The sequence below is a fragment of the Cellulophaga baltica 18 genome, assembly GCF_000468615.2.
GTDB classification, from domain to species: Bacteria; Bacteroidota; Bacteroidia; order Flavobacteriales; family Flavobacteriaceae; genus Cellulophaga; species Cellulophaga baltica.
The window spans coordinates 4,267,682-4,325,352 of the sequence record NZ_CP009976.1 but is presented as its reverse complement, the minus strand read 5'-3'; the positions used below and the strand labels follow the sequence as shown (position 1 = coordinate 4,325,352).

At 34.3% G+C, this 57,671-nt stretch carries 52 protein-coding genes and 2 pseudogenes (2 of these 54 running past the window's edge); 14 read left to right on the top strand and 40 right to left on the bottom strand.

What is annotated here, in order from left to right; translation table 11 throughout:
* The 6 genes from M666_RS18710 to M666_RS18680 form a co-directional block, all read right to left on the bottom strand.
* Positions 1-35: the 5' portion of a hypothetical protein gene (locus M666_RS18710; protein WP_029445639.1), read on the bottom strand. Its footprint begins 550 nt before the window's first position; only the first 35 of its 585 coding nucleotides appear in the window; the start codon lies at positions 33-35; its stop codon lies beyond the left edge, outside the window.
* 564 nt (positions 36-599) lie between these two features.
* On the bottom strand, positions 600-1,181 hold the full coding sequence (locus M666_RS18705; RefSeq protein WP_029445640.1) for a YdeI/OmpD-associated family protein: 582 nt from the start codon (positions 1,179-1,181) through the stop codon (positions 600-602).
* Positions 1,174-2,124, bottom strand: a complete 951-nt coding sequence (locus M666_RS18700) for an alpha/beta fold hydrolase (RefSeq protein WP_039326051.1) — start codon at positions 2,122-2,124, stop codon at positions 1,174-1,176. Before M666_RS18700 ends, M666_RS18705 begins: the two co-directional genes overlap by 8 nt.
* An 87-nt stretch (positions 2,125-2,211) precedes the next feature.
* Positions 2,212-2,901 (bottom strand): helix-turn-helix transcriptional regulator, encoded by a 690-nt coding sequence (locus tag M666_RS18695; RefSeq protein WP_029445642.1) that lies wholly within the window; start codon positions 2,899-2,901, stop codon positions 2,212-2,214.
* Positions 2,902-3,056: 155 nt separating this feature from the next.
* Positions 3,057-3,944, bottom strand: coding sequence for a hypothetical protein (locus M666_RS18690; protein ID WP_029445643.1), 888 nt, complete (start codon positions 3,942-3,944; stop codon positions 3,057-3,059).
* 739 nt (positions 3,945-4,683) lie between these two features.
* Complete coding sequence (locus M666_RS18680; protein ID WP_082007932.1) at positions 4,684-5,685, bottom strand: NAD(P)/FAD-dependent oxidoreductase; 1,002 nt, start codon at positions 5,683-5,685, stop codon at positions 4,684-4,686.
* An 85-nt stretch (positions 5,686-5,770) separates the two neighbouring features.
* On the opposite strand from M666_RS18680, the gene M666_RS18675 reads away from it, so the two are divergent.
* A complete protein-coding gene (locus tag M666_RS18675; protein ID WP_029445646.1) occupies positions 5,771-6,148 on the top strand; it encodes a Fur family transcriptional regulator in 378 nt (125 codons plus the stop codon).
* Between the two features lie 38 nt (positions 6,149-6,186).
* Here M666_RS18675 and map read toward each other — a convergent pair whose 3' ends face one another.
* From map to M666_RS20420, 5 genes are all read right to left on the bottom strand, one after another.
* Positions 6,187-6,951: a type I methionyl aminopeptidase gene (gene map, locus M666_RS18670; protein WP_029445647.1), complete on the bottom strand. Its 765-nt coding sequence runs from the start codon at positions 6,949-6,951 to the stop codon at positions 6,187-6,189.
* A 140-nt stretch (positions 6,952-7,091) separates the two neighbouring features.
* Positions 7,092-7,613: a DUF4269 domain-containing protein gene (locus tag M666_RS18665; RefSeq protein ID WP_316932443.1), complete on the bottom strand. Its 522-nt coding sequence runs from the start codon at positions 7,611-7,613 to the stop codon at positions 7,092-7,094.
* 147 nt (positions 7,614-7,760) lie between these two features.
* A complete protein-coding gene (locus M666_RS18660; protein WP_029445649.1) occupies positions 7,761-8,354 on the bottom strand; it encodes a hypothetical protein in 594 nt (197 codons plus the stop codon).
* 133 nt (positions 8,355-8,487) lie between these two features.
* A complete protein-coding gene (locus M666_RS18655; RefSeq protein ID WP_029445650.1) occupies positions 8,488-9,531 on the bottom strand; it encodes a BamB-related PQQ repeat family beta-propellar protein in 1,044 nt (347 codons plus the stop codon).
* 864 nt (positions 9,532-10,395) lie between these two features.
* Positions 10,396-10,656, bottom strand: coding sequence for a hypothetical protein (locus tag M666_RS20420; RefSeq protein ID WP_151198091.1), 261 nt, complete (start codon positions 10,654-10,656; stop codon positions 10,396-10,398).
* Positions 10,657-11,215: 559 nt separating this feature from the next.
* Here M666_RS20420 and M666_RS20310 point away from each other — a divergent pair.
* Positions 11,216-11,447: pseudogene (locus M666_RS20310) on the top strand (group II intron reverse transcriptase/maturase); the annotation flags it as partial.
* 101 nt (positions 11,448-11,548) lie between these two features.
* Here the strand turns inward: M666_RS20310 and M666_RS18645 are convergent.
* Complete coding sequence (locus M666_RS18645) at positions 11,549-12,187, bottom strand: RloB family protein (protein ID WP_029445653.1); 639 nt, start codon at positions 12,185-12,187, stop codon at positions 11,549-11,551.
* A 5-nt stretch (positions 12,188-12,192) separates the two neighbouring features.
* On the bottom strand, positions 12,193-13,488 hold the full coding sequence (locus M666_RS18640; protein WP_029445654.1) for an AAA family ATPase: 1,296 nt from the start codon (positions 13,486-13,488) through the stop codon (positions 12,193-12,195).
* Positions 13,489-13,930: 442 nt separating this feature from the next.
* Between M666_RS18640 and M666_RS18635 the strand changes: the two genes are divergently transcribed.
* Positions 13,931-14,263 (top strand): single-stranded DNA-binding protein, encoded by a 333-nt coding sequence (locus tag M666_RS18635; RefSeq protein ID WP_029445655.1) that lies wholly within the window; start codon positions 13,931-13,933, stop codon positions 14,261-14,263.
* A 52-nt stretch (positions 14,264-14,315) separates the two neighbouring features.
* On the opposite strand, the gene M666_RS18630 is transcribed toward M666_RS18635, so the two are convergent.
* The 5 genes from M666_RS18630 to metE all read right to left on the bottom strand — a co-directional run bounded on the left by M666_RS18630 (position 14,316) and on the right by metE (position 21,445).
* A complete protein-coding gene (locus M666_RS18630) occupies positions 14,316-15,605 on the bottom strand; it encodes a DEAD/DEAH box helicase (RefSeq protein ID WP_029445656.1) in 1,290 nt (429 codons plus the stop codon).
* Positions 15,606-15,906: 301 nt separating this feature from the next.
* The gene (locus M666_RS18625) at positions 15,907-16,446 is read right to left on the bottom strand and encodes a hypothetical protein (protein WP_024479735.1); all 540 of its coding nucleotides are present in this window, start codon (positions 16,444-16,446) and stop codon (positions 15,907-15,909) included.
* Between the two features lie 150 nt (positions 16,447-16,596).
* Entirely contained in the window at positions 16,597-17,328 is a 732-nt protein-coding gene (gene rluF / locus M666_RS18620) for a 23S rRNA pseudouridine(2604) synthase RluF (protein WP_024479736.1), read from the bottom strand.
* A 36-nt stretch (positions 17,329-17,364) separates the two neighbouring features.
* Positions 17,365-18,918 (bottom strand): NAD(P)/FAD-dependent oxidoreductase, encoded by a 1,554-nt coding sequence (locus M666_RS18615; RefSeq protein ID WP_029445657.1) that lies wholly within the window; start codon positions 18,916-18,918, stop codon positions 17,365-17,367.
* Between the two features lie 205 nt (positions 18,919-19,123).
* Positions 19,124-21,445 (bottom strand): 5-methyltetrahydropteroyltriglutamate--homocysteine S-methyltransferase, encoded by a 2,322-nt coding sequence (gene metE / locus M666_RS18610; protein WP_029445658.1) that lies wholly within the window; start codon positions 21,443-21,445, stop codon positions 19,124-19,126.
* Positions 21,446-21,613: 168 nt separating this feature from the next.
* On the opposite strand from metE, the gene M666_RS18605 reads away from it, so the two are divergent.
* Entirely contained in the window at positions 21,614-22,075 is a 462-nt protein-coding gene (locus tag M666_RS18605; protein ID WP_029445659.1) for an Lrp/AsnC family transcriptional regulator, read from the top strand.
* Positions 22,076-22,080: 5 nt separating this feature from the next.
* On the opposite strand, the gene M666_RS18600 is transcribed toward M666_RS18605, so the two are convergent.
* On the bottom strand, positions 22,081-22,467 hold the full coding sequence (locus M666_RS18600; RefSeq protein ID WP_024479740.1) for a response regulator: 387 nt from the start codon (positions 22,465-22,467) through the stop codon (positions 22,081-22,083).
* Between the two features lie 2 nt (positions 22,468-22,469).
* Complete coding sequence (locus tag M666_RS20120) at positions 22,470-24,047, bottom strand: sensor histidine kinase (RefSeq protein ID WP_029445660.1); 1,578 nt, start codon at positions 24,045-24,047, stop codon at positions 22,470-22,472.
* Positions 24,048-24,438: 391 nt separating this feature from the next.
* Between M666_RS20120 and M666_RS18590 the strand changes: the two genes are divergently transcribed.
* The 5 genes from M666_RS18590 (at position 24,439) to M666_RS18570 (ending at position 27,719) form a co-directional block, all read left to right on the top strand.
* Positions 24,439-25,770 carry a 2TM domain-containing protein gene (locus M666_RS18590; RefSeq protein ID WP_029445661.1) on the top strand — a complete coding sequence of 444 codons (1,332 nt, stop codon included), beginning with the start codon at positions 24,439-24,441 and terminating at the stop codon, positions 25,768-25,770.
* Positions 25,771-25,879: 109 nt separating this feature from the next.
* A complete protein-coding gene (locus M666_RS18585) occupies positions 25,880-26,182 on the top strand; it encodes a 2TM domain-containing protein (protein WP_024479743.1) in 303 nt (100 codons plus the stop codon).
* 25 nt (positions 26,183-26,207) lie between these two features.
* On the top strand, positions 26,208-26,543 hold the full coding sequence (locus tag M666_RS18580; RefSeq protein WP_029445662.1) for a 2TM domain-containing protein: 336 nt from the start codon (positions 26,208-26,210) through the stop codon (positions 26,541-26,543).
* A 1-nt stretch (position 26,544) separates the two neighbouring features.
* Entirely contained in the window at positions 26,545-26,889 is a 345-nt protein-coding gene (locus M666_RS18575; RefSeq protein WP_051333163.1) for a 2TM domain-containing protein, read from the top strand.
* 74 nt (positions 26,890-26,963) lie between these two features.
* Positions 26,964-27,719 carry a LytR/AlgR family response regulator transcription factor gene (locus tag M666_RS18570; RefSeq protein WP_029445664.1) on the top strand — a complete coding sequence of 252 codons (756 nt, stop codon included), beginning with the start codon at positions 26,964-26,966 and terminating at the stop codon, positions 27,717-27,719.
* 90 nt (positions 27,720-27,809) lie between these two features.
* Here M666_RS18570 and M666_RS18565 read toward each other — a convergent pair whose 3' ends face one another.
* Entirely contained in the window at positions 27,810-28,997 is a 1,188-nt protein-coding gene (locus M666_RS18565) for an LETM1-related biofilm-associated protein (RefSeq protein WP_029445665.1), read from the bottom strand.
* Positions 28,998-29,172: 175 nt separating this feature from the next.
* On the opposite strand from M666_RS18565, the pseudogene M666_RS20715 reads away from it, so the two are divergent.
* From M666_RS20715 to M666_RS18540, 4 genes and pseudogenes are all read left to right on the top strand, one after another.
* A pseudogene (locus tag M666_RS20715) lies at positions 29,173-30,564 on the top strand (DUF4331 family protein).
* An 83-nt stretch (positions 30,565-30,647) separates the two neighbouring features.
* A complete protein-coding gene (locus tag M666_RS18550; RefSeq protein ID WP_029445668.1) occupies positions 30,648-31,925 on the top strand; it encodes a tetratricopeptide repeat protein in 1,278 nt (425 codons plus the stop codon).
* Between the two features lie 9 nt (positions 31,926-31,934).
* A complete protein-coding gene (locus tag M666_RS18545) occupies positions 31,935-34,163 on the top strand; it encodes a TonB-dependent receptor (RefSeq protein ID WP_029445669.1) in 2,229 nt (742 codons plus the stop codon).
* 401 nt (positions 34,164-34,564) lie between these two features.
* A complete protein-coding gene (locus M666_RS18540) occupies positions 34,565-35,647 on the top strand; it encodes a BamA/TamA family outer membrane protein (RefSeq protein WP_029445670.1) in 1,083 nt (360 codons plus the stop codon).
* Here M666_RS18540 and M666_RS18535 read toward each other — a convergent pair whose 3' ends face one another.
* From M666_RS18535 to M666_RS18445, 19 genes are all read right to left on the bottom strand, one after another.
* Positions 35,648-37,888, bottom strand: a complete 2,241-nt coding sequence (locus M666_RS18535) for an efflux RND transporter permease subunit (protein WP_029445671.1) — start codon at positions 37,886-37,888, stop codon at positions 35,648-35,650.
* Positions 37,889-38,131: 243 nt separating this feature from the next.
* Entirely contained in the window at positions 38,132-38,932 is an 801-nt protein-coding gene (locus M666_RS18530) for an anti-sigma factor (RefSeq protein ID WP_029445672.1), read from the bottom strand.
* A gap of 1 nt (position 38,933) precedes the next feature.
* Positions 38,934-39,464 (bottom strand): RNA polymerase sigma factor, encoded by a 531-nt coding sequence (locus M666_RS18525; RefSeq protein WP_029445673.1) that lies wholly within the window; start codon positions 39,462-39,464, stop codon positions 38,934-38,936.
* A gap of 78 nt (positions 39,465-39,542) precedes the next feature.
* Positions 39,543-40,142, bottom strand: a complete 600-nt coding sequence (locus tag M666_RS18520) for a superoxide dismutase family protein (RefSeq protein WP_029445674.1) — start codon at positions 40,140-40,142, stop codon at positions 39,543-39,545.
* Positions 40,143-40,252: 110 nt separating this feature from the next.
* A complete protein-coding gene (locus tag M666_RS18515; RefSeq protein WP_029445675.1) occupies positions 40,253-40,888 on the bottom strand; it encodes a hypothetical protein in 636 nt (211 codons plus the stop codon).
* Between the two features lie 88 nt (positions 40,889-40,976).
* Positions 40,977-41,654 (bottom strand): DUF2490 domain-containing protein, encoded by a 678-nt coding sequence (locus M666_RS18510; RefSeq protein WP_029445676.1) that lies wholly within the window; start codon positions 41,652-41,654, stop codon positions 40,977-40,979.
* Positions 41,655-41,733: 79 nt separating this feature from the next.
* The gene (locus M666_RS18505) at positions 41,734-44,982 is read right to left on the bottom strand and encodes a WD40/YVTN/BNR-like repeat-containing protein (RefSeq protein ID WP_029445677.1); all 3,249 of its coding nucleotides are present in this window, start codon (positions 44,980-44,982) and stop codon (positions 41,734-41,736) included.
* Positions 44,983-45,087: 105 nt separating this feature from the next.
* On the bottom strand, positions 45,088-45,684 hold the full coding sequence (locus M666_RS18500) for a methyltransferase domain-containing protein (protein ID WP_029445678.1): 597 nt from the start codon (positions 45,682-45,684) through the stop codon (positions 45,088-45,090).
* 38 nt (positions 45,685-45,722) lie between these two features.
* On the bottom strand, positions 45,723-48,461 hold the full coding sequence (locus M666_RS18495; protein WP_029445679.1) for a T9SS type B sorting domain-containing protein: 2,739 nt from the start codon (positions 48,459-48,461) through the stop codon (positions 45,723-45,725).
* Positions 48,462-48,627: 166 nt separating this feature from the next.
* On the bottom strand, positions 48,628-49,395 hold the full coding sequence (locus M666_RS18490) for a CDP-alcohol phosphatidyltransferase family protein (protein ID WP_029445680.1): 768 nt from the start codon (positions 49,393-49,395) through the stop codon (positions 48,628-48,630).
* Between the two features lie 114 nt (positions 49,396-49,509).
* Positions 49,510-49,920: a hypothetical protein gene (locus M666_RS18485; protein WP_029445681.1), complete on the bottom strand. Its 411-nt coding sequence runs from the start codon at positions 49,918-49,920 to the stop codon at positions 49,510-49,512.
* A 133-nt stretch (positions 49,921-50,053) separates the two neighbouring features.
* Positions 50,054-51,046, bottom strand: coding sequence for an XAC2610-related protein (locus M666_RS20115; RefSeq protein WP_029445682.1), 993 nt, complete (start codon positions 51,044-51,046; stop codon positions 50,054-50,056).
* 44 nt (positions 51,047-51,090) lie between these two features.
* Positions 51,091-52,020: a TolB-like translocation protein gene (locus M666_RS18475; protein ID WP_024479767.1), complete on the bottom strand. Its 930-nt coding sequence runs from the start codon at positions 52,018-52,020 to the stop codon at positions 51,091-51,093.
* 121 nt (positions 52,021-52,141) lie between these two features.
* Complete coding sequence (locus tag M666_RS18470) at positions 52,142-52,696, bottom strand: glycohydrolase toxin TNT-related protein (RefSeq protein ID WP_029445683.1); 555 nt, start codon at positions 52,694-52,696, stop codon at positions 52,142-52,144.
* A 172-nt stretch (positions 52,697-52,868) separates the two neighbouring features.
* A complete protein-coding gene (locus M666_RS18465) occupies positions 52,869-53,489 on the bottom strand; it encodes a hypothetical protein (protein WP_029445684.1) in 621 nt (206 codons plus the stop codon).
* A 26-nt stretch (positions 53,490-53,515) separates the two neighbouring features.
* Entirely contained in the window at positions 53,516-54,136 is a 621-nt protein-coding gene (locus tag M666_RS18460; RefSeq protein WP_029445685.1) for a leucine-rich repeat domain-containing protein, read from the bottom strand.
* Positions 54,137-54,260: 124 nt separating this feature from the next.
* Entirely contained in the window at positions 54,261-55,070 is an 810-nt protein-coding gene (locus M666_RS18455; protein ID WP_039326038.1) for an RluA family pseudouridine synthase, read from the bottom strand.
* 73 nt (positions 55,071-55,143) lie between these two features.
* Positions 55,144-55,647, bottom strand: coding sequence for a hypothetical protein (locus tag M666_RS18450; protein ID WP_029445687.1), 504 nt, complete (start codon positions 55,645-55,647; stop codon positions 55,144-55,146).
* Between the two features lie 112 nt (positions 55,648-55,759).
* Positions 55,760-56,665, bottom strand: coding sequence for a hypothetical protein (locus M666_RS18445; protein WP_029445688.1), 906 nt, complete (start codon positions 56,663-56,665; stop codon positions 55,760-55,762).
* A gap of 235 nt (positions 56,666-56,900) precedes the next feature.
* Between M666_RS18445 and M666_RS18440 the strand changes: the two genes are divergently transcribed.
* A protein-coding gene (locus M666_RS18440; protein ID WP_029445689.1) for a bestrophin family protein crosses the window boundary here: on the top strand, positions 56,901-57,671 show its 5' portion. The gene runs 93 nt beyond the window's last position; only the first 771 of its 864 coding nucleotides appear in the window; its start codon is at positions 56,901-56,903; its stop codon lies off the right edge, out of view.

Here is a 57,671-nt window from a genome sequence, read left to right as displayed (position 1 = left end):
ATTAGGATATACGTTAAAAGATTCATTTTTTTCATATTGGTGTTAGTGGTTTTTTGATGTTTTAAAGAGATCTTACAATGTTTTTAACCTCACAAAAGTTTTTCATTTAATCTCTTATAACCTTGGTAAAATTGCACTTACTCTAAGATTGTAGTAAATATACGCAAACTATTCAATTTTCTTCTAAGCTGCTATTCCGTTTTAGGTGTAGAATTTTTTTCGGACAAGCATTGGTTCTGCGCGTTCAGATGTGCGCCAATACTCGTAAATCCTATTGATCCTACTAATTTAGTCAACTAAAAATACTTCCCGTGCGAATATTTTTTTTCGGACTATATTTCGGTATCTCAGCTAAATATTAATATACTGATACTGTGTTATTTAAGGGGCATGGTTTACACAAGTTAAAGATCAGACTCTATAATTTAAGGTTCTGTCTAATGTGTAGCTTATCAAATTTAGGGTAGGAGTTAAGCGCTTTTTTCGTTTTGAGAATTAAGACAAAATTCTAATGATTTAATTTTTGCCTATTCTACCATTTTATAGTCAAGTTCCAAACGCTCTATGTTTTTTATGTATTCTTGTAAGCTTTTTTTATTTTATCGGAATTGTTTTGGTTTGGTGTTTCTACTAGCATTTTCTGCTATTTCAATAATTCGTTTTTGTTTAGTTTCATCTCTTTTAGCTAATACAATCCAACTTAATAGAATTTTCTTTGCTGATTTACTTAAACTCTCGTAATATTCTATAGCTCCCTCTCTTTTGTCAAATTCTTTTTTTAAATTTTCAGGAAGAATTAGTGCTTCTACATCATCTAGTATAAACCACGAACCATTTTCCTTTGCCATTTCAATAGCTTTATAGCCAGCTTCTCGAATAAGTTTTTTTGAAGTTAAATATTCTACTTTATCTTTATTAACCTTAGACCAAATACTGTTAGGTTTTCTTTTGCTAAAATATTGGATGTACCTTTCTGCATCAATTGTTTTTTTAGTACTATCTATCCACCCAAAACAAATTGCTTCATCAACTGCTTCACTCCAACTAATAGAAGCCACTTTTGTTGATTTTTTATAAAAAACAAGCCAAACAGACTGTTTCAACTGGTGATTTACCTCTAACCAGTTTCTCCAATCTGTTTGACTTTTAGGATAATATGTTTCTATTTCCTTCTTATTCATTATGTTGTTCCAACCATTTTAATATGGCTTTATTAGTTTCTTCAGGTTTTTCTTGTTGGATACAATGCCCACAATCTAAACTAACCACTTCTGCATTAGGTACAAAATCTGTTAAGTTTTCCGACTTAGGAATAATATCCTGTTCACCGTATATCATAAGTGTGGGATGTTGTATAATCGGGTATACATCGGCTAGTAAATGCCAATTTTGGTCAAGGTTTCTATACCAATTTATACCTCCTTTAAATCCTGATGTTTCAAAAGCAGAAACATAAACAGCCAATTCACTTTCACTCATTATAGGGTCTCCTAGGGGTTTCTCTGCTTTTGCAAGATTAATCATCGTCATACCTGGTTCAGGCATTGTAAGTGGTACATTTTTTCGGAACAAATTACCAAGAAATTGAGATTTGTTTTCATCCAAAATAGCATCTGCAACTCCTACTTGTCTATTAAAGTGAACAAAATAATTATCAGGTCCAAATATTTCTTCCATAAACTCTATCCAAGGTTTTTCTCCTCGTTGCATATATGGTAAAGCCAAATTTATTATTTTACTAACTTTCTCAGCATGTAATAAAGCTAGATTCCAAACAATATTTGCTCCCCAATCGTGACCGATAAAGGTAGCTTTTTCATATCCGTAGTGGTCAAGTAGAGCAACTAAATCTCCTGTTAAATGTTCAATGCCGTATGCTGTTATTTCAGTTGGGCAAGATGATTTACCATAACCTCTTTGATTTGGAACAATCACATGGTAACCAGCTTTAACAAGTTCGGGGATTTGAAATCGCCAAGAATATGCGTTTTCTGGAAATCCGTGGCAGAGCAAGATAGGTTTACCTTTATTCTCTTTGCCTGCTTCAAATACTTCAAGTTCAATATTATTGACTGAAATCATAGTAGATTTTGGAAATTCGATTGAATTAATACTTTTGTTCATCTGTGTCGTTATTTTTTTGTTTTAAAATAATTGTACTACAAAAGTAAATTGAGTCTATGACAGCCTTATGGCAAGGGTAAAAAAGAGTTATTGATATTTGTCAAAATATTCTTGTAAAGTCATATTATGAGGTTCGAAATTTTCTGTTAGAATTTCTAATTTTTGAATTCTGTCCGGTCTAAAAAACCGAAACTCGTTACGCAAACGACAAAATGCAACTAAATACCAATTTTCAGAATTTAATATGGCAAATGGTTCTATTATTCTAATTGAAGCAGAATTTTCTTTATTGATATATTCTATTTTAACAAGGTTGTAATTAGTTAATGCATTTTGTAAATCTGATAAATTATTACTATTCCTTTCTCGATTTGTGTTTTGGTCATAACGTGTACGTTCAAGAAGTATATTAGCTTTATCTTTGGTTGTATATTTTAGAATTGATTTTATTTTATCTATTGCTTCTGAATAGTCCTTTACAAATGATGCATCTTTACTATTTAGCACTAATTGTTCTGCAAGTATTAAAGCATTAGCTTGTTTTTCAGTAAACATTACAGGTGGCATTTTATATCCGTCCATTAATGTATAGCCTTTTCCTTCCTCCGTTAATACAGGAACTCCAGATTGTTCCAATGCCTTTATATCTCTGTAAATAGTTCTTTTGCTAATATTAAATTTATTAGCTAATTCCGAGGCAGTTACAATTCGTTTGGTCTGTAATTGAATTAAGATTGCTGTTAATCGTGACAGTCTATTTGTTTCGGAATAATCCATTTTTTAATGTAGTTATTGGTTTTTTCAAATGGCTTACAATGTCTCTGCTCGTACGTTTAGTACGAGAATTAAAAGTACTTAATTTCGGAATAAGCTCTAAACTTTAGGTTCAGCTCCACAACCCGTAATAATTATAGCGGTGTTGTATGTTTGTCTTATTCTATAATTAGGTTCACCATTTTTTCTATTTCATTTTTTAGAGGTAGAAGTTGTTCATTGTTGGTGAATTCTCTTTGGTAACATTCACAATAATTTTCCCAAGTTTTATCTTCGGATTCACTATCTACATTATTCCAAAAACTCTCACATTTTTCTATTCCTTCTAATTCTTTTTTTATCGACTTGCTTATTAGATAAATATTGTCTTCAATTATAACAAGAGCATATAAACTGTTTGGTTTAAAAGGACCGATATCTTGACCGTCAATACTAATCATACCATAAGCTTTTACGTTTTCTGTTTTATTGATTTTGTAAGAATGAATACTTGTTATAACATAACCAGAAGCAAATGCATAAGAAAAGATATCTTCTATATTAGACTCAGTAATATTATCAAATTTATATTCTTGTTTTATGAAAAAGTCAGAAAATATAAAATTCGTTGTGCATAATATAGAAACTTCTTTATTATAAGTAGTTAAACCATCGAGCATTCCAAATCCAAGTTCTGGTAAAAATGTCTCAAGATTTATTTTTCCTTTTTTATTTATATCGTTTACTTTAGTAGGTATTAAAATATGTTGAAGTAATTTTTCTAAAGCGAAAAGTGAATCTCTATTTTCTTTAAATGTTCTATCATTGAATTCTTTGTTTTTAAAATATTCAACATTTAAATTTCTTCTTTTAATATAATCAAGCTCTTTTTTATGTTCTTTTTTCTCGTTTCCTTCTTGACTTATTTTAGAACTTGTTTTTGAGTTGTCAAGTTTTTTTGTTTCAGTATGAAATGTTTCAGGTTTTTCTTTGTGATTCTTTTCGGTTTGTGAGCAAGTAGTAAAAAATATTATTGATATAATTCCAAGTAAAATATTTTTTTTCATAATTTTTTGGTTAATTAAAGCTAACGTTAAGTATAAGAAATCGTAGGGCAGGTGATAAGCACTATCGTTTCGGTTTATTACTTAGCTAAATATAAATATTTTGCTTTTATCTTTTCTACTATAAGTGCCAAATTTTATATTTAGCGGACTTAGTTACAAGCTCTAAACTTTAAATGAAGCTCTAAAACCTGTATTAATTATAGCGGTGTTGAGAGCTTTTACCCTCCCCATTTATGTATAACATTTTCATTCCACATTTTCTTCCTAAATTTTCTAAACGAATCAGGTGCATTTATAAATCTCAATTCCGTTTACATGTATTGCACTTTCGAGAAACGCTTGCGCATTTCGTCCATATCCAATTCCTGGAATTAGTAGTTTTTTAATCTATTTTCAATGAATAAATGTTTTGTCAGTTCAGTAGATTTTGCAGGGTTCACTCCCTACATTTCTTGCTTATCGCTAAAAGCTGTTTCCCAAAACTCTGCCATGTTATTTACAAATTTTATCCTCTAATAAATCACATTCAATTCCTTTGCTTTTAAGTTCGTGTACAATAGTATTTGTATTAATTAATTCACCCTCAATCCTTAAAATGGAATGCCCACAAGGATAGGGTTTGTTGAAATCTTCCAAGTCGAAATTGATTTTTAGAGTTGGATACTCATTTTTTAAAAATTGCAGAATTTCTTCTGAGTGACATTCTGATTTTACGTTTGTTATAACTACATCCACCATATTAAAAACTTTCCTGTGTTAATTCATTATTAATAACAGCTCCAGTTACGTTTCCACCAGAAACGGCTATTGCAACAGAGCGCATTAGTGTACTATTGTCGCCACAAGCAAAAACCCCTTCTTCTGTAGTTTTCTGCATAGAATTGACCTCAATATGGCCATGTTCCGTAAATTTACAGCCTAATTGTTTTGGTATGGTAGAGTTTTGCGTAAACGGAACTGATGCGTAAGCACACGCATAATTTTCTTTACTTCCATCTTTAAATACAATATTTTCTAATTGCCCATTTTTATGTTCAAGTGCTGAAATTTCTTTTTCTACAATTCGAATATTGTACTGCTTTAATGTATCGAGCTGGTTTTCTTTGAATTCCTTCGTTCCTGAAGTGATGATTGTAATTTCTCTTGTTAAATTGTTCACTAAAGATGCAAGGTGAAATGCTCCTTCTCCGTTAGCGATTATAGCTGTTTTTTTATTTCGTATTTCGTAACCGTGGCAATAAGGACAGTGTACTACTGATATTCCCCAACATTGTGAAAATCCAGGTATGTCAGGTATTATGTCTTTAATTCCTGAAGCAAAAACCAGCTTTTTTGCTGTAAAAACATCACCATTTGAGGTTGTGATTTCAAAACCATTTTTAATCTTCTTGCCACTTACGGCAAGTCCGTTATACAATTTGATACTGTCATATATAGCTAATTGACTTTTAGCGATTTTAGCTATTTCTCTGGGAGAACTTCCGTCTTGGGTCAGAAAATTATGAGAATGTGGTGTTTGGCGGTTACACGGTCTTCCCGCATCTATGATCAATGTTTCTCTTAATGAGCGTCCTAAACTCAGTGCTGTAGAAAGTCCTGCATAACTCCCACCAATAATTATTACTTCAAATTTTTTGTTATCCATTTTGCTGTTGTGTTGAGCGAAGAGCGATATAGGCTTTGGTAGCGCAAGAACTAGCCCTGATACTCCAATTAATTGTATAATTTCTCTTCTATTCATTTTTATTTTAACGCGAACTAGTCGCAATAGTGTGTTGCCAAAAATACAATTTTTTTGTATTATTGCAACTTATTCGCAATAATATATGAATCGAAGAAATACGCCTACAAAAGAAGCGGTCTTAAATTTACTTTTAAATTCAAAAAAAGCATTGAGCCAAGACGCTATTGAAAACCAACTTGATATTAAAATCAATAGGGCAACTATATACCGAGTATTGAATAGATTTTGTAAGGACGATTTAGTCCATAGAATTGTTGCAGAGGATGGGAAACAGTACTTTGCCATTTGCAAAAAATGTGAGAATCAAGAAGCGGTTCTTCAACATCACTTTCATTTTCGATGTTTATCGTGTGACACAATTGAATGCTTGCAAGTGCCGGTAACGTATTCCGTTCCTAATGGCTATAGAGTCCAAAACGCCAACTGTGTTTTAACTGGGGTTTGTAATGACTGTTCGTAGGTTTTAATGGGTTCAGATAAGGTTATTTTATCAAATGATTAATTCCACATTCCATTTGATTCTGTCAAAATAATAGGATTCTTGTCTGTAATCAATATTGTCTGTTCGTGTTGGGTTACATACCCACCTTTATTTCCTACTAAAGTCCAACCGTCATTCAGTTCAACCGCAATAGTGGACTTTGTTGAAATAAAAGTTTCAATTGCAACCGTTGTATTTTTTTTAAATCGTTCTCTATTACTTCTAACCCTGTAGTTTAATATATTTTCAGGCTCTTCATGTAAACTTCTACCAACTCCGTGACCAGCCAAGTTTTTAATGACTTTGAACCCAGATTTTTTTGCTTCAGTTTCTATCAAATATCCAATATCTGAAATTTTCACTCCACCTTTGATATTGTTTATTGCTTTGCGTAAAATATCTTTAGAAGCATCTACAAGAGGTTGGTGGTTATGAATGTCATTTCCAAGAACAAAAGAACCGCCATTATCAGACCAAAATCCGTTAAGTTCTGCCGATACATCAATATTAACTAAATCTCCTTCTTTTAATATTTTTTTCTCTGAAGGTATACCGTGTGCCGCTTCTTTATTTATACTAATACAAGAATAACCAGGAAAACCATAAGTCTCGAAAGGTGCAGATTTAGCTCCATAACTCTTCAAAATTTCGCCGCCATATTCATCAAGCTCTTTAGTAGACATACCAACTTTAGCGTACTCTCTCATTAATTTTAGCGTTGTTCCAACAACTTCACTAATTTTTTTCATTCCGATTAATTCGGCTTCCTTTGTTATTGACATATCATTTTTTTAGTAGCCACTCCGGTTATTTACATGTTTTAAGCTTTAAATTTAGGAAATAAAACCGAATAAAAATCCGTGAAAATTTTTGTGAACTAACCAAAAATAGCCTCTAATTTTACCTGGGTTGTGGGCGGTATTTATTTTTCTAACTTTAATAATTCAATATATGGATCACCTTCTAATCCTAATAATTTTGCAAAAGCAGGTTCCGTTTTTATTCCACTCGATTTTAGGTCTTTTACTTTCTGTTTAAATTCAAAACCTTTTTCTTCTAAAATATTTCTTTCAATAATCATATGTCGATATGCATCTTGCCTCTCGGTAGGAATATTTTGTCCAAAAATCTCAAACAAAAAATTTTCCGTTTTAAATTCGGCAATAGTCGATTCAATGTCATTTTGTAATATTGAATACACCTTAAAGTCTTTTTTTTGAGAAAATTGATCTAATAAATATGCTTTAAATTCAGAATGATTTTGACATTCACAAATTATGTCCAAATCACTTTCAGGCACATCTATTTCAATTGGAATAGTTCCTGCCAAAATTGGATTATATTTTTTAAGTTTCTCTAAAACTTTATATTTTTTGATTTCGGAAAAAGCAAGTTTTTGCCTTTCGTTTCCAGATTTTAAATATTCAATATTTCTAAAATTCACAATCAATTCTTGCTTTTTTTAAAGTATTCAAACCTGTTATTGGGCTATTATTGGCGTATTTCAGGACCTAATTTAGCAAAAAATTAAATGTGCCTGATTTTAGAATTTAGGAGCTTGCAATATTAGTGTCTTAGATTAAGGAGAAATTTAATTGTTTTTAATCTCAGTTGTTTTTGGGCTGTAGTTGTTTTTATATAATTCCATAGCTTTTAGGAATTTGATTCCGCCATCTTCAGTTAGATCGTTTATGAATCCATTTAGTTTAGGGTTATTTTTGTCAATCCAGCTCAAAATTCCATTTTTATTTTTTTCCCAAGTCGGATAATCAAAATTCAGGTAATCTGTTTCTATGCTGATTATTTTATCTTTTTGAAACTTAATAATTTGATGTATTACAAATGGTTTTTCGTGAAGAAAAAAGATTCTTTTATCCATCTTTGAAATTTTTGCTTTGACGATTCCATCTTTTTGTTCAATTTGAAGTATTTCATAATTAGGTTCAAAAACAGCATCCCATTTTAAAATCTCCAAATATTCTTTTTTAGAATATGTGTTTTTATGCTCTCCTTCTATCGTTCTTATGCTATTCGCAAACCATTCCGATATTTTAGAATAATCGGAATTGTCAAGATTCTTATAGTATTGCTTAGTAATTTCAGCTCTGTTTATTACCTTTTCAGAGTTTTTACAGGAGATAATTCCGATAGTCAATAGTAGTAATAGAACTATAGTTTTATTCATTCGTTTTTGTTTGGTCTAGTGTTCGTTAAGGAACATGGTTTACACAAGTTAAAGATTATACTTCACAAATAGACAACAACTTTTGGATTAAACAATAATCACCCAATTTGCTATATATAGTGTTGTATGGCTTTTATTTTGTTACGATTGTTATTTCGCTTGGTTTATAACAAACTACACTTTTGTTATCATTTTTTTCGATTACCGCTTCGCTCCATAAACGATATTGAAATTTATCGTCAAATTTAAAATTATTTGCAGGCAAAGAATTTATTAATTCTCCACTTTTCTTATTCAAGAAGCCTATAACATATTGCCCACCTTCTTGCTTTAATGTTCCAAGTAAAGTATTATCGTCAAAATCTATTAGTTCGTGAATATGATAATCTTTGGACCATGTTTTTTTACCTTTAGAAAGGTTTATTGATGTTAATTTATGAGCCCCTAAGATTTCAATAGCAAACAGAGTTTCAGAAGTAATTAATTGTTTTGGTTCTGAACCCACTTTTTTCTTTATCCTCCATACTATTTCACCAGTATCAATGTCAAAACTTGTGATATATGAAGCGTATGAATTGGATAATATTTGATTTTGATAGAATTCAGGGGTATTTGCTATAGCCCAACCTCCGGGATATTTATACTCAGTTAAAATCTCTAAACTATTTTTATCTATTTCAAGTATTTTGGAGTTGGATGTAGAAATAAATAACTTGTTACTTTTCGTTACTACAGGACTATCTATCCATTTTATACGGTATTTTTTTTGTTTTTGTCTTGTTCCAGAACTGACATCAATGACTTCAATTGCATTTTTATTTGTCAAGTAAATTTTATCATCTATTGAACTTAAGTGACTATCCCAAATCTTCGCTTTATATTTCCAAACTTGCTTACCATTTAACTTATCGATTGCAATTAATCCACTAGTAGTACTAAATAAAATTTTGCTTTCTATAATTATTGGTTTGCATAATACGGTATCTTCAGATAAATTAATAGACCAAATTATATCTTCAGTCTTAGAGTTCATTTTACGGATTTGATAAGATTTAACGGAGTTAATATCAGAATCTTTATTAGTAAATCTTAACCCTAAATAAATAAATTCATCCTCGATAATTGGATAACAAGGATAGCAGAATTCATCAGATAAGGTTATTTGTTTAATATTCATATTTTATTTGAGTAGTAATGACATACAACGCTTGAGCTAAGCGTAGTGCGGAGGCAAAAAAACCATTTCGTTTCCGCCTTAGCACGTAGCAAAAGCTTTTTGCTTTGATTTATTTTTTTGTTGCCAGAGCAAAATCGGAAAGATTTTGCGGACATAGTAAATATAAGCAATACATTAAATTAAACAGCATGCCCCGTATTACTTCATAGATATTGCCTGTGCACAGTATGGGCGTCATTTAGTTCTTTTTTTAAAAGCAGTTAATTTATTTAGAGGGTGCGAGTCCCTTATGGGCTTGGGTAAAGCCTTGAACAATTAGTAAGCTTCAAGGTTGCTAGCTGAGAAACTAGGACTGAAGAAAGCAGGACTACAAATCTCGGTACTGACGAATAGGAATTTTATAAGAGGCATAATTAACTGGGTAAGCATTTACATCATTGTAATGCCTTAAAGATTATTAAAAAGATAGTTATGTAGATACGGCAGGGATCGAGAGAAAGAAGATGTTCTTACCTGGGGAGATCTCTATAACCACGAGTTGGTATAGTAGAGAAGTCAGCAGACGTCATAGTACTCACGAGAAACGAGTTGCAGCATATCTGCATAGGTCTCACAAGTGAGGAAGGACTGAAAGTAATCCTTTCTGAAATGCCAGATGGAGCATTAATTTTCGTTATTGGGTGACCGATTCCCTAGAAAATTTGTAGCCATTTGATAAAGTAAGAAATAGTTTTGATTGGTGTAAAGAGCAATTGGAAAGATGAGTTACTAACCGCCGTATACGAGATCCGTATGTACGGTGGTGTGAGAGGCGCACCGTGGGCTTATTGCTCACGGCCGTCTACTCGATTGTGTATAGTTTTATTATTCTCCAGTATACCAGTTATACAAGAAAAATTTATCACCACAATCAAATAAAATTTTCTTATCACACCATTCATTGCTCATACGATAAGAATTTATAATTTCTGTGTTTTCAGTATACTGGTTTAATGATTGTATTTTTAATACTACTTTTTTTATTTCCTCCGATACTGAATTAAGTTTTTTACAAAAGTTTATATCATCAGGATATTGTCCTTTTTCATTGTAAATAGTAATATCATCAAATTCTATTGAATCCATATGTATCCAACTTAAAATTGAAATCCAAAAATCTACTGAATCTTTATATCTAATTTTATCACCATAGTATATTGCTTCTTCAGTAAGATTGGGACCAGAATAAAAAACCTTTTCAGGTCTAATTATGTCTTGAATTCTAGGTATTGATTTTATTCTGTTTATGATATCTTCAGAGTTCATAATTAGTCTAGATGTTATATTGGTATTTATAAAATATAATAATTAATTCTTGAGAACTTTTATTTGATGAATCATTTAGTTAAAAGTAATTTTCAAAATAGGTTTCCAAAATTAAGTTCATTTAAATTTTCTTTACTAATTTATCTTTAAAGGGATTCAATTATTTTAACTAATTGGTTACAGTCATTTTTTAATTATACAGCGTGTGTGTGCCCAGCATGGGCATCTTTTGATTTACTGAAAGGTAAATAATTAATCTAGAGGGTGCAAGTCCCTTACGGGCAGGTGTAACGCCTTGAACCATTAGTAAGCTGCAAGGTTGCTAGTTGTGAGACTAGAACTGAAGGAAGCAGGACTACAAAACTCGGTACTGACGAACAGAAACCGATTGCGGTACTGTATATGGCACCATTGGAAGAAACCAGAACGGAAGCGGAAAAACCTAATCCGTTTAGGTGTAAACCAAAACACCGCCTATGCTTGGAGTCGCACAAGAATGGGAGGATGGGCAGTAGCGCAAAGCCCTATTTTAGGGACTACAATTACCATTAAAAAGGTTAAAAATGAGAGGGTATGTTAGTTTAATAGAATACTACAAACGAGATGTATAATTATTGAACCTCCGTATACGAGACCCGTATGTACGGTGGTGTGAGAGGCGCACTCCGTTCCTAATTAGGGGCGGAGTCGTCTACTCGATTGGCAGTAGGCTTTATTTTTTGTCAGTTATCTTTTTAACTCCATCAATTTCGAATAGAGAATTCATTTCACAGATTGCTTTACTAGTATTGTATTTATCAAATTTTAGGTTTTTAGAATTTACTTTTGCATCACTTAATTTATGTTTGAGTTTTAAGTAAATATCATTATCCTGTTTTGTGAAATATTTTCTTGTTTTCTGGTAATCAGTTAAGTGTTTTTTTAGTTGCTTTTCCGCTGAATTACAATCTGTAAAGAGTTTATTGGTTTTTTCAAAATGTAATAAAAACCAAAATTCGATACAAGGGTTATTAACAATTACGATAACATTGTCAAGCTTTTCAGCTTTTTCTTTTACTTTAATAAATAATTGTTCGCTTGTTTCAACTCCTTTTTTGGCTTCACGTGTTTCTTTTGCAATCACATCATAATCTACAATCCAAAAAACTCTAGTGTAGTCTTCAGCTAAATCCTTAACCATTTTAAATTGTTCAGGAATACTTTTTTTACTTGGAAGTTTTGGCTCTATGTTTATGTTTAGCTCTCTTTCGTTACGCTTGAACATTTGTAAGTACCAAACCTCGGTATCTCCATCAACAACAAATGCAAATGTCTTGGAACCTTTTATTTTAATTTTAGATCTTTGTCTCATAAGCGTTATTCAAGATCAATGTGGTAATCACCTAAATTAGGTTTTCCTTTTAATTTTCCGCTCTTGTATGCATTTAGTACGTTTGTAGTGTCCCTTACCACAGAAGTATCAAAATCAGCTAACGAGTATAGTTCTGTTGAACAGTCTTCTGATTTATTTGTGAACCAAATAGCATCATTTCTAAAAACATCTTTGTTATCTAATATTTCTCTATTATGCGTAGTAGCTAATATTTGAGAATTTTCAGAGTTAACAAGAAATGATAATAAAAATTGAATATACAAATCTGGATGAAGAGAAGCTTCAAGTTCATCTATTGGAATAATGTGATTGTTTTTAATTAACAATGCGAGTAGACCAGCAAAACCATAATATCTTCTAGTTCCTTGAGATTCTAGGTCTATTGGTAGATTATACTTGTTACCATTTACCGTATGTTCAAAATCGATATTTACTGAAGTTATTTTACCTTCTTCTTTAAGCTTTGTTACTCTTTCATTAGAGGCTTTAAGTTGTTTCTCTATAAACTCAATAAAACCATCAGGCAATTCTTTGTCTTCTTCTTGAATGTGTATGTCTGAAATATGAAAATCTGCTTTTTTTAAGATATTTATTACATCTTTTTTTAGAATTTCATTGTTATCAATTTTTGACGTTATATAACCTTCTAGTTCAGTCCTTGTGTATACTAGTGGCTTTAAATATGTTTTGAACCAATCTATAGTTTCATTTAATTCAATAGAATCGATGTTTGTTTTTAGAAACCCACCTAAAACGCTATTATTCCATAGAGTGTTGGATTCAAGAGTTTTGATAAATATTTTGTCTTTTTTTATTTTGCTACCAAATTTTATCTCTGTAAACTGATGTTTTAAATCAGTTTCTCTTTTAAAAACATTAGCTTTTTTTGGGTTGTAGTTGTCAAGTTTTTCACTAATGATTGCTTTTTCTGTAAATTCTATTTCATAGTCATATCTTATTCCATTTTGTAAAAAATCGATAGATAATATTGAAGTCTGATTAGGTGTCTCTTTATCGAAAAGAAAAGGTTTGAATTCCAATGAATCAGTTTTCTTTTCTTCGGGTTCTAGAATTAAGTCTCTTAAAAATTCCAAGCCTTTAAGTATTGTAGTTTTTCCTGATGCATTAGCACCATAGATAAGGGCTAGTTTAAGTAATCTAAAACCACTTACATTCATTATGTAATAATCATTAAGGTGTTCAGATTTGTCTGCTTCAAAAGTCAACGTCTGTTTTTCTTTGACAGAACCAAAATTTTGTAAACTGAAATTAATTATCATTTTTTTTATCTCTATTTTGTAAGTTGTTTACAAATTAATAGTAAAAAAATGATTTATTTTAGTTTTTTGTATTTAAATTTTGTTAATGAGTTACATTGATCAGCTTACTGCCAACAATTGGATATACGCAATTGTGTATATCTGTACTATATGTCTAAGGTAGTAAAACTTTTATTTCCTGAATTGATCTATTTGCTGTGAGAGTGTATCTTTTAGGTGTTTTCATATATAAACATGCTGCTACACGCTGTTTAGGAAATAAATACTATCATTTTTTAGTTGAGTTCAAACGTTTACAAACGTTTGTAAACGAAAGTAACTATTTCCAAACCGAATCAAATCCTACGAGCTTTCTAAGTTTGCAGTGTCAGAACAATAGGGTTCCGATAGTCTTAACTGTTAACCATTCCTGAGCTTGTATCAGGAGCTAAAAATTAAAATTATGAACGCACTTAGAAATTCAGTACAGTTGATTGGTAATTTAGGAAATGATCCAGAAATCGTAAATTTAGAGAGCGGCACCAAGCTCGCTAAGTTTACCATTGCTACCAGCGATTCTTATAAGAACGCTCAAGGCGAAAAAGTAGAAGATACCCAGTGGCACAACATTGTAGCGTGGGGGAAAACAGCAGAAATTGCAGAAAACTTTTTGGTCAAAGGAAAACAAGTAGCGGTAGAAGGTAAATTAATGCACCGGTCTTACGAAACCAAAGAAGGGGAGAAGCGCTACTTCACAGAGATTAGATGTAATGAACTATTAATGCTGGGGAAGTAATTGCCCAATAGTGTAAAAGTAAAAAGCCTTGCGTAATGCAAGGCTTTTTTTATTATTTAGGTCCGTCGCTAGTACGATTTCTATTGCGGTTCCTATTTTTATTTCTGTTGTTAGAATTACTTGGTTTCTGACCACTGTTTCTAGAACGGCTCTGCTGTCCTTGTCTCTTTGGTCTATCATCGGTATCTGCTTCAACAGGTCTGCTACCATCATCTTTAAAAGGATGATCTGTGATGGTAGGAATAGTTTGTTTAATAAGCTTTTGGATGTCTTTTAAATACGCTCTTTCTTCTCTATCACAGAAAGATAAAGCTACCCCACTAGCATTTGCTCTACCCGTTCTACCAATACGGTGTACATAAGTTTCAGGTACATTTGGTAAATCATAATTTACCACTAATGATAAATCATCAATATCAATACCACGGGCAGCAATATCGGTAGCCACTAGAACCGTTAATTTACCGTCTTTAAAATCTTTTAAGGCATTTTGTCTTGCCGTTTGTGATTTATTACCGTGTATAGCCGCAGCATGGATGTCTGCCTTGTCTAGTAGTTTAACAATTTTATTTGCACCATGTTTTGTTCTAGAAAAAACTAAAACTGCTTTGGCATCTTTTTCTTCAATTAAATGAATTAAAAGTTTAGCCTTATCGCCTTTAGGAACAAAATAAATAGCTTGTTCTACTTTTTCAGCAGTAGCTTGTTCTGGTTTAATAGTTACCTGCTCAAATTCTCCCAATATTTTTTGAGACAATTCTACAATGGTTTTAGGCATGGTAGCCGAAAAGAAAAGCGACTGACGTTTTGCGGGTAATTTGGCGATGATTTTTTTTACATCGTGTATAAATCCCATATCAAGCATTTGATCTGCTTCATCTAAAACTACGTGTTCCAAATCTCGTAAGGAAATAAACCCTTGGTTCATTAAATCTAACAAACGACCTGGAGTCGCAATTAATACTTCTACACCTTTCCGTAAGGCATCTGTTTGCTTTCCTTGCTTTACACCACCAAAAATTACGGTGTTTTTAATACCTGTAAAACGGGCATATGCTGTAAAACTTTCACCAATTTGGATGGCTAATTCTCGTGTTGGAGTAACAACTAAGGCTTTTATCTTTCGTTTACCTACGCCGCTATTGTTCGTGTATAAGTGATGTAAAATGGGAATACCGAAGGCTGCTGTTTTTCCAGTTCCTGTTTGTGCAACGCCTAAAAGGTCTTTACCTTTTAGTAATATTGGAATTGATTTTTCTTGTATTGGAGTAGGATTTTCGTAACCTTCTGAAGCTAAAGCTTTCAAAATAGGTTCTGCAATCCCTAATTCTTTAAATGTCATGTATTTTTATAATAAGCCACAAAGGTAGGGGAATAGTTCGGATTTATAAGTTTTTAAGAGTTTGATCTATAGTATTCGTCTACCGTGAGCTGTAGGAAGCACGTAGTATATGGTGCAAAGCGGAATATAGACGTGTGCCGATACGTATTTTGCAGGCAGTGAAAAGGAGTAGGAGTAGGGGTGCTTAGAAGCAACACAGTGCGGTACTCGTATCATCGTGAATTAAGCATACATGAGCTTGTACCCGTACCGCACTGGAATACTATTAGTATAAAGATGCAGCCGTAATTGCTGCTATGCTTTAATTGTGGCTAATAATAAAATAATCAGCTTGTAATAATGGCGTTCTATTGTCAAATTCAAAATCTATAAATTGAGCGTCGTCTTCTTCAAGTTTTGTTTTTACAGTACTTCTTCCAATTTCTCTATCGGTAGCATCAAAAGCTTTTAGCTTAAGCTTTTTATCAAAAGCTTTGTCCGCGATAAGATATACGGTAACCTTTTTTATATGGGTAGTATCATTATAAAACTTTTCTGTTCTTCCAATTTCAAATGTTTTCAAAAATGTTGTGTCCGATAGTACTTTGGCTTGGTTGATACTTTTATCATACCCAGAAGTTAAACCTTTAAAAGCTTCTCCAAGACCTTCACTTGCAGATTCTAAAGCTTCCTTACCATCAGTCTTCAGGGCATCTCCTGCGCCTTTTAGTAATTTAGATTTTATAGAAACAAGGGCATTACCTTCCTCTTCTGCTTTTATTTTTTTCTCTTCAGTACTCAAGCAAGAGGCTAGTAGTAAGGTCAGGGATGCTGTAATAGCAGTAAGTTTTAGGTTTCTCATTTTAGTTTGGTTTTTTGTTTGTAATCGGTTTTTATATGCTTGTCAACAAGGGTATTAACGTAATAATAGGATAACTATTTTATTAAATTAGGTATAAATTCCATAGTATTAGGGGTAACACCGCATAGTTGTGAGGCTATAGGTGCTAAACTAATCGTGCGTTTTGGCAGATTCTGCTACTAAGCGGTTAATTTCAGAGAGCTCAGCTTCTGTAAGGTCGCGGTATTTACCAACTTCCAGATCTAACTCTACATTCATAATCCGCACACGTTGCAAACGCTTAACGCGATAGTCTAAATGATCACACATTCTTCTAATCTGTCGGTTTAGTCCTTGTGTCAAAATAATACTAAAGGTGTATTTATCTATGCGCTCTACTTTACAAGGTCTGGTAACCGTGTCTAGTATAGGTACTCCGCTACTCATTTGGCGTAAGAAATCAGAATTTATAGGTTTGTTGACGGATACAATATATTCTTTCTCGTGATTGTTACGGGCACGGAGAATCTTATTGACAATATCGCCATCATCCGTTAAAAAAATTAATCCTTCCGAAGGTTTATCCAAACGTCCTATTGGGAAAATACGTTTTGGGTAGTTTATAAAATCGATAATATTATCTTTTTCTACACCGGTATCTGTAGTACACACAATCCCTACAGGTTTATTAAAAGCAAGGTAGGTGTGTTTACCTTTAGGCTTTCCTATCAGTTCTCCATCTACTCTAATTTCATCAGCAATAGTTATTTTGGTTCCCATTTCAGGAACTTTACCATTGATGGTGACTCTGCCTTGATCAATAAGCTTATCGGCTGCTCGTCTAGAGCAATAGCCAACTTCGCTTAAGTATTTATTTATTCGGGTGGGAGTAGTCTCTGCCATTATTTTTTTGTCTGATGTAAAATTACGAGAATAAATTTAAAGTCCGGCAATAGCGGCTTCTGCGCAACGCTCGCCGTCCATTGCGGCAGAAACAATTCCGCCAGCATACCCACCACCTTCACCACAAGGAAAAAGACCTTGGATTTCAGGGTGTTCTAAATTTTCTTTTCTTGGGATGTTTACCGGAGATGATGTTCTAGACTCTACCCCAACAATATTAGCTTCTGCGGTATAGTATCCTTTCATTTTTTCACCAAAAGCAGCAAAACCAGCACGTAACCTACTACCAATTAGTTTTGGTAAGAGGGAATGCATAGGAACCGATTTTAATCCTGGTTGGTAGGAAGTAGCATTTAAATCTGCCGATAGTTTTCCTTCCACAAAATCCGTCATACGTTGTGCAGGAGCCGTTTGTGTTCTACCTCCAGCGGTAAAAGCCAAACGCTCCAAATCTTTCTGAAATTCTAGGCCTTTTAAAACGCCATGTTTTTCATACTTGCGTAAATCTTCATCGGCATTAATTTCTACCACAATACCCGAGTTGGCATAGAGGTTGTTTCGTTTTGAAGGAGACATGCCATTCACTACAACTTCTCCTGGTGCGGTAGCTGCCGGAACAATAAATCCGCCAGGACACATACAGAAAGAATATACGCCTCTATTTTTTACTTGCTCTACCAAACTATAGGATGCCGCAGGTAATAATTCATTTCTGCTACCGGAGCAATGGTACTGAATGCTATCTATAATATGCTGCGGATGCTCTACCCGAACCCCCATAGCAAATGATTTTGCTTCTAGTGCAATTTCTTTTTTATGTAATAGGTAATAAATATCTCTAGCGGAATGGCCTGTAGCAAGAATGACACGGTTTACCGCCATTTCTATTCCGTTTTGAAGCTGAATGGCTTTTATTTTGTTATTCTGAAGGGTAAAATCTACCACACGGGTATCAAAATGAATTTCGCCACCGTGGCTAAGAATAGCTTCTCGAATATTTTGTACAATCTTAGGAAGCTTATTGGTGCCTATATGTGGATGTGCATCTATTAAAATCTGCTCCGTAGCACCATGGTGTACCAAACTTTCAAAAATTCTACGAACATCGCCTCGTTTAATACTACGGGTGTACAGCTTTCCGTCAGAATACGTGCCTGCACCACCTTCTCCAAAGCAGTAGTTAGAATCTTCGCCAACAATATGCTCTTGGTTAATGGCTTTTAAATCACGACGCCTGTCTTTTACATTTTTTCCACGTTCTAGAACAATTGGTTTAAACCCTAATTCTAAACAACGTAGGGCTGCCCACATTCCTGCAGGACCAAAACCTATGATATGTACTTCTTTAGCTTTAGAGACATCTTTATAATCAAAAACGTATTCTGGAATTTCAGAAGGCTTTTCATTGATATATACTTGAAGCTTGTAATTAATATAAATTCTAGGCTTACGGGCATCAATAGATTTACGTAACACTTTTACGACGATATCTTTTTCGTCTGCACCAACATGTTTTGCTGCTTTTTTAGTAAGGATACCTTCTATAGTTTCTTCTTTTAAAGAAACGCGAAGCTGAAATGTTCTAACCATGCCACAAAATTAGTTCAATTTCTATTAAAAAGAGCACAAATATGAGCTAGGCTGTTATTGTATTGATTTTTATAGGCCTATTTTATAATTTAAAACGAATTTTTTTAAGGGCATTATATAAGTCGGTTTAGATAATTAGGAAACAAAAAAGTCGCTTCTTAATTCCATAAGAAGCGACTAAAAACTAAACTATACTCGATCTAAACTAATAGGAAACAGCTACGTTTTCTCTGCATTCTTGTGCAGCCGCTACCATTTCTATTAATGCTTTTTTGGTTTCCTCCCAGTGTCTTGTTTTTAAGCCACAATCCGGATTAATCCATAAGTGCTCTGGAGCAATATATTCTTTTGCTTTTGCAATCAATGCTACCATTTCTGAGCGGTCTGGAACCCTTGGTGAGTGAATGTCATAAACTCCAGGTCCAATATCATTAGGGTATTTAAACTCTCTGAAGACATCTAAAAGCTCCATCTGTGATCTAGAACATTCAATCGTAATTACATCTGCATCCATCGCTGCAATATGCGCTATGATATCATTAAATTCAGAATAACACATGTGGGTGTGTATCTGTGTGTCATTTTTTACACCACTAGCCGCAATTCTAAATGCTTTTACAGCCCAATCTAAGTATGCCTTCCAATCGGCCTTACGTAATGGTAAGCCTTCACGTATGGCAGGTTCATCTATCTGAATAATAGAGAGTCCTGCTTTTTCCAAGTCTACTACTTCATCACGGATAGCTAAGGCTATTTGCGTACAAGTTTCTGCTCTTGGTTGGTCATTGCGAACAAAAGACCATTGTAATATGGTAACCGGTCCTGTAAGCATTCCTTTTACAGGTTTTTTAGTGATAGACTGTGCAAAAGAAGACCAATATACGGTCATTGGATGTTCTCTAGAAACATCGCCATAGATAATTGGTGGTTTTACACATCTACTACCATAACTCTGTACCCATCCAAAACTAGTGAAGGCAAAACCGTCTAACTGTTCTCCAAAATATTCTACCATGTCATTACGTTCAAACTCACCATGAACTAAAACATCTAAGCCTATATTTTCTTGAAATTCTATAGTCTCTCTAGTTTCTTTCTCTATAAAGCTATGGTAGGCTTCTGGAGTGGTATTTCCTTTTTTGAAATTAGCACGTTGGCTACGTACTTCTTTTGTTTGAGGAAAAGAACCAATAGTGGTGGTAGGATATAGAGGTAAATTCAGTGCTTTTTGCTGAATGACTTTACGCTGCGTAAAACCAATTAATCGTTGATCATCTGTTTTCGTTAATCCCTTTACGCGTTCTTTAACGGCTGGGTTATGAATACTTTTTGAAATTTTACGTTCTGCATTGGCGGCACTGTTTTCAGAAACCTTCTGTAGTGTTTCTGTTAAGTTTACTTTCGTAATAAAATTTCTTATAGTATTTACCTCCTCTAATTTCTGTTTAGCAAAGGCAAGCCATTGTTTTACATTGGCACTTAAGTTCACCTCATTGGTTTCTAAGTCTAAATCGCAAGGCGAATGCAGTAAAGAACAAGAAGGCGCAATATAGAGTCTTTCTTCACCTACATGTGCAATTGCTTTTTGGATTAAAGCGAGCGAGTCTTCAAAATTGTTCTTCCAAATATTTCTACCGTCAATGACTCCTAAGGATAAATGTGTGTTCTTACGTAATTTATTTGAAGCTAAAATATCATCTAACTGCAAAGAACATCGTACTAAATCTAAATGCAAGGTGTGTACAGGAAGTTCTAATACCGTATCTAGATTTTCTCCAAAACAGTCAAAGTAATTAGCCAGAACAATTTTTAGGTCAGGAAATTTATCGGCGATGGTTTGGTACGTGTATCGTATAGCTTCACGGTCTTTATTCGTTAAATCTGTAGCAAGAAAAGGCTCATCAAATTGTATATATTCAACATGTAAGGCCATTAATTCTTCTATGATTTTTAGATAGGTAGGAAGCAGATTCGCTAAAAGATCAATACGATCAAAAGTACTTTCTTTTTCTTTACCTAATAATAAGAATGATACCGGGCCAATAAGTACCGGTTTTGTGGTGATCCCTAAAGCCAATGCTTCTTTATATTCTTTTACAATTTTAGAATTTGCATAAGAGAACGTTTGGTGGTCATAAAATTCAGGAACAATGTAATGGTAATTTGTATCAAACCATTTTGTCATTTCCATGGCGGTAAGGTCTATCCCGTCTTTTTGGATACCTCTAGCCATCGCAAAATATAAATCTTGAGGGGTAGCATTGTTTTTTTGTAACTGTTCATAACGCTTAGGAATAGCGTTTACGGTCATACACATATCTAATACTTGATCGTATAAAGAAAAGTCATTGGAAGGGATAATATCAATGCCCTTTTCTTGTTGAAGCAGCCAATTTTCAGTTCGGATGTTTTTTGCAGTTTCTTCTAAGTCGGTCAATGTTGCTTTGCCAGACCAATAGTTTTCTAATGCCTTTTTAAGCGCTCTGTTGCTACCAATTCTTGGGTAACCTAAATTTGTTGTTTTCATTACTACCTGTTTTGTGTATTAGATATTATGTCTTCGCAAAATTACTTTTTATCATATTTATATCTAAATAATGGACTTAGATAAGTTTATTTAGCTGTTTTAATACTATTATTTAGATAAAATGAAATATTTTTGTTGGAGAAACGTACCTCACTAGAATATTTATCTATGGAAAATTTAGATCTAACAGATTTAGCACTACTTAAATTGTTGCAAGAAAACTCCAACTACACCACAAAAGAGATTGCTGCACGTGTAAATTTATCTGCAACACCGGTATATGAGCGCTTGAGAAAATTAGAAAAAGAAGGCTATATTAAAAAATATGTAGCCCTGCTAGATGCTGAGAAGTTGGGAAGAGAATTGATCGTGTTTTGTAATATTACATTGAAGCAACATACCAAAGCAATTGGTAATAAGTTTGTAACAGATATTATTGCATTGCAAGAGGTAACGGAATGTTACAATATTTCTGGAGATTATGATTTTATGCTTAAAGTATTGGTAAAGAACATGAAAGATTATCAAGATTTTGTTATTAATAGCTTAGGTTCTGTAGAAAATATAGGTAGTGCCCATAGTACTTTCGTCATAGGCACCATAAAACATACCAATAGCGTACCCTTGTAATTAGCTTACATAAAAGATAATTCTACGAGTTTTTCTTCAATGACAGCAAATTCCGTGAGCAGTTTACATTCATCTATAGGTTTAAAGATAAAGTGAATAGGATCTGCTTTGTGTGCTCTTACAATAGTGGCTTGGTCAGAATTACCGGTTAGAAATACAATAGGAATGTTGTATTTCTCTTTAATAATTTCTGCGACTTCTATGCCATCTAGTCCAGGGCCAATACCAATATCCATGAGGATTACATGGGGTTTAAAGTCTTCTAAGACCTGCAAGGCTTTAGCTGCGTTGTTAGCGGTTTTAACCGTGTGTTCTCCGCAGCCTAGAAGAATTTCCTCTAGAAACATTTGGATAATAAAATTATCTTCGACAATGAGTATGCTACATTTCATAGTTATGAGAGTTCTTGAATTTCTTGGAACGTGATAATAAAAGTGGTTCCGGTTTGTAAGTTGTCTTTTTCTATGTTGCCATTAAGTTGTAAGACCAATTTATGAACCAGTTTAAGTCCTAGAGTGTCTGTATCTCTAAATTTTACTGTTTTTGGAAATCCTTTTCCATTATCACCTATGTGAAGTAGGAAAGAATTGTTCGCTTGTTTTTTCAACGATATAGTGATCGTGCCTATGTTATCACTGAAAGCGTATTTTAAAGAGTTGGTAACCAGCTCATTGATGATTAGGCCTAGCGGAATAGAGGTGTCAATGTTAAAGTAAATTTCATCGACCTCTAAGTCTAGCGTTATTTTATTAGTACTTCCTTTCATGGAAATAATCAAACCATTCACCAATTGCTTTAAATAATCAGCATAATTAATTTTACTTAAATCATCACTTCTATAGAGGCTTTCATGCAATAGTGCCATAGATTTGATACGGTACTGACTGTATTTGAGCATACTTTTCACGTCTTCGTCTTGAATATAGCGCGATTGTAGGTTTAGTAAACTGGTGATTACCTGAAGGTTATTTTTAACTCTGTGGTGTATTTCTTTTAGCAATGTATTTCTTTCCTCTAAACGCAGATTTATGGCATTATTTAAAGACGAAATGTGCTTGTTTTTGTAGTATAGATTATGGATGGTAAACATAAAAAACAAGAGCCCTAAATTTAAAAAGATAGAAAAGTAGACGGTATTCTTTTTGTTGACTTTTATTTTGCGATGTACTTCTGGAGAATGCATCGTGGTGTATAGGGTCCAATCAGACATACCTGCAATGGTAATTTTTTTTACATTGTAGATAGGGTTTCCGTTTCCATCTTTTTCGGTTAGATCTACGCTAGATTTTGTATATAATTCATTTTTATTGTTCTCATTGTAAAATATTTCGCTTGCATTATTAAGGATGTTAATATTTTTAGAGCCAATACCATTTAACCAAGTGGCAGCATTAAGATTTAGTCCTACAATACCTAATAAATTATTATCTGCATCAAAAAGCTTTGTAAAGAAGCGCACGGTAGGCCTGTAGGGCGTTTCAATAATGTTGTTTTCTATGTTAAGATCTATATTAGAAACAAATATTTGCCCTTTTTTTAACCTCAAGGTTTTCTGAACATAATAGCGGTTGGACTTATCTTCTAGGTATTTATTCTCGTAAATAGAAACGCTATTGTACATGTTTTCTACCTTAAGTAATTCTTTTCCGTCCGGATCAATTATGCGAGCTTGAAAATAGTCATCTTCATTTTTTAAAAAATAATAGAATATAGGACCAACTTCCTTGAAAGATTTGGTTTGATTATAATTCGCTTCAACCAGGTCTTTAAAAAAGAGTACTTTCTTCCTACTCGTGTCATATAAGTTCAATAAATGTTCGTGGGCAGCACTTAGTTCTGCTTCAGAATCTGCTAATTCTATGGCTGATAAATTTTTCTCGTACTTATTGATTCTAATTACAGTAATTACCCAAATTGCCACACTTAGGATGACAACTAATGCGATGGATGTAGCAATTAATTTCTTACTCATAAAACCTTTTACAAGATTAACAATGCAATTTTTTAAAGTTGGGGAGAACAGTAATAATAGTATAAAAATATAAATTTAACAAAAAAAAGACTACAAAAATTAAAATATTACTTTCAGTTATTGTGGTCTATTGTAGTTGTTGTTTGTTGGAGCTTATTTAAGATTTTGCATTCCATCCTTAGAAAGCAACATTTCGGTAGTTTTTTGTTTTTATCTATGAGGTATAATTTCAAATTTGTGCAAGAACTATTTAAAATAGATAACTTTATGATTTAGGTTGATTGGAGATTCAATGCCTAGCTTTTGCTATTTTTGAAGCGGTACTCTAAATTTCTAAATCGGGGGAGTGATGTATGGTAAATCGTTTTTTAATGATTTAATTAATTTTGAAATGAAACAACTATTAAAAATTGTATTAAGAGGTATCATCATAGGCATCTGTATTGTAATTATAGATGTGGGGATGAATATTTTATTAGGGAGTGCTGTGAGTTTTGATCAGCAGTTTATGAGCAACCTACAGTATTACTTTATTTACTCTATAACCTTAACAGTGTTAAACACCTTTTTTTTTAGGTATTTAAATGATAAAGTGGTTTGGGTGAGGTTTAAAAAATTTAGGATAATTATAGGCGCTTTAGGAGGTGTCTTGTTAACCATGTTGGCTGTTTTTCTAATTCGATTTTCTATAGAGGTACTTATTGGAGGCGAGAGTTGGAGTACTTTTATTTGGAGTGAAAACCCTAGGTTTTATATTTTTTGCTTATTGATAACCTTGTTGGTTACCATCATTTTTCATGCGGTTTATTTTTATAGACTTAGTCAGAATAAAAAAGTAAAAGAACAGAAGATTATAGCGAGTACGGCATCGGCTAAGTTTGATGCTTTAAAAAATCAGTTAGATCCTCATTTTCTTTTCAATAGCTTAAATGTATTAACTAGTTTAATTGATGAAGACCCGCATCAAGCACAAAAATTCACCACCTCCTTATCAAAAGTATATAGGTATGTGTTAGAGCAAAAAAATAAAGATTTGATCTCTGTAGATGAGGAACTACAGTTTGCAAAAACCTATATACGCCTATTAAAAATGCGCTTTGAAGATAGTATTATCTTTGAAATCCCTGACCAAGCTAGTAATTCAGAGGCTAGAATTGTTCCTTTATCCTTGCAATTACTGTTAGAAAATGCGGTAAAGCATAATGTGGTAACTTCAGGACGGCCTTTACACCTGCGTGTGTTTGAAGAAAACGGACAATTAGTGGTGAGTAATAATTTGCAAGAGAAGCAGGTGGTTAAAAAGAGTAGCGGTGTGGGGCTAAAAAACATCCAAGAGCGCTATAACATATTATCCAATAGGAAGGTGGCTATTCTTAAAACAGCTTCAGATTTTAGAGTAGAACTTCCGATGTTAACAAAACAGGTTTCTATGAAGGAAACTCAGGAAGACTATCTTGAAGATAAAAGATATCAAAAAGCAAAAGAACGAGTAGAGAAAATAAAAGGGTTCTATGGAAACTTGATGTCTTATTGCATTGTCATTCCTATTTTGATATTCGTGAATTACAACACTACCAGCTTCCCTTGGGTGATATTTCCGGCCTTAGGTTGGGGTTCTGGCCTTGTTGCACATGGAATGGATGCTTATGGCTACAATCCGTTATTTGGACGTAACTGGGAAGAGCGTAAGATGCGAGAATATATGGATGATGATCAATTTTAAGCGTAAATAACAATTCAGCATTAAAAAGATACAACTCAGTATTTTGTATTTAGAAAAAAGACAAGATAGTAACATCTTTGAAGTATTAAAAACAACTAAATAATCACCAATGAACAATTCAGATACCGATACTAAATATTTTAGAGCCAAAGAACGTGTAGAAGCAATAAAGGCTTTTTATAACAAAGTTTTTAAATACATAGTAGCTATTGTAATTACTGGGACTATTAACTATTACCTTAATGAATGGAGCAACCCGTGGTTCTTATGGGTGGTCTTGGGAGTTTCTATAGCCACAGCTGTAAAAGCCATAAAGCTCTTTGGATACGATGTGCTTATGGGAAGAAATTGGGAACAGCGTAAGATAGATGAGTTCATGAAAGAAGAGGAAACCAAGAAAAGATGGGAGTAATAATACTAAGCTAAAAAAACTACAGATGAAAACATCCACGACACAAGAAGATAAGAGAAAAAGAGCAGAACAACGTATCAAAGCTTTGAAAGGATTTTATATTCACTTAACAGTATATATCCTTGTTAATATTATGATTAGTACCGTTAACGTTGTAGGAAACATGAGCTCAGGAGATAGTTTTATAGAAGCATTTACCACTTTTGGCACCTTTTCTACTGCGATATTTTGGGGTATAGGGGTCTTTTTTCACGGAGCAAAAGTATTTGAATTTAATCCGTTCTTTAGTAAAGAGTGGGAGGAAAGAAAAATCAAGCAGTATTTAGAAGAAGATACGAATGAACTTGGTAAATACAACTAATATGGATCTTGATAAAAGAACAAAATTAGAGCGAGCTCAAAAACGAGTTGCAACAATAAAAGGTTTTTATGATCATCTTACGATTTATTTAATTATAAATATTTTAGTGTTTATTTTTAAAGGAAAATTTATCATTACCCTGTTGAGTGAAGAAGCCTTGGGGAATCCTCAAATCTTAAATTGGATTGATTGGAATGTGTATGGAACACCAATTATTTGGGGAATAGGAGTATTGATTCATGGCGTCATCGTTTTTAAAATCAGACCGAGTTTTTTGACCAACTGGGAAGAGAAGAAAATTAAAAAATACATGAACGAAGAACAAGAATCTTCTAGTAGCTTATGATTAAAAAAAAATAGGGATTGTAGTTTTTTGAAACCCACTAATCGCCTTTAAAATAAAGACCAAAAAAAGACCAAATGAAAACAATTATTATTGAAGATGAAAAGCCATCAGCGAGAAGATTAAATCGATTACTTGAAGATTTAGGTGTTGAGGTTTCTGTGCTTTTGCATTCTGTTGAAGAGGCTATAAATTGGTTTCATAATAATGAACACCCCGATTTAATTTTCTTAGATATTCAACTTTCAGACGGACTTTCGTTTGAAATTTTTGAAGCTGTAGAAGTTAAAAGTGCTATCATTTTTACTACTGCTTTTGATGAATATGCACTCCAAGCTTTTAAGTTAAATAGCATTGATTATTTGTTAAAACCAATCGATGATGAGGATCTGGAAATTGCCGTTAAAAAGTACAAATCTTTAGCGCCAAAAAAGGAGAAATTAACGCTTGATTTTGAAGACATAAAAAAGCTCCTTGTCAACCCAATTGAACGCGAGTTTAAAAAACGTTTTACGACCAAAGTAGGGCAGCATCTAAAAATCATAAATGCAGATGAGGTAGAATGTTTTTACAGTGAGAATAAAGGTACCTATGCGGCGACTACCGAAGGCAGAAATTACCTTTTAGAAACTACCTTAGAGAATTTAGAAGAAGACCTAGATCCCAAAATATTTTTTAGAGTAAGTCGCAAATTTTACGTCAATGTCAATTGTATAAAAGATATTGTATCTTATACAAATTCTAGGCTGCAAATTAAATTAATGAAGTTTAATGAGCAAGAAATCATCGTAAGTAGAGAGCGTGTTCGTGATTTTAAGCTTTGGTTGGAGTAATGTAGGATAATAAGCTGGATTTTAATAGTTTAAATAATTAAGCAAGTCACTATAGGTTTTTCTTATAGTGGCTTTTTTGATGCCTTTTGTTTATTCATCTACCCGATTGTCATCAAAAGCAGATGGTAAAAGTTTCGGGATTAGTTTAATGAAAATAGGAAGCAAAACAGCGCCGCCTGGTAAGATAAAAATGGCTAAGGATGGAATGCTTTTAAAGATATCTAGGAGCTGATTTTGGACTTTTTTCTTCTCCTCTTCCGTAAGATCTTTGATGGTAGATTTTGATAAAAGGGCGACCAATTCTTTGCTTTCAGAAAGCTCTTTTTGCAATCTTTTACTATTTCTTAAAATCAATTTATTTACAATTTTAGACATGCTATCGTAAAACTGAACCGCTAAATTGTTGTTTTTTAAATGCGGAATTTGACGTGTATTTTGTTCAAAAAAAACAGCCACTTCTTCTATAGATTTTAGGATGGCTTCAGACGGTATTCCAAGGTCTTTTCCGATGCCAAAAATGAACTCAGATTCTTTGTATTCTAGCGACTGATCTTCCCAGACTGTTAAGCAAGCAACATCTAAAAAATAGGTGTTTTCTCGCGGCGTAAAATTGTTAATTAATTTACGTCTATAGGTGCCGTCAAAACTATCTTGGGTACTGTCAATAAATGTTAAGGACGATTCAAAAAGCTGTGCTAATTTTGCGTCGGTTTTATTTTTTTGCTTAGAACTTAAGGTATGGTAAATGATATTTATGGTAATGTACTCTAACTTTTCTGCATGCTTTTTTGGGTCTGATTTTAGCTCTAAATAGTTCTTAAACGTTAAGACATCTATGTACAATAATGAGTTTGTAATAATGCTATTAAAATTCTTACTGATGACATTGTCGTCTAAATAAATTCTAGATTCAATGAGTTTTTCGAGCTGCGAAGAGGTCTTTTTTCCGGTTAGAATTTTGTTTAAAAATGAAATTTTATTGATGCCCAGTTGGTTATAAAACTCAAATATTTCTTCTAAAAAACTGGAGAAAGTTACCGTTTTACTTTTCTGTCTATAGGTAAAATATAAGGCGGTAAGTAAATTAATTTTTGCCTTTTCATCTTCAGAAAGCGGATGTTCTGGAAGTATAAATTCTGGAATGCTTACGTTAATTCCGTAAATGAATCCAATATTTTTTAAGTGTGCATATAGTTCATCAAAGTTATCATAGAGCTCATGATAATCTTTTACAAGGTGTCCAAATTTATCTATCCAACCTGATGCCGAAGGGTTCATTGATCAATCATTTTCAAGCTGCAAAATTACTACAAAACTAATTAGTATATCCTACTGAAGTAGAGAATCTTAGTTCCTTTGAAAATCACCTTAACATATTTTTAACATTTAATACCAAACCCTACTTTCATTTTCTCGTAAGTGTTGGGGAATAAATAATCTAAAAAATAACATCATGAAAAACACAAAAACGTATTTTGATCTAGCACTTCTTGCCATTGCAGGTACCATTTTAGTTGCAGCAGATCATATTGATGCACCTTCTTCTAAAGGAACATCGGCAGATATTGCCGATTTCTATGCTTTTGAGCCAACTACAGGTTCAGACAATACCGTATTTATTGTAGACCTACAATCAAGTGTATTACCAGATTTAGCCTATGGAACATTTGATGAAAATGTACTTACCGAGATTAATATAGATTTGGATGGTGACCTAGTAGAAGATAAAGTAATCCAAGCTATACCTAGAGATGGTATCATGTATTTCTTTGGTCCTGTTGCTCCATCACAAAAAGGATTAGACAGTCAAGTAGCAATAGATTCGCCTTTAGGAAGTGTAGAAATTTCTGAGGCTTCTGCAAAAACTACGACAACAGCTTCTGGAGTAACATTATTTGCCGGCCCTAGACAAGATGCTTTCTTTTTTGACTTTTTTCAATTTAACGCCGTGATTGGGGGCAATGCTCCTTTGGGGTTTAAAGAGGCTTCTGAAGCAGAAGACACCTTTGAAGGTGCCAACACCATGTCTATAGTAATAGAAATTCCTAATGCCATGTTAGGGACTACTACCGCTAAAAATGCCTTAGGTCTTGAAGTATATAAGACTTGGGTTACTTCAAATAAAAAACAATAATAATCTATCATTTTAAAATATATACTTATGAAATTTTCAAATATACTATACGCGTGTTCTTATGTCCTAGCGCTGTCTTTTTTCGCTTCTTGTAATAATGATGACGACAACCAAAGTGCCATGTTACCTGATGCAAATGCAGATTTTTCAGGAACCTATTCTCAGGTAGATCATATGGGAAGACCCGGTATAAATACTGTTTTAAGTGCAGATGATGCTACAAAAGATAGTCAGAATAGAACTTTGCCAGCAGATATGGTAGTAGCTTTTCAGGCTAGTTTTGAAGCTAGATTAGAAGCCTACCATGATGTATACGCTACTATATTAGGTGCAGACCCGGCAGCCGTAAATTATGAAAACAATATTTTAGGTTTAGATATAGCCAGCTTAACAGGTTATTTGGCTGCAGATGTTTTAGAAGTGGCTCCTAATTTACCTACTACGTATTTTAATCCAGGTACAGATGCAGATATGGATGGGAGAATCCTTGTGCCAGACGGAGACGAAGTGGCTTTAACCGGGAGAACCATTCAAGATGATGTTATTGATGTATCCTTGATTCTTTTATTCGGAGGAATGGAAGGGGATCGTTTTAGTGGACAAGATACAGATGGTGATGGTATGGCAGATTTGCCAAGACTAACCTCTGATGGTGTTCGTATTACAGCTAAGCCTACAACTACCTTTCCTTATTTAGGAAATCCTGAATAAGGTACTATGAAGAGGAGCTATAAGAGGGTGTAAAAACCCTCTTATATTTTAAAAATTAAGCCTAATTACAAATAAACCACCCTATGAAATTTAGCATCCTAACCATAATTTTTCTCGTAGTGCTTTCTTGCAATTCAAAAGAGAATAGCCTTATTACTAAAGCGGAAGATTATAACACTTACTTACCTTCTAAAGCACCTAAAACAACATCAAAATATTTTGAACTTTGGAATGCTAAGATTAAACCAGACAGTATTCAAATTACCAGTTTTGGTATTGTTGCAGGGCAATATGAAGCCTATTTTAAAGCAACAGGAGATATTTCTTATTTAAAAAAATCTGAACAAGCCTTAGAAAAAGCTGTAGCTATAGCCGCCACAGGAAGAGCGGGCTACCGTAGAGCTTTGGCACGTAATTATATCGCACAACATCGTTTTAAAGAAGCTTTGGTCCAAGCGAAGGAAGCAAGGGCAGTTGGTTCGGGATTACGAGATACCCAGAATCTTTTATTTGATGTGCATATGGAACTCGGGAACTATACATTAGCACAAAACTACTTGGATAGTATTACCGATATTACGAATTTTGATTTTTTAATTCGTGCCGCAAAATGGAACGATTATAAAGGAGATTTGGCAACGACTATTAATTATATGGAACAGGCGAAAGATAAAGCCGAAAAGACCTATACAAAGGCTTTAATCTTATGGTCTTACACCAATCTTGCGGACTACTACGGACATGCAGGCCGACTTTCTGATTCCTACAAATACTATTTAAAATCCTTAGAATTAGATGCAGAGAATGCCTATGCAAAAAAAGGAATTGCTTGGATTGTTTTTTCCCATGAAAAAAATCCGAAGGAAGCCTTACGAATTTTAGATTCCGTGACTAAAAACTATCATGCGCCCGATTATTACTTGCTGAAAGCAGAAATAGCAGCGTATATGGGTAATACGGAAATGAAACTCCTCAATATAGATGAATACATTAAGAGCGTAAAAAATACGTCTTATGGAGAAATGTACAATGGGTATACCATCAATCTACATTTAGAGGAAACCAAGCAATGGGATAAGGCTTTAGAACTAGCGAAAAGAGAAGTAAATAATAGGCCGACACCAGAATCTTATCATTTTTTAGCGTCTAGCTATTTAAAACTGGGGCAAAAGAAAAAAGCCTTAGCCATTGTTACAGAGCATATAGAAGGAAAGTCTTATGAGCCGGCACTACTTTTTACCTGTGCGGAAATTTACAAAGCCAACGGATTAACTAAAAAGGCGAATGCGCTTAAGACGGAGTTGTTAGGTGCGGTGTATGAATTAGGACCTAGCTCGAAAGAAAAAATAGAATCACTTTAAAAATACCCTATGTATAAAATTTTCGCCCTAGTATGTTGTTTTCAAATGGTTCAAAGTAGCTATGCACAAACAGTGAAGGGAAAACTGATTGATACAAAAAACAATCCTATTGAAGGAGCATATATTTTAAATATACATTCCGAAAAGCACACCCATAGTAACGAGTTAGGGTATTTTAAATTAGAAGAGAATGAAGTAGGAGATACGCTTCGTATTGGAGCATTAGGCTATAAAAAACTAAATTTTGTTATTCAAAACCTTACGGACAATCAACGCATCAGTATTCAATTGATGGAAGAATCTTTTGAGTTAGATGAGATTGTTATTAGACCTACACTAAATGGGTTAAATGTAGTTTCTGAAATCGATTTAAAAACAACACCCGTAAAATCATCACAAGAATTATTGCAAAAAGTACCAGGACTAATTATTGGTCAGCATGCAGGGGGCGGAAAAGCAGAGCAGTTATTTTTAAGAGGTTTTGATATTGATCATGGAACAGATATAGCCATTTCTGTAGATGGAATGCCTGTAAATATGGTGTCCCATGCGCACGGCCAAGGGTATGCCGACTTACATTTTGTAATTCCGGAAACCTTAGATCAAATAGATTTTGGTAAGGGCCCTTATTATGCTAGTAAAGGTAATTTTGCAACGGCTGCTTATGTAGACTTTACGACTAAGAATCATTTAGATAAGAATATGCTTCGGTATGAAGTAGGAGATTTTGGATGGAACAGGGCCTTAGGAATGTTTAATTTAGTGAGTTCCGATACAGACCATGCCTATGTAGCTACCGAATTAACGCAATTTGATGGCGCTTTTGATTCGCCTCAGAATTTTTCAAGACTCAATCTTTTTGGGAAGTATAGTACCCAACTTAAAGATGCTAGCACATTAGCTATATCTGCGTCACATTTTACCAGTACCTGGGATGCTTCGGGCCAAATACCCGAACGTGCTGTAGCCAGCGGATTAATTTCAAGATTCGGAGCTATAGATGATACGGAAGGTGGTACCACTAGTAGAACTAATCTTAACGCTTCATTGCTGAAGGTTTTAGATGAGGAGACTTTTATAAAATCAAATGTGTTCTATGCTAATTATGCATTTGAATTGTATTCTAATTTCACCTTCTTTCTAGAGGATCCAGAAAATGGTGATCAGATAAAACAGTTTGAAGAACGTGATATTTTTGGATTCAATTCAGAGTTACAAAAGAATATGACTTGGGGCACATCTGAGGTATTGCTGAAGGCAGGAGTAGGGCTTAGGGTAGATAATAGCAATGATGTAGCATTATCACATACCTTAAATAGAAAAACAACAATAGAAAACATTCAATTAGGAAATATCAAAGAAACCAATAGTTTTGGGTATGCAAGTCTAGATTATACCTTAGGCAATTGGACTATAATTCCGGGATTGCGATTGGATTATTTTAACTTCCAGTATACAGATGATTTACAAGAAACGTATTCTAATACGTCAGAGAAGAAAGCTTTTCTAGCACCAAAATTAAATGTGTTGTATTCTAAGAACCAAGAACTACAATTTTTTCTAAAATCAGGAATTGGGTATCATTCTAATGATACGCGTGTGGTTGTTGCAGCAACCGAAGAAGAAACACTTCCTGCAGCCTATGGGGTAGATTTCGGAGCACTTTGGCGCCCTACACCTAAAGTATTTTTAAATGCAACTGCCTGGTATTTGTATTTAGAGCAAGAGTTTGTTTACGTGGGTGATGCGGGTATCGTAGAGCCTAGTGGTAAAACCGAACGTTTTGGGGTAGATTTTGGGGTACGTTACCAATTAACCGATTGGTTGTTTTTTAATACAGATTTAACCCTAACAAAAGCACGAAGTATAGAAGAGGCTTCAGGGGAAGATTATATTCCGCTGGCACCAGATTTCACCATGGTGGGAGGGTTGAGTGTGCTCAATTTAGGACGATTCTCAGGAGGTATCAACTATCGGTTTATAGATGACCGACCAGCAAATGAAGATAATTCTATCGTGGCAGACGGGTATTTTGTAAGCGATGTAAAGCTTGATTACCAAGTTTCTAAAAATTTAGGAATTGGTATTGCGGTAGAGAATCTATTGGATACAGAATGGAATGAAACGCAATTTGCAACAACATCAAGGCTTCAGAATGAAATAGCACCCGTAGAAGAAATTCATTTTATTCCGGGAACGCCATTTTTTCTAAAAGGAAGTTTAACCTATACATTTTAAGTAAAACGCAAAAGGCAGTGGTTGCTTTTGTTTTTAGGTTGAAGCCTCGTAATTGAAAAATTACGAGGCTTCTTTGTTGAAGTGTATTATTTCTAAGATAAACGGTAAAACTTCGCCTAGAGATTTCTCGTAAGTAGTTTTAATTGAGATACCTACTATTAATTTTTAACCTATGAAACTATGATTTATTTTATACTCCTCTTAGAATTATACATTGTACTGCATTTAAGTCTAGTAGTGTACCTAGCGCAAAAAAAACTTAACGAAGAAATTAAGTTGGCTAATTTTTATACGACTAAAACCAAAAAGTAGTACTAAAAGAAACCCATCAGCGTAAGAATTAATTTCAGTTTCTATAGCGATATAATTCATAGCTTTGGTGTGTCAATATTTGTTGGAGGATGCGAGGAAATGAGATTGCAATTGTTTTAGTAGTACTATTCTTTTTTAAAGGATATAGTCAAGAGGTTGCACAAGATTCTACAAAAAATCTGAATGTAACCATCTTCCCTGTGGCTTTCTATACAGCAGAAACAGATTTTGGCTTTGGAGCTTTAGGAGTCGCGTCTTTCTGGATGAAAAATCAACCTAGAACCACAAGAGCCTCCTCTTTACAATTAGGAGCTAGTTATACCACCAAAAATCAAATATTAATATATGTTCCTTTTGAGCTGTATACGCATGAAGAAAAATGGCGGTATGTAGGAGAAGTGGGCTATTATAGATATGTCTATAATTATTTTGGACAAGGAATAGATAGTAAGGAAAGCAACTTGGAAACTTATGAAGTGAGTTTTCCAAGAGTACGGCTTTCCGTTTTAAGACAAGTACTCCCTAATATATCTGCAGGCCTTAGTTATGAATTGGATGATTTTAAAAATTTAAAAGCAGCAGAAGGTGGTGTTTTAGAAACTTCGGAGGTTATAGGTAAAGAAGGTGGCGCAGTTTCTAACATTGGAGCCGTAGTACACTATGATTCTCGAGATCATATTTTTTACCCTACCAAAGGGTTCTTTATCCAAGCCAGTTACTTTGTGTCTTCGAGTTTATTAGGTTCTAGTTTTAATTACAACAAGTTTATTCTAGATAATAGATTTTATCAAAAAATAGGCAAAAATCAGGTATTGGCGGCGAATTTATTTTTGGGTACGGCTACAGACGGGATGCCTTTTTTAGATCAATTTACCTTAGGAGGTAAAAGAACACGAGGCATTAATAGCAGGCGTTATCAAGATAATTCTGAAGCTAGTTTTGCTTTAGAGTATCGTTTTCCTATTATCAATAGGATTGGTGGCGTTGTCTTTGGTTCTACGGGTACCGTTGCTCCTAATTTAGACGATGTCTTTTCATCACCTTATAAAAATTCAGGAGGTGTAGGACTTCGCTACATTATCAATAAAAGAGATGGCGTTCGTATTCGTGCAGATTACGGAAGGTCTAGTGAAGGTGGTATTTTCACCTTCACCATCAAAGAAGCTTTTTAATTACATAAATTTTCGAATCAATACCGGAAGCAGCAGCAAATCTAAAAGTAATGCTGTAAATAATGTTGCGCTGATAAGCAATCCTATAATTAAACTAGGGTTGTGAATAGAAAACAATAAAGTCATAAATCCAAAAAAGAGGAGTAGCGTGGTAATAATCAACGCTCTACCTGTTTCTAAGAATGTAGTTTCTAAAGCTCGTTCTTTGGTCAACCCTTTAGAAATAGCAATTTTATACTTGCCTAAAAAATGTATGGTATCATCTACAGCTATACCAAATACAATAGCAAATACAATAGATACAGGGGCATCTAACGGAATATTTAGAAAGCCAAGTAAAGCACCAGCAAATAGCAGCGGAACCATATTAGGGATCAAAGAGATGATGACGAGTTTTATGTTTTTAAATAAGAATGCCATAATAATCCCCACCAATAGCAAGCCCATTAGCAAACCTTGAAATAAACTAGCTTGAATATAAGAGGCATTTTTATCCATGAGCATACCCTTACCCGTAACTCTAAAGTTTACGATACTCGTATCGATATGTGTAGCAACAAAAGCATCAATTTTATCATAAGTTTTTACCAGACTATCAGTGCCAATATCGAGAACATTAGCAATAATTCTAGCTTTGGTTTTGCTGCTATCGGTAAATTTATCTAGTTGTTGTCGCGCATATCTAGAAGCATCTTTTTTATAGATGTCAAATTCCTCTTGCGTATCGGGTAAGACAAAATAAGCGGTCTTATTTAAATGGTTTGCTTTGTTCAGTGCTTTAAAAATCGAATTTACAGAGCGTATGTTATCTACATTTTCTGTTTCTTGAAGTAATTGATTTACTTTTTCAATTTCCTGGGCTACGGCAAAATCTGTAATCTTATTGCCTTGTTTTGTTTGTACGGCCAATTCTATGGTTCTAAATCCAGAATATTCATTTTGAAAAAAAGCAAAATCTTCTGCAATCTTACTATTGTTAGGAAGGCTAGTTTTAAAAGTATAGTTGGTGTTTACTAGGCTTAGGCCATATACGCAAACTACCGTGAAAATAATACTGACGCTTACGATGCTCTTTGGTTGCGCTATCGTAAAAGCATTCATTTTCAAGAGGTGCTTTTGCCAGAAAGTCGACTTGCTTTTTTTAGGGAGGAGGGTTGAGTTTTTAAAGATCAGGACTAGAGAGCTGGTAAAGAAAACTACGGTAATATAAGCGATAAGTACACCAATGGCAGAGTTTACGCCAAAGTCTCTAATACCCACCAATTTTGAAAATAGCAACGATAAAAATCCTATTGCCGTAGTTACTGAAGTTAATAAAGTAGATAAACCAACTTCTTTTAGAGACTGTACAATTGCAGTTTGTCGCGCAACTCCTACTTTAATCTTTTCCAGAAAATTATCAAGGATATGAATAACATCCGAAGTACCTACAATAAGCATTAAAATAGGGTAGAAGGCCGCCAAAGCACTGAGCTCTTTGCCAAGTAAGGACAGAGTGCCTAGAAAAATTAACAAGGCTACAAATATGGATATTAGGGTGATAAAAACAATTGCGGTACGTTTATAAATAATGTAGAGTACAATAAGGACCAATATTAGAGAAACAATGGAAGTAACCGTCAGCTCTCTTTTTTGCATTTGCACCAAGGCTTCATAAAATGAGGTTCTCCCCATTAAGTGGTTGGAACTAAAGTTATATTCGCTCAGTAGTTTTCTTGTGGCATCTAATAAAGCGATAGATTGTTGATAATCTAAATTGTCGTCGGTCTCTAAAAAGACTACTAAGGAGTTTGCATTTTCATCAATAAAAGAACCAATGAAAAAATTGTCTTCTTGTATTTTTTTCCAATCAGCGGTATATTGTGTTTCGTCATCAATATGCAACACGGGGAGCTTTGTATAGCCAAAAGAAGTTTTTAGCGGATAGGATAAATTAGTTAAAGAATTAGCTTCCGTGACATAAGGCAATGATTTTGCAGCAAGGGTAAACTTGCTAAAATTTTCTAGAAACTCTTTATCAAAAATACCTCCTTCATTTTCTACAGCCACCAATAAGAAATTATCATCGGTAGAAAAGTCTTTTATGAATTCTTCGTAAAACAACAAATCATCATCACCTGTTGGGAAAAACTGACTAAAATCAAAAGAGAACTTTAAATTAGGAAGCAAAAAGCCAGACCCAATAGAGAAGAGTACAAAAACACCTAAGATGATTTTTTTAAACGAAAGAATTTTAAGCATATAATCAATTCATAATGCCCAAATTGAAACACGGTAGTGGGCATTCAAAATTAATGAATTATATGTTAGTCCAGTTATCTAAATCTAAGGTCCAATCCTGGCTTTTATAGGAGATTTGTTTTTCCTATAACAGCTAGCGTTTTATTTATCTTAAATAAGAAATCCGCTTAATCCGTTCCCTAAATGGCTTGTAAAAGCTAAGCGGGTGCATCGAGTTAAGCGGAATCTATAAGTCTCAATAGACTAAGAACTCACTACTCCTAAGGTATATAATTGTTCTAAGTTAGGCGTTTCACTACCTCCTGCAGGCTCTAATGTAATCCCAAAGGCCTCCGACTCATTAGGGTTATTTAAAGCAAATACTTTGGTATCCTCCGTCATAAAATCTTCCAATAGCCCCATACTCGTAGGAGTTAATGGGTTTAGTTTTAAAGACCATACTTGGTATACCATTCCGTCTGGCGGTTCTGGTAGCCCTTGGGCATCAATAAAGACTTTCTGCTCGGTCTTATTCCAATAGGCTTTTGCATAGGTATTAGGAGCTACGGCTTGCCCACCTAAGGCGACAACTTGGATGTTTTTATCCCGAATGGTGCTTAGTAATTCTTCTGTTTTTTCTAATGATGTTTTCGCTTCTTCAATTTTTTCTTCTAAAGTGCTATTTACTTGTGTAGAGTTGTCTAAATTAGATTTTAGCGTATTATTTTGGGTGTACATCCAAAATAGGCCTACGGCTAATAAAATAGATGCTGCCCACCCGATGTAAGCACTCCAATTTGTTTTCTCTGGTTGCAGTGTAATTACTTTTGGAGCTCCCGCTGCAGCTATTTTAGCTTGTACTTTTGCCAAATGAATTTGTGCACCTTCTTTAGGTGCAGCTGCTTTGGTCAATGTTAAAACGGTAGCTTCAATGGCTTTAATTTCGTTTTGTATTTCAGGGTATTCTGCTGCATACCTGGCGACATCTAAGTTTTCTACCTCAGATAAGATACCAGCAACGTAGAGTTCTAGAATGCCTGATGCTATATATTTTTCTGTATCCATGCTATATTGCTATGTTTCCCCTTATTTGTGCAATGCAACTTCTATTTCTTGTTTTTACCGTTCCTATAGGTATCTCAAGTTCTTCAGCAGCTTCCTTTTGCGTATATCCTTTAAAGTACAACAAGTCTATGATTTGAACACATTTTTCTTTGAGGTTCGTTAACAAGCTTTTTATACCAATGGTATCTACTTGCGTATTAAGGTCATTTTTGTCTTCTAGGATATGTACGAAAAAATCGGAAGATAGGTTTTGTTTGCTGTTTTTATGGGATTTAGAACGCACTTCATCAATTGCCGCATTACGTGCAATATTCAACATCCACGTAAAAAATCTGCCTTTAGAGATATTGTAACTCTCCGAATTATTCCATGCCTTTACAAATACATCTTGGCAAATTTCCTGAGCTATATCTGTATTCTTAACAATGTTAAAGATAACTCCACATATATTATCGGCATACATGCTGTAGAGCTTTTCAAAAGCCTTAGCATCTTTCATTCGGAACTTTTCTACTAATTCTTCTAATTCCATTGACTAGGTTTACAAATTAAAGATATATAAAAAAAGCTGCTCAAGAGCAGCTTTTAATTTTATTGTAGTGGTAGCTTCTTATTGGATAATACCGGCGCAACTTACGCGAGCACCAGCGTCTCCACTAGGTTGAGACGTAAAATCATCTACTCCTTGGTGAACAATTACTCCTTTACCGATAATGTTCTTGGTATCATCATCACAATCAATACACCATTCATCTGTACTAAATTCTACCTTGGCATTTCCATCTGTGTCTGCCATAAAGTTTCCAATATCACCTCTGTGATATCCCGCTTCATCACCCCATTTTCCATGTTGTTGGAATGTTGGGTTCCAATGGCCACCTGCAGATTTTCCATCAGCAGAAGAACAATCTGCCGTTTCATGAATATGAATAGCATGTTCTCCCTCAGATAATCCAGCTAATGTGGCCACCATCATGACTTCGCCTTCTTTTTCGGTAAAAGTAACTTCGCCTTTAACTTCAGAATCACTTTTAGGTTCTAAAGAAATGGTCATGGTTTTTTCTTCCATGGTATGATCCATCTCATTAGACTTGTCGTCCACGCTGTTTTCTATTTCCTCAGAAGTATCTTTAACTTCCTTTTTTGTGTCCTTGCAGCTATAAGATAAACTTATGGCAACAAGTGCTAGGGTACCTATTATTTTTTTCATGTGTTGTAGTTTTAATGTAGTGTTTTACTTAGTACACAAAACTAAACCTAGTAAAAGAAAAGAAGTGCTCTAATAGCGATTATTAGTAACGCAAATGAATTACCTTACTATTATTTCTTAACGAATAAGACATCACCTTTAATAGCTACCTCGTCCCAAGTTTTGCTAACCCCATCTTTACCTGTATGTAATGCTTCGCATACTTTGTTTAAAGATGCAACAGCATCCGTAGCGTTCCAATTCTTTAAATCCATTACCCCATTAAAGGTATAGCTTGTGCCAGAATTCATGGTCGTTTCTAATGGAATTGAGCTAGTTGCTCCGTTCATTTCAATTTCCAATGAACATGCTTCTCCATCCACCTTAAAAGTACCAGAAATTAGTTCTGTATTCTTCATAGCACCAAAAAAGAATTCTGTAATTTTTGGATCTCTTGTGCCAGTAGGATCATTTGTAAATAAGCTGCTTACAGGAATTCCAAATTCTAAACCATTTAAAGCTTCTAAAGCAGTAGCGGCAGGAGTAGCATTTTTAATATTGATAGCTTTAAAAGTCCCGCCAACAGGAAGTTTGTCTGTTGTTTTGTAAGCTGTAAAGCTCACTTTTGTAGAGTCTGAAACTATAGTATACATTTCTGTTGCAGTAACCGTTTCTTTTTCTTCTGAAGTAGTTTCTTTTTTAGCCTCTTTACAGCTGTAAGAGAACATACCTATTGCGAACGATAAAATTAAAAGTGTTTTTTTCATTACTGTAAATTTTTTATTTGATAGGATAAAATTACGCTTATTTTAGGGCGTATTCTAATTCAAACCCCACAGATTTCTGAATGATTTGTTATTTTTTCTTTCTTAAATCAGGACTGTAAAATATACCAACTTGTATGCGGTCATAATTAGCACCAGAAAAATGATTCTTTAGATATCCACCCTGTATCGCTAAATTTTCGGTAACGTTAACGCCTAGGGCACCATATAGTCTATTTTGACCAAAGGCATCATCTTGTAAATTAATAAAGACTTCATCGTACACATTCAAAAAGAAAATATCTGTTAGGGGTAAGGTTACTTGCAAACGGTACCGGGCCCTGTGCTGCGTAGCTGTTTCACCCATAGATTCCAAAAAGCGTTGTTCTAATCTATAGCGGTGTTCAAAATGAAATTCACCCACTTTATTCTTTAAAATAAATTGCTCAAAAATTCGATGCTCTTTGCTGTTTTCTTCATTAGGAAGTTCATCATAAGAGCCATCTGTTGTAATATAACCATAACCAAGCGTTGCTATAGCTTCAGGATTTATATGATAATTTAACCCAGTACGTAACAGTAGTTGATTAAAGTTGCTTGTCTTTTCATAATATCTAAACTGTGCTTCGGTATGGATACTTAGCTTATCGCTTACCTTATTGGTTCCAAAATACATATACCATGCCCCCCAATTATCTTCGCCTGTTTCTTGGGCATTGATAGCTGTTGTGGTAATTAAAATCGAAATAATACATAGAATTTTTTTCATAGCAAAAATGGTCAGGTTGAGTTTGGTCGAAACCTGACCGGTCTGTTTTAAATCCTCTCGACACTACTCAAGGAAAATATTAATTAATAGTAATTTCTTTAATAGCTTTAAAAGGAGAGTTATTTACTTGCTCCATACTTGTTTTGTAGCTTTTCCAATCGTCATTAAAAAATGCATTCGTCTTTTCTAAGGCCAATACTAATTCTTCTTTCGCAAAAGCCATCAAATTAGTTTCTGTAATGGTCATCCCCGTTTTTCTACTCCCAACATAGCCTCTTGCATTACCGATACGTTGCATAACTGTCATTTCAGGATTTCGGGTAATACCTTGTCGCTTGTCTTCTTTTCCGATATATAACGCTATTACATCCTCTATTTTCTTGATAATTTCTTTGGAGGCTTTAAGTTCTGCTTCGTATGTATCTTTGTCCAGTTCTTTTAATTCTTTCTGATATTTACGAGCCGTATTCTTACTTTCTACTAATTGTTTAACAGCATCTGCAGCCGTTTGCATATACGTTTCTATAGTTTTGGAGTGCGTATATACTTCATTGATAGATGCGGTAGAGGTTTCTATTCTAGGATCAGATTTTACATCTATGGTAGTTTCATTAGTTATCGCACCAAAAGACATTTTAATAGTATAGGTGCCAGGCTTAACATCCGTTCCACCAGCTTCGTTTTTACGCTTGCTGATTTTTCTAGAAGGTCTGTCTGGACCTTTTTCATCCATTCTCCAATAGATACGGTGGAATCCTGCTTTTTCCGGGGTTTTGTATTTTAAAGTTCTAATTAATCGGGTACCGTCATAAATATCAAACTGCACGGAATCTTTCTTTTGTACGCCAGTGAGTTCTTCTTTCTTTTCCGTTGCCTCATCTGCAGTATCATCATCGTCCTCTTTATCTGCCTTATCATCTTCGTCTTTATCCTCTTTTTTTCCAACGGATTTTTTCTTGCCTTCTTTTAGATAATAAGTAATCATGGCGCCAGATTTTTTGTTTTCACCATTGAACATAGCATCAGCTCCAAATCTACTGCCACTAGCTTGCTGGTACGCTGCTTGGTATGCTGTGGGCGGTGTAAATAATTGGGCGTCTTTTTGAAGAATAGTAGCGTCTGCAGCTAAGGCTCTTAAAGGGCGAATATCATCTAAAACCCAAGCAGCACGACCAAAAGTACCGATCACCAAATCATGTTCTCTTGGCTGTATCACTAAGTCTTTTGTAGAAACAGTAGGAAAACCTTCTGTCCATTTTTGCCATTTTTCGCCCGCATTTAAGGAAATATACAAACCGTCATCGGTTCCTAAAAACAATAGATTTGGATTTTCTAAATCCTCTACAATAGAAAGGGTATAGCTTTTAACATCAGTAGCATCTACAATACGTTCCCATGTTTTTCCGTAGTTTTTAGTACGATAAGCATAAGGAGTGTAATTAAACCTGCGGTAATCATTCGCTATTAAAAGTGCTTCTCCTTTATTTTTGTTCGATGCTTTTATTTGCGGAATCCAACTTCCTTTTGGTAAGCCTTTTATATTTGTAGTAACATCGGTCCAAGCAATTCCTCCATTTTGAGTAATGTGCACACGCCCGTCATCAGTACCAATCCATAACATGTCTTTTTCAAGCGGAGAAGGCTCAATAACAAGTATGGTACAGTGGTTTTCTGCCCCTGTGGCATCCATGGTTAATCCGCCGCTCTCATCTTGTTTTTGTTTTTCAGGATCGTTGGTCGTTAAATCTGTGGAAATAACACTCCACGTTAAACCTTTGTCGGTACTTTTATGTACAAACTGACTTCCAAAATAGACCGTACTTGTATCAAAAGGATCTTGCCCAATAGCAGAGTTCCAGTTAAAACGTAATTCAGTTTTAGCATCAGGAGGGGTAGGGCGCACTATGTAATTGTTGCCTGTTTCATGATCATAGCGCGATACATAACCCTGCTGACTCATAGCATACCCAAAGCGAGTATCTTCTAGATCTGGTACTACATCAAAACCATCTCCAAAAGCAATCTCTTGCCAGTAGCTGTTGCGGATACCTTGTGCTTTCCATACGTAAGCAGGACCTCTCCAAGAGCCGTTGTCTTGCATTCCTCCATAAACATTGTATGGGTATTCATTATCTGTATTGATGTGGTAAAATTGCGCTACAGGTATATTCCCCACAAAACGCCATGATTTTCCACCATCTTTGGTAATGTTCATTCCGCCGTCATTACCATCCATCATAAATTGGCCGTTTTTAGGATGAATCCACCACGCATGGTGATCTGGGTGAACTCCATTATCCACGCCGTAAGCCGGCATTAACTGGGTAAAGTTTTTACCTCCATCTACAGATACATTGATATAGGTGAACACAGAATAAATTCTGTTTTCATTTTGAGGATCTACATAGATTTCAGAATAATAAAACGGGCGGTTCCCAATATCTTCTTTATCGTTTATTTTTTTCCATTTGAAACCACCATCTTCAGATTTGTAAAGGGCATTCTTTTTTGATTCTATAAGGGCATAGACAATATTTGGCTTGCCAGGGGCTATCGCCACTCCAATTCTTCCAAGTTCGCCGGCAGGCAAACCATCTTCTTCTGCTAATTTTTTCCAGTTTTTACCACCATCATGGGTCATATACAAACCACTGCCTTCACCACCAGATTTGAAAAACCAAGGATCTCTTTTGTGCTCCCACATGGCAGCAATTAATTTATTTGGATTGGTAGGGTCCATCACCAAATCTGCAATACCTGATTTGTTATTGGTAAATAGTATTTTAGACCACGTAATTCCGCCATCGGTAGTTTTAAAAACACCACGTTCTGGGTGTTCTCCCCAAGGAGAACCAATAGCACCCACATAAACAATATCAGGGTTGGTGGGGTCAATTACAATTCTGTGAATATGTCTTGTTTTTTCCAAGCCCATAGATTTCCAGCTTTTTCCGCCATCTAGAGATTTGAAAATACCATAGCCACCATTTAAGCTATTTCTTGGGTTACCTTCTCCGGTACCCGCCCATAAAACCGATGGGTTACTCTGTTGAATGGCAACGGCACCAACAGAAGCAGTCACTTCTTTATCAAAAATAGGTTCCCACTTAATGCCTCCAGAAGTAGATTTCCAGAGTCCGCCAGAAGCGGTACCTACATACATAATCTCAGGATTGGAGTGTACAGCATCAATAGAAGTAACACGTCCGCTCATACCTCCTGGACCTATATTTCTTGGTTTTAGATCTTGAATCAGATCCATGGTAAAATCTTGTGCAAAAGTTGAAAATGAAGCAAGAAGCATCATTAGAAAAAGCAGTTTTTTCATCTGTCGTAGTTTAGGTTTAATTAGTCGGTTTAAATATACCAAAACCAAAAGGAAGAATTCTTAAAAAGATGTTAAGGAGAGTTGTGTAAACTATAGGAAATAAGGCTATTTCTTAATGAAAATGCCAAACAATTCACGGTCTTGTCTTGGTGGGATAGAGTTATAAGACGGTTGAAAAGTTTTTTCCGTAAAGAAAGGAGCCAGGTACGATAGGTACAACTTTTTATCGCCACCAAAAGGTCTCTTTTCTAAATCGTCCGTCAGTGGAATAGCAAACCAGAGTCCCACAAGTTTTCCTTTTTCTTTTAAGAGTGAAGCCATTTGCTGTGCATATGCAGAGCGGTTTTCAGCGGTAGGTACAAAGGAGCAGAAGAAGGTTTGTTCGATAATGATATCAAATTGCCCCTCAAATTCAAAAAAATTAGCGTGGTGCAAATGGGTATCTGGAAAAGTCGGATTTCTTTTTTTGAAGTCTTGTAAGGGAATTTCAGATATGTCTAGAATATGAACATTTGTAAAGCCTTTTTTAATCAGGTATTCTGCTTCATATCCATTCCCTGCACCAGGAATCAATAGCTTAATATTTTTATCTTCAAGCTGGTCAATATAGGTTTTAATAGGTGTAGCGGCAAAACCAATATCCCAACCTGTTTGTTTTTCTTTATAACGTGTAGTCCAGTATGATTCTTCTTGCTTAGACATTATTCTATTTTAATATTAAGAGTACAAAAAAAATATGTTTATCTTTTTAAAGCAAAGTGTCCAGTACTATTAATTTCTCCGTCAATTCCTTCAAATTTAAACCAATAGTCACTCGCTGGTAATCTTCGTCCATTGGAGTACCCATCCCATTCACCATTAATAGCATCAAATTGTGAGATAAGCTTGCCGTAACGGTCGTAAATCGTAACTATGCCCTCCAATAAAAATAGCTCTTGATTAAGCTTCCAAGTGTCATTAATGCCATCTGCATTTGGGGTGAAGAAATTTGGAAATTTTGATTTTATTGCTTCCTCAGAGTCTTCACAGGCTAATAAATCAATAGAAATTGTAAAACTAGATTCATCAGTACAAACACCAGATTTTGAGTAAATGTAAATAGTTTGCGTTTCAGTTATTCTGTCACCTTCATTTATCCTTGTTCCTTGTCCGTTACTTTCTGTAAAATAATTACTTGTGGTAAGGGGGGGTAATGTGTAAAATTCACATTCCGTTACATCCTCAAGTTGGTCTGCGGTTACAGGTTGCTCAATTGTTATCGTAAAACTAGTTTCATCAGCACAATTACCTATTCCTGCATGTATATAAATTGTCTGTGTTGTGTTAATAATATCTCCCTCTTGTAATTGTGTTCCACTAGCATTTGTAGCTGTAAAATAGTTGCTATCCGCATTCAATGGCGGTAAGGTATAATTTTCACAAGAAGTTACATCGGCATTGGTATCTGCTACCGCGGGTAAAGTAGTGATTAAATTAAAAGTACTTTCATCATAACATCCCCCTGTATCAGAAACTCTTACGGTGACTACTTGATTACTAGCTGTGGTGTTGGTATAACTACTGGTAAGGCTTAGAGGGTTGCCAAGGGCGTCAAAATAGGAAATAGTTAGACCCGTTTGTGAGCCAAAAGCTTGTGCCTCTATATCCGCAAGGTTTAAGGAAAAGGTAGCAAAGCCATCACCATCTAAATCACACGCTAATTTATCCTCTACAATATTTGCAATAGGACCAGTTGCATTTACGGTTAAAGTAATTGGATTGCGCTCTAAGGTAAGATCAGTAACAATGGTACTTGTAATTAAACACGTATATACTCCAGCGTCGGAAATAGCTACAGGGTATAATACTAAATCTGAATCAGTTGCACCAGTAATTGCCGTACCATCTTTGAGCCATTGATATACATTGGCGTTACCACTAACTACTGTAGAAAGTGTTATGGAAGACCCCGCGCAACTGCTTAAGTTTTGCGTATCATTTACACGTGCTTGAGGGTTGTCTGTGAAAGATAATAGAGTTTGGTCATAATAATTAAATTCATCTTCAAAGTCCCCGAATTGAAATCTATTATCATTGATTTGAAAAAAATCATTAGACCGAAATATATTTGAAAAATCAGGTAACCTTCCTTCAAATTCATTGTCCCTAAGAATTAATGTTTTTATGTTAACCCAATTACTAAATAGAGGGGAAATTTCTCCGCTAAAATTATTTTCGCCTACGTTAAAATATTCTAAGTTAATTAAATTAGCATAAGTTTCGGGGATTTCACCTGTAATTGAATTAAATTGAATATTAAAATTTTCAATATTTGTCCAGTTAGAGAATAGAACTGATAACTCTCCTGATAGTTGATTTCTAGATAAAACAAAACTTGTAAGATTTGACAAATTTGAATAGGTATCGGGTATTTCACCTGTCAATTGATTTGTACTTGCTTGAAAATAATTAATTAAACTCCAACTACTATACGATTGAGGTAAAGTTCCTGTAATTTGATTATTTGATACATTAAAGGAAATAATTTCAGTCATGTTAGATAAAGAGCTTGGTAAATTACCCGAAATTCGATTTTGAGACAAATTAAAATAAGCTACATTTATTAATTGCCCATATTCATCGGGTATTTCACCTGATATACTTGTTGCATATATTTCTAAATTTTCTAAATTTATTAGATCCTTGAGACTTATGGGTAGTATTCCACTTAAATTATTTGATCCTAACCTCAATTTTTTTAACCTAATTAACTTTCCGAATTCTTCGGGGATAGTTCCGGTGATAGAGTTATTGAAAAAAATAAACTCTTCTAAATTTACCAATTTCCCATATTCTGGATATAAATATCCCGTGAAAGGATTATTGCTTAACTGTAAGACTTTTAACTCAACCATATCAGTTAATTCAATTGGTATTTCACCGAAAAAATTATTACTATCGATGTCTAAAGTCTGTAAGTTACCAAGCATGGTAAGTTCGATTGGTAATTCACCATCAAGATCATTTTGATTTATTATAAGTGAGGTTAAATTTGTTAATTGTGATATTTGAGGAGGGAGTGTTCCAGAAAAATTATTTCTTCCTAAATTTAATACTCTTAGAGAATTTAAAAAGTATAGGCTAGGAGGGATAGTTCCTGATAGATTTTCTGCAGTTAAAACTAAGGATGTTAAGAAGGGAAAATCTCCAATCTCATTAGGCAAAGTGCCTGTTAAATTATTATTCCCAGTATTTACAAGTGTAGGATTCATATTAATACTAATAACATTCCCGCCAGAAATAGTAATTCCATACCAATCATTAGTCACTGGACCTGAAAAATCCCAATCATTTGTTGGGTCTGCATCTGTCTCACTAGTCCAATTACTACCACCTGTAGCTGTATAAAAAGCTTGTAATGCTGCTTTTTCAGCAGGGGTAACTTGAGCTTGAATTATACATGTAAGTAGTAAGGATAGTAGTAGGGTATATACTCTCATTAAAAATATAGGTTTATGGGCACTATTTTGATCAATCGAACTTGGAACTGTAGCTAAGATACATTTTAAATAACCATAACTATCTCATTTTATAAAAATTTAAAAACTCTGAATTGTTAATATAAGCTCATAATTACATCTGAAATAAGGCTAATTCCCTCTGTTTTTACCTATTTATATACCTTCTAATGCCTATAAAAATAAGAATAAAAACAGAGAAGCCTATAAAGAAGGGAACTATATAATGTTTTAGGCCAAGCACTAGCATTAAGGCTATTAATAGCAATTGAAAACCGAGACCAAAAGTAGAGACGGCCGTCATTAGCCAATTAGGGAGTTTACTACTTTTAACGGCATCTTGATCTAGGATGTAAATAATCTTATCAAAAGCACCATAGAGTGCCTTATACATAAAAAATAAGATGTTTACATTTTGCTGTTTTTCACCCGCTAAGGCTATGGGAGTGCTGTCTTCAAAAATACGACTTGTGGTATCTCCGTTGTGTTTGTTTCTCAAGATTACATAATAGTAATTGTATAAGGTTCCTTGCAGTTGAATTCCTATAAATGCTAAAAAGGCATACCCAAGTGACCCCTCTGTTATGTACCAGATGGTGCCAATTAATAAGAGATTTAATAGTATGTCAGAAACAGAATCAAGATAGCGGCCGGTATAGGAAGGTGTTTCTTTTATACGCGCCAGTTCACCATCTGCTGCATCTAGAATAGATTTAAGTATTAAGAAAAATGCGGTAGCCCAATAATAGTGATGAAAAATACATACAATAGCTATGAGTCCAGAAAAGACAAAAGCAATAGTTACATGAATGGGCGTAAAAGATGTTTTTTTTAAGGATTGAGCAATGATTCTAGCACATGGTCTTCCATAATCAGACAAGTCTAAAAACTGATTCTTCTGAGGTAATTTTGACATTTAAAGAGTCGCACTTGAGAAGAAAAACCAATAACGGAAACACGCTTGCTTAGTCCACTTCTCAAAGTGGTTGTCGCAAAAGTAACATTAATTTAACATTTTCTAAAAGTTTCCTTACGTTTTAACCCCCATCCTACCGCCTAGCCATGCCATTGGAATGTAAGCCACCAAAATATCTAAAATGGTAAACCATGTAGGGGATGGGAGCATATACGTATTTACGACTCCGCCTATCAAGAAAAAAACACCTATGATCAATGCTGCTTCTATGTGGCAGGTGACCGCTATTTTGGCCGTGATAAATGCACCTGCTAAAGTTCCTAGCGCATGAGCTAAGAAAGGCATTAAAAAATGTTTGGGGGTAAACAAATGCATGGATGCTTTTAGGCCTTCCATAGTAGTCACATCTACATCGGTTGGTGGGGGAATAATAAAACCGCTACTCATAATAATCCCCATATTTACCATACTACCGATGAGTATTCCAGCAGCTACTGCTAGAATATTCCTTAACGTCGGATTCATACAAATGGTTTTTTGGTTATTCTTTTATAAGGTACTGATTTTTTTACTAAAGAGGAAGGGAACATTCCTACTATCTGGCGTAGTAGGTTTATTTTTTAGTTGGATTTTTGTTAATGCTCCGCAAATCTACCAGTTATTCAATACGCATATTCTCAAGCGTTAAACGCAAGATGCTAGCTAATTCTCCTTCTACGGTTTCAGCAACAGCATTCATGGAGATATTTTTGCGAGGAGTTCGTATTGAAATGCCCGTAGTACTAATTTGATAGCTAGTGTTCTTATTCGTAAATGATAGGGTGTTTTTACTTTTATCGTAAACAAAGTTATCCTCGTAGAAAAGTTCTACTGTTTCCTCTCTATCCGTGAAGGCATAGTATAGACGATTTGAAAAAGCATGAATCAAACTCATTTTTTTGCCATTTTTAAATTGAAAGGAAAAAATGGTTTGTATGTCAAATCCACTATCGGGTAAAACGCTATACTTGGTTTCTACCATTTGATTATTTACCCGTTCTTTTTCTACATAATCTATCAACATACCATTAGGATTCATAGATTCTTCACTTATTTTAATAGCAATGGGTTTATTATCTTGGACTTTAAATTCAGAGAATTGATGCCAGCAACAACCACTTTTGGTCATGGTATGTATAGTTTTAGTTTTTTCCGCTATTTGAAACATGCCACAATATTCATAAGATAGTCTTGTAAATTCAGGACTGTGAACAAAAGTCTGATGCTCTTGCAGGTAAATTTGATAAGAGGGGCCGCCGTAGCAACTATTACGCCCATCCATAAAGGCAACGTCTTCTAGCCCGTCAAAATTAAAATCTTGAAAAATCAGAAAGTTTTGGCGGTCATAAGGCAATGAAATAGTATTGATTTTTTCTTCCGTATTATTGTCGGTTTCAATAATCAGTTCATCACTTTCTATAAATAGTACTTGTTTATCCGTAGAGGTATTCACAATAGAAAAGCTTCCTTTTTTAAATGTATCATTTTCAAACCCTTGTTCAATTGCTATAGTAGCATTATAGGTGCTCGAAAAATCACTTATCGTATAGTTGCGTTGTGCTAAGGTTAATACCGGTAGCATTCCGAGAAGTAGTAGTAAACGTTTTTTCATTTTGGCGGTGCAAGTTTAGAGGGCAGACAGTAATCCGTCAATTCTTATTCTATAATTAAATGTACTTGGTAGATTTTGCTCAGGCCATTTTTACTATCTTCTAAATAGGTTTTAAATGCAGCCATTGATTCAAATTCTCTAGGCATAAGTGTATTTCGTTTGCTGGTAAAATATAATTGCTGCTGTTGTGCATCATAAAAAGGGCAATAGTCCATGTATTTAGTATTGATAGGAATTCCTAGATTCTTTGCTTTTTGCCAGACGCCATTACGGTCTTTTTTTGCAAGATAAAGATCGCCACTTCCTTGCCCGTCAGCTTCGTTGTATCTAGAAAAGATTATAAAATCTTCCTCCTCAGCAATGAAGGCATTAAATTCATAGCCAGCGCTATTAATGTTTTCATTCAATAAAACGGGTTTAGAATACTTGCCATTTTCCCAAGTGCACAGGTACAGATCGTCTTCACCTAAACCTTCGGGGGCTACCATGGTAAAATATAAATTATTGTTCTTACTTACAGAAGGGTAAAATTCATCTAAGGCAGAATTTACAGGAGCTCCTAGATTTTTAGGACTAGACCATTCTGCGGTGTTATTTTTTCGATCTACATACCAAATATCAAAATCTTTTTTTTCGTTAGTAGTGTTTTCTAAAGGCCGGTCTGAAACGAAAAATAACCTGTTATTATCATAGGAAAGAAAAGGTTCTAGGTATTTGTAAGCAGCATTAAAAGGTAGTAATTCTGGCGCAGACCATCCCTTTTTTTCTTTTTTAATATAGGCGAGTTGTGAGAGTTCTTGACCAGGGCTCTGTACTGTAAAAAAAGCCTCTTGTCCGTCTTTTGAAAGGCAAAAATCACGTACGTTCGTAAATTCATTCAATACCGCATCAAATGGAGTGATAGCAGCTTCTGTCTGCGCAAAAAGTGCTGAGGTTATAAAGAGAGATAGTATAAAGAGTCCGTTGTTCATCATGCTTTAAAGGTAACGGTTTTGTCTCATTTGGTCTCTGCAAATTAAGATTAGCCAAGGAGTACTTTCCCTCTTTAGCATAGTGGCACTAGCAGTATAGCGCTGTAGAGGCACTATAGAACGGTTATTTTAATTTAAGGATGCTAATTTTTCCTGCGGCATACAATTCTGATAAGGATACTTTTTTTCCTTCAAAGACAGGTAAAGAACCATCAAAGGTGATTCCTTTTTCGGTAATAAATCTATAATTATCACGGTCTTGAAGAATCCCCAGATTATCTATCGTTAAAGCTACTTTTTCAACATAACTAATGGCATTTAGTTTATAAGCTTCTTCTAAGGTAATTGGATTGTCTAAATAAGAAAAGAACAATTTTGTACCACCACCAGGCTTGCCAAACCAAGGCATTGCTTCTCCTGATTTTATTTTTATGCCCTCGGGAATTTGATTGATAGTAAATACCTGTTTTTCAAAACTATCAAATTCATCAGGAAGGGATTTTCGCTCAAAAGGTTCCTTTTCGTACCAAAAATAAACTGCTTGGTTCTGCCATGAAGGATCATGTTTGTCTTCTAACGCGTCTGGGTTGTGGTAATGCATTAGAAGATCTGCACCTAGATTAAAGGTGAGGATGGACTCATTAATCAACCAATCAAATTTTTCAGAATCAAATTTCATAGTATACTTTCAATGTTTTAAGTGTGCAACCACGCTTTATTAATGATAAAACTATCCTTTTAAAGCTGTAGTTGCTATAAAAATAGAAAAATTCGGGAGATATGATCAACTACTGGTAAACGAGTTTCTTCCAAATTTCCCTATACTCTTGTTACTTATCAGCCTTTTTAATTTAGCTCTTCATGAGTTCTATTAAAGCTTTATCTACATGATGCGTACAAGCAATTTTAATTCTCTTTTCTTCTTTTTCTAAAGTATTCGCAGAAATTTCAGTGCTATAATTTTGATTAGAGATTTTTTTAATCAGCTTATTATTTTTGAAATAAAAGTGATTTTCTATTTTAGCTAAGGCTTCATCTTTAGGAGATTCTTTTTCTATAACCAGAATGGTCTCCATAGTCTCACTCATGTAGATTTCAAAGTCGTTTTTTGTGGTTTCATCCTCATTTTTTACAGCAATTAATATAGGGATACTTTCTGCAGAATTATAAACGGTTAAATGCTCATTACCATTTACCACATTAAGTTTAAAACCTGGATGCTCTTGCCAAAAGGCATAATCTATTTGTTCGTAGATATCAATAATGGCTTTAATTTCCGGAGAAACTTCATTCTTATAAGAAAAATTGTTTTGGGGCCCGAGAGCTTCAAGAGCGGCTAGTTTTTCTAGTGCTTTATCTCTTTTATTTAGTTCTTCCTGTACAGATTTTAATGGTATGTTTTGTTTTGGTGCTTGCTCATTACATGAGAATGCTAATGCAAGGCATGATAGTAGTAGGGTTTTTTTAATCATTGGTTCATTAATTTGGGGTGTGGTTCTTAGTGTATGATTTCTAGGTTTGTGGTTTCTTTTAAAGTATTAATCTTAGCTATAGAAATAGGGTTGTTGCTAAGAATAATTGTGGTTAAACTGTCCATTTTTGAGAGTTGAGTGAGGTCTATCTCCGTAATATTATTGTAGGTAAAGTCTATCCGCTTTAGATTTTTCATCTTCCAAACAATTTCAGGAATCTGGTTGAGGTAATTATTACTAAAATCTGCCGAAACATAGTCTTGTAATTTTTCTTCTCCAGTAATCCTTAGACTAGTTTCTAATTGTTTTAGAGTACTCGTTGTGCTAGAGGTCATGGTGTAGTCTCCTGTACTAAGCGTTTTAGAAACTAAAGTAAATTGGTCTGTTTTGTTATTGTATTCGTTTCCTAGGTTGGGTTTTACATAGAATTGAAACAAAATGAAGCCCCCGAAAATAATAAGTCCTATTCCTAAAAAGCCATAAAAAATTCTAGCACCATCTACGCCTAAGACATTTTGAATAATTCTATGTTTTAGTTTTCGATGCGAATAGTCTTTATGCTTATTTTTAATAGAAGCATAGATGGTATAGCCACCAGCGAGTAGTGCAATTATGGCGAGTAGTAGTATGACGGTTTTGGGTTCCATAAATTATAATTCTAAGACCATGGCATCAAATTATGAGACACTAGTCGGTTTAACAACTAGGAAGGTCCTAATGGATGCACTATAATTTTAACGCAAAACTTCGGATAAAATTCTAAGCAAGAGGTTATTTTATAAGGGTATCTATTGGGAATAATTTTCTAAATCGTTCCGGAAAAGCGGCTGTTAAGATTATTTCTTTTTTCGTAAACGGATGAAGGAACTGCAAGGAATAGGCGTGTAGGTACATGCCTTTGCCTTTTAAGATTAAAGATGCTGTGCCATAGTCTTTATCTCCTAAGATAGGGTTTCCGATGCTAGCGAGGTGTTTGCGCAATTGATGCCTTCGTCCTGTTTTAGGATCTAACTGTACCAAATTAAGGGTGCCAAAGCGTTCAGAAGGTGCTGATGCTATTACGGAGTATGTAGAGCAAGATGGTTTTTCATCTATCGTAGTGCTTATTTCTCCTTCCGCATTTATAGTCCCTATGGTTACGGCATAGTAGGTTTTAGCTACTTTTTTATCTTCAAACATTTTGTTTAAAGCACGGATACTACTGCTTGTTTTTCCAGTTAATAAAATACCAGTGGTAGCATAATCTAAACGATGCACCGGTTGTGGTTTTGTCGCATCAGAGAGCTTGCTAGGACTAAGGTTTTGCCCCAGGGCATTCGCAATGGTTTTAAAGCTATTACCGCTTACTAAAATACCTGCGGGTTTGTGTATAATGGCCAAATAATCATCTTCAAATAATACCTTTAAGGGGAAAATTAATGTTTTGCTGGCAGAAGTTTCTTCTGGAATGTATAATGCTATGTGCTCGCCGCCATGAATAAAGGTAGCGGTAGTTGCTAGGGTACCATTAATAGTAAGGTGCTTTTTTTTAATCGCTTTTTTTAAAGCAGATTTGGTCATGGCAGCACTGAATATACCCACGCCGTATTCTTGAAACCGAATAGGAGTAGCGCGTGGTGGGACGGTATGGGTTTCTGTTGGTTTGATAATTTAATTAACCGTTAGATTCATTTACTTTATAGACATAATTTGTAATGCTGTTTACACAGCATATTGCAAATATAAGATCAGCAAAAGTATCGTTTTTAATATCAATTTCGGTTGTTCTAATCCTTCCGATAAATTTAGAATTGCAAGATAGCATTAATCCAAAACCATTAGGGGTTAAAGGTACTTTAAGATTCTTGTCTTCATAGTATGGTTTATCGGAGGTAGCTATACATTTTATGGGATTGATAAATCTCCAATGCTCCTCTTTTTCAGTATCGATAATATCAAAATCTAAATAATTATTTCCTTGTAGGGTGATTTTTTTATGGTGAAAGTCTAGCACAAATAGCTTTTCTTTTAAGTTCTGCTTTGAAATGTTCAGAGAAGCTATTTCCTTATTAAATTCATTAGTGATTTCAATTCGTTTCAAATTTCTAAGAAAGAAATTGTCATATACCAATTTAAGATTAAAGTGATGTAAATCGTTTAATGCTATAAAATCTGACATCGTAGGGTGTGTATGAATGGATATCGTTTTTTTGAGTAGAATTAAATGAGATAAAGCTTACTTTTCAATTACTTTCAGCATTACAAACTAAAAATCAAAAGCAGATTACAGTTTAGGAATTAGGTGCATCTTGAGCCAAATTTTCGTCATCAAGTACCATTTCATGTGCTACATTTTCGTGTAAATCCTTTAACAACGAATACGTGAAAGCCATATTATTTTCTTTACTTCGTCTTGCCCAAAAACAGTAGGTATTAATAAGTCTACTGTCTACAGTAGACCTAGTGTTTTCATAATAGGTAGTGTAGTTTTCATCACTTAAAATCGCTCTAATTTCATCAGAATTTTTTTCTGAAATTGTATTTTGAAAGGCTTCATAACTTTCTTCATAATCGTATTCATTTGTAGCATTTTCGGCTATTTCATAAATAGTGGATAAAAAATCTTTATCATCTTTTATATCTTCATACGATAATAATAGGCCTTTAACTGCAGCATAAGCACCAGAAGCTTTATACAGGTTATTTTTTCTTAATAAAGAATATGCCATTTCTTTTAGTTCTGGAGTACACAACTTTTCTAAGGATTCAGGACTTCTATCAATTTTAGATACCATATGAACAACAAAACTTGATTCAGAATTAAAGATGTCTAGGACATCATGAGAGGCAGGGTAGAGTACGCTACTATTTTCAATACCTCTATACACATCATATTCTTTAAGATTAAAGTCATCAAAGAAATATTGAACTAGCTTTCTATTGTTTAAAGAAAACCAAGAAGTGCCTTCCAAAAGAAATAAAAGCTTATCCTTATCCAGATAATAGGTCTCTCGTTCATTCTTGAAATAATCTTGAAATCCAATCAAGCCCTGATTAAAATTCTTTAAGGAATCTATTAGTACTTGTTGGTCTTTGGTTTCTTGTTTTAGCTTAGCTATTTCGGCTTTGGTTGCTTTAGATTGGCAGGAGAGTAGGACGAAAACGATTAATAAAGTAACACTTATTTTTTTTATCATTTTTTGGGGGCTATTAGAGTTATGGGGTTTTGCACCACAAGGATCTCCTAATCTTAACGTAGCGTAGAAAAAAATAGTATATGATGCATTTTAGCACTTCCAAAGTTTCAACGCAATTAGATGCTTAGCCGTTAGAACTCAACTTTGGTAATTTAAAGCCTGTTATTTTATTTAATTTATATACCATATCGTTTTAACATTCTCTAATTTTGTCGCTCAACATATTTATTGCTTCATGGTACAGTACAACCCCAAAGATTGGATAACATTTATTTTTAGATTTCACAAATCAGATACCTTTAGAAAACTCATCCCTATGATGATTTTTATTGGCCTGTATACCTATGGCGTGGGGTACTTAGAATTAGAATACTGGAACTTGTCTAGTAAAAACCATTTATCCAACATCACGGTGATGCATAGTATGTTGGGGTTTGTGATATCTTTATTGTTAGTATTTAGAACTAATACGGCATATGACCGTTGGTGGGAAGGCAGAAAATTATGGGGAGCTTTAGTGAATAATAGTAGAAATTTAGCGCTTAAATTAAGTGTTATTTTAAAAAATGATCACGATCGGTTTTATTTTAAGCGCACCATACCAAGTTACGCCTCTATGTTAGTGAAGCATTTAACGGATAAAGAAACAGGCTTACAACTTTATGATGATTTAGACTTAAAAATTGATCACCATAAACACCGCCCTAACCAAGTGGCAAGAATGATTTACCAGAAGGTATATGATTTGTATGAGCAGAAAGTCATTACGGGCGACCAGCTTATTGTTTTAAATAGCGAAGTGCAATCCTTTACGGACATATGTGGCGCTTGCGAACGGATTAAAAATACCCCTATCCCATATTCGTACAGTGCCTTTATTAAAAAGTTTATCTTTTTCTATGTGATGACCCTACCTTTCGGCTATGTATTTAGTTTAGGGTATTACGCTATTCCAGTAGTTATTTTTGTGTTTTATGTATTAGCAAGTTTAGAGTTAATTGCAGAA

Coding starts and splice junctions, on each gene's coding strand:
- M666_RS18585 (WP_024479743.1), top strand. CDS start 25,880: ATGAACAATTCAGATACCGATACTAAATATTTTAGAGCCAAAGAACGT.
- M666_RS18635 (WP_029445655.1), top strand. CDS start 13,931: ATGAACGCACTTAGAAATTCAGTACAGTTGATTGGTAATTTAGGAAAT.
- metE (WP_029445658.1), bottom strand. CDS start 21,445: ATGAAAACAACAAATTTAGGTTACCCAAGAATTGGTAGCAACAGAGCG.
- M666_RS18540 (WP_029445670.1), top strand. CDS start 34,565: ATGCGAGGAAATGAGATTGCAATTGTTTTAGTAGTACTATTCTTTTTT.
- M666_RS18625 (WP_024479735.1), bottom strand. CDS start 16,446: ATGAGAAACCTAAAACTTACTGCTATTACAGCATCCCTGACCTTACTA.
- M666_RS20115 (WP_029445682.1), bottom strand. CDS start 51,046: ATGAAAAAACGTTTACTACTACTTCTCGGAATGCTACCGGTATTAACC.
- M666_RS18600 (WP_024479740.1), bottom strand. CDS start 22,467: ATGAAATGTAGCATACTCATTGTCGAAGATAATTTTATTATCCAAATG.
- M666_RS18675 (WP_029445646.1), top strand. CDS start 5,771: ATGAATCGAAGAAATACGCCTACAAAAGAAGCGGTCTTAAATTTACTT.
- M666_RS18590 (WP_029445661.1), top strand. CDS start 24,439: ATGAAACAACTATTAAAAATTGTATTAAGAGGTATCATCATAGGCATC.
- M666_RS18535 (WP_029445671.1), bottom strand. CDS start 37,888: ATGCTTAAAATTCTTTCGTTTAAAAAAATCATCTTAGGTGTTTTTGTA.
- M666_RS18495 (WP_029445679.1), bottom strand. CDS start 48,461: ATGAGAGTATATACCCTACTACTATCCTTACTACTTACATGTATAATT.
- M666_RS18530 (WP_029445672.1), bottom strand. CDS start 38,932: ATGGATACAGAAAAATATATAGCATCAGGCATTCTAGAACTCTACGTT.
- M666_RS18660 (WP_029445649.1), bottom strand. CDS start 8,354: ATGAATAAAACTATAGTTCTATTACTACTATTGACTATCGGAATTATC.
- M666_RS18460 (WP_029445685.1), bottom strand. CDS start 54,136: ATGGAACCCAAAACCGTCATACTACTACTCGCCATAATTGCACTACTC.
- M666_RS18470 (WP_029445683.1), bottom strand. CDS start 52,696: ATGAAATTTGATTCTGAAAAATTTGATTGGTTGATTAATGAGTCCATC.
- M666_RS18645 (WP_029445653.1), bottom strand. CDS start 12,187: ATGAGACAAAGATCTAAAATTAAAATAAAAGGTTCCAAGACATTTGCA.
- rluF (WP_024479736.1), bottom strand. CDS start 17,328: ATGGCAGAGACTACTCCCACCCGAATAAATAAATACTTAAGCGAAGTT.
- M666_RS18580 (WP_029445662.1), top strand. CDS start 26,208: ATGAAAACATCCACGACACAAGAAGATAAGAGAAAAAGAGCAGAACAA.
- M666_RS18450 (WP_029445687.1), bottom strand. CDS start 55,647: ATGTCAGATTTTATAGCATTAAACGATTTACATCACTTTAATCTTAAA.
- M666_RS18525 (WP_029445673.1), bottom strand. CDS start 39,464: ATGGAATTAGAAGAATTAGTAGAAAAGTTCCGAATGAAAGATGCTAAG.
- M666_RS18445 (WP_029445688.1), bottom strand. CDS start 56,665: ATGATAAAAAAAATAAGTGTTACTTTATTAATCGTTTTCGTCCTACTC.
- M666_RS18475 (WP_024479767.1), bottom strand. CDS start 52,020: ATGATGAACAACGGACTCTTTATACTATCTCTCTTTATAACCTCAGCA.
- M666_RS18575 (WP_051333163.1), top strand. CDS start 26,545: ATGGATCTTGATAAAAGAACAAAATTAGAGCGAGCTCAAAAACGAGTT.
- M666_RS18565 (WP_029445665.1), bottom strand. CDS start 28,997: ATGAACCCTTCGGCATCAGGTTGGATAGATAAATTTGGACACCTTGTA.
- M666_RS18505 (WP_029445677.1), bottom strand. CDS start 44,982: ATGAAAAAACTGCTTTTTCTAATGATGCTTCTTGCTTCATTTTCAACT.
- map (WP_029445647.1), bottom strand. CDS start 6,951: ATGTCAATAACAAAGGAAGCCGAATTAATCGGAATGAAAAAAATTAGT.
- M666_RS18615 (WP_029445657.1), bottom strand. CDS start 18,918: ATGGTTAGAACATTTCAGCTTCGCGTTTCTTTAAAAGAAGAAACTATA.
- M666_RS18545 (WP_029445669.1), top strand. CDS start 31,935: ATGTATAAAATTTTCGCCCTAGTATGTTGTTTTCAAATGGTTCAAAGT.
- M666_RS18490 (WP_029445680.1), bottom strand. CDS start 49,395: ATGTCAAAATTACCTCAGAAGAATCAGTTTTTAGACTTGTCTGATTAT.
- M666_RS18690 (WP_029445643.1), bottom strand. CDS start 3,944: ATGAAAAAAAATATTTTACTTGGAATTATATCAATAATATTTTTTACT.
- M666_RS18500 (WP_029445678.1), bottom strand. CDS start 45,684: ATGTCTAAGCAAGAAGAATCATACTGGACTACACGTTATAAAGAAAAA.
- M666_RS20420 (WP_151198091.1), bottom strand. CDS start 10,656: ATGGATTCAATAGAATTTGATGATATTACTATTTACAATGAAAAAGGA.
- M666_RS18520 (WP_029445674.1), bottom strand. CDS start 40,142: ATGAAAAAAATAATAGGTACCCTAGCACTTGTTGCCATAAGTTTATCT.
- M666_RS18680 (WP_082007932.1), bottom strand. CDS start 5,685: ATGAATAGAAGAGAAATTATACAATTAATTGGAGTATCAGGGCTAGTT.
- M666_RS18705 (WP_029445640.1), bottom strand. CDS start 1,181: ATGAATAAGAAGGAAATAGAAACATATTATCCTAAAAGTCAAACAGAT.
- M666_RS18695 (WP_029445642.1), bottom strand. CDS start 2,901: ATGGATTATTCCGAAACAAATAGACTGTCACGATTAACAGCAATCTTA.
- M666_RS18700 (WP_039326051.1), bottom strand. CDS start 2,124: ATGAACAAAAGTATTAATTCAATCGAATTTCCAAAATCTACTATGATT.
- M666_RS18640 (WP_029445654.1), bottom strand. CDS start 13,488: ATGATAATTAATTTCAGTTTACAAAATTTTGGTTCTGTCAAAGAAAAA.
- M666_RS18550 (WP_029445668.1), top strand. CDS start 30,648: ATGAAATTTAGCATCCTAACCATAATTTTTCTCGTAGTGCTTTCTTGC.
- M666_RS18510 (WP_029445676.1), bottom strand. CDS start 41,654: ATGAAAAAAATTCTATGTATTATTTCGATTTTAATTACCACAACAGCT.
- M666_RS18605 (WP_029445659.1), top strand. CDS start 21,614: ATGGAAAATTTAGATCTAACAGATTTAGCACTACTTAAATTGTTGCAA.
- M666_RS18515 (WP_029445675.1), bottom strand. CDS start 40,888: ATGAAAAAAACACTTTTAATTTTATCGTTCGCAATAGGTATGTTCTCT.
- M666_RS18485 (WP_029445681.1), bottom strand. CDS start 49,920: ATGAATCCGACGTTAAGGAATATTCTAGCAGTAGCTGCTGGAATACTC.
- M666_RS18655 (WP_029445650.1), bottom strand. CDS start 9,531: ATGAATATTAAACAAATAACCTTATCTGATGAATTCTGCTATCCTTGT.
- M666_RS20120 (WP_029445660.1), bottom strand. CDS start 24,047: ATGAGTAAGAAATTAATTGCTACATCCATCGCATTAGTTGTCATCCTA.
- M666_RS18570 (WP_029445664.1), top strand. CDS start 26,964: ATGAAAACAATTATTATTGAAGATGAAAAGCCATCAGCGAGAAGATTA.
- M666_RS18630 (WP_029445656.1), bottom strand. CDS start 15,605: ATGACATTTAAAGAATTAGGGATTGCAGAACCTATTTTGAAAGCTTTA.
- M666_RS18465 (WP_029445684.1), bottom strand. CDS start 53,489: ATGATTAAAAAAACCCTACTACTATCATGCCTTGCATTAGCATTCTCA.